General features: G+C 72.7%; 42 protein-coding genes. 28 read left to right on the plus strand and 14 right to left on the minus strand.

Annotation, left to right across the window (positions count from 1 at the left end; all coding sequences use genetic code 11):
- On the plus strand, positions 1 to 507 hold a 507-nt coding region (locus DTB53_RS08935), incomplete at its 5' end, for an acyl-CoA dehydrogenase family protein (protein WP_256656829.1).
- Positions 508 to 574: 67 nt separating this feature from the next.
- On the opposite strand, the gene DTB53_RS08940 is transcribed toward DTB53_RS08935, so the two are convergent.
- A complete protein-coding gene (locus DTB53_RS08940; RefSeq protein WP_003970057.1) occupies positions 575 to 1,018 on the minus strand; it encodes a cell division protein SepF in 444 nt (147 codons plus the stop codon).
- A gap of 308 nt (positions 1,019 to 1,326) precedes the next feature.
- Between DTB53_RS08940 and DTB53_RS08945 the strand changes: the two genes are divergently transcribed.
- Positions 1,327 to 2,568: a DUF5685 family protein gene (locus DTB53_RS08945; RefSeq protein ID WP_012381511.1), complete on the plus strand. Its 1,242-nt coding sequence runs from the start codon at positions 1,327 to 1,329 to the stop codon at positions 2,566 to 2,568.
- Positions 2,569 to 2,611: 43 nt separating this feature from the next.
- Here the strand turns inward: DTB53_RS08945 and DTB53_RS08950 are convergent, their stop codons facing one another.
- Positions 2,612 to 3,550, minus strand: coding sequence for an ABC transporter substrate-binding protein (locus DTB53_RS08950; protein ID WP_003970059.1), 939 nt, complete (start codon positions 3,548 to 3,550; stop codon positions 2,612 to 2,614).
- Positions 3,551 to 4,014: 464 nt separating this feature from the next.
- Between DTB53_RS08950 and DTB53_RS08955 the strand changes: the two genes are divergently transcribed.
- The 10 genes from DTB53_RS08955 (at position 4,015) to DTB53_RS09000 (ending at position 14,653) form a co-directional block, all read left to right on the plus strand.
- Entirely contained in the window at positions 4,015 to 4,881 is an 867-nt protein-coding gene (locus DTB53_RS08955) for an amino acid ABC transporter permease (RefSeq protein WP_003970060.1), read from the plus strand.
- Positions 4,878 to 6,719 (plus strand): FAD/NAD(P)-binding protein, encoded by a 1,842-nt coding sequence (locus DTB53_RS08960; protein ID WP_012381512.1) that lies wholly within the window; start codon positions 4,878 to 4,880, stop codon positions 6,717 to 6,719. Before DTB53_RS08955 ends, DTB53_RS08960 begins: the two co-directional genes overlap by 4 nt.
- 57 nt (positions 6,720 to 6,776) lie before the next feature.
- Entirely contained in the window at positions 6,777 to 7,694 is a 918-nt protein-coding gene (locus DTB53_RS08965; RefSeq protein ID WP_012381513.1) for an amino acid ABC transporter permease, read from the plus strand.
- A 17-nt stretch (positions 7,695 to 7,711) separates the two neighbouring features.
- Positions 7,712 to 8,464: an amino acid ABC transporter ATP-binding protein gene (locus DTB53_RS08970; RefSeq protein WP_042497472.1), complete on the plus strand. Its 753-nt coding sequence runs from the start codon at positions 7,712 to 7,714 to the stop codon at positions 8,462 to 8,464.
- Positions 8,465 to 8,503: 39 nt separating this feature from the next.
- A complete protein-coding gene (locus DTB53_RS08975; RefSeq protein ID WP_012381515.1) occupies positions 8,504 to 9,478 on the plus strand; it encodes an ABC transporter substrate-binding protein in 975 nt (324 codons plus the stop codon).
- Between the two features lie 166 nt (positions 9,479 to 9,644).
- On the plus strand, positions 9,645 to 10,721 hold the full coding sequence (locus DTB53_RS08980; RefSeq protein WP_003970065.1) for an LLM class flavin-dependent oxidoreductase: 1,077 nt from the start codon (positions 9,645 to 9,647) through the stop codon (positions 10,719 to 10,721).
- Positions 10,722 to 10,735: 14 nt separating this feature from the next.
- Complete coding sequence (locus DTB53_RS08985; RefSeq protein WP_030706075.1) at positions 10,736 to 12,016, plus strand: NtaA/DmoA family FMN-dependent monooxygenase; 1,281 nt, start codon at positions 10,736 to 10,738, stop codon at positions 12,014 to 12,016.
- Positions 12,017 to 12,020: 4 nt separating this feature from the next.
- Positions 12,021 to 12,842: a DUF1684 domain-containing protein gene (locus DTB53_RS08990; RefSeq protein WP_012381517.1), complete on the plus strand. Its 822-nt coding sequence runs from the start codon at positions 12,021 to 12,023 to the stop codon at positions 12,840 to 12,842.
- 230 nt (positions 12,843 to 13,072) lie between these two features.
- Positions 13,073 to 13,972, plus strand: a complete 900-nt coding sequence (locus DTB53_RS08995; protein WP_003970068.1) for a S1 family peptidase — start codon at positions 13,073 to 13,075, stop codon at positions 13,970 to 13,972.
- Positions 13,973 to 14,173: 201 nt separating this feature from the next.
- Positions 14,174 to 14,653: a hypothetical protein gene (locus DTB53_RS09000; RefSeq protein ID WP_003970069.1), complete on the plus strand. Its 480-nt coding sequence runs from the start codon at positions 14,174 to 14,176 to the stop codon at positions 14,651 to 14,653.
- Positions 14,654 to 14,781: 128 nt separating this feature from the next.
- On the opposite strand, the gene DTB53_RS09005 is transcribed toward DTB53_RS09000, so the two are convergent.
- Positions 14,782 to 15,708, minus strand: a complete 927-nt coding sequence (locus tag DTB53_RS09005) for a DUF4231 domain-containing protein (protein ID WP_003970070.1) — start codon at positions 15,706 to 15,708, stop codon at positions 14,782 to 14,784.
- A 288-nt stretch (positions 15,709 to 15,996) separates the two neighbouring features.
- On the opposite strand from DTB53_RS09005, the gene DTB53_RS09010 reads away from it, so the two are divergent.
- The 5 genes from DTB53_RS09010 (at position 15,997) to fxsT (ending at position 24,944) form a co-directional block, all read left to right on the plus strand.
- A complete protein-coding gene (locus tag DTB53_RS09010; protein WP_012381518.1) occupies positions 15,997 to 16,704 on the plus strand; it encodes a hypothetical protein in 708 nt (235 codons plus the stop codon).
- A 316-nt stretch (positions 16,705 to 17,020) separates the two neighbouring features.
- Positions 17,021 to 17,227 carry an FxSxx-COOH cyclophane-containing RiPP peptide gene (gene fxsA / locus DTB53_RS09015; RefSeq protein WP_202465315.1) on the plus strand — a complete coding sequence of 69 codons (207 nt, stop codon included), beginning with the start codon at positions 17,021 to 17,023 and terminating at the stop codon, positions 17,225 to 17,227.
- A 30-nt stretch (positions 17,228 to 17,257) separates the two neighbouring features.
- Entirely contained in the window at positions 17,258 to 19,597 is a 2,340-nt protein-coding gene (gene fxsBH, locus DTB53_RS09020; protein WP_012381519.1) for a radical SAM/SPASM protein FxsBH, inactivated beta-hydroxylase extension form, read from the plus strand.
- Positions 19,598 to 19,671: 74 nt separating this feature from the next.
- Entirely contained in the window at positions 19,672 to 21,012 is a 1,341-nt protein-coding gene (fsxC, locus tag DTB53_RS09025) for an FxsC protein (RefSeq protein WP_012381520.1), read from the plus strand.
- Positions 21,009 to 24,944, plus strand: coding sequence for an FxSxx-COOH system tetratricopeptide repeat protein (gene fxsT / locus DTB53_RS09030; RefSeq protein WP_012381521.1), 3,936 nt, complete (start codon positions 21,009 to 21,011; stop codon positions 24,942 to 24,944). Before fsxC ends, fxsT begins: the two co-directional genes overlap by 4 nt.
- Before the next feature lie 19 nt (positions 24,945 to 24,963).
- Here the strand turns inward: fxsT and DTB53_RS09035 are convergent, their stop codons facing one another.
- Positions 24,964 to 25,875: an alpha/beta fold hydrolase gene (locus DTB53_RS09035; protein WP_003970077.1), complete on the minus strand. Its 912-nt coding sequence runs from the start codon at positions 25,873 to 25,875 to the stop codon at positions 24,964 to 24,966.
- A 437-nt stretch (positions 25,876 to 26,312) separates the two neighbouring features.
- On the opposite strand from DTB53_RS09035, the gene DTB53_RS09040 reads away from it, so the two are divergent.
- A complete protein-coding gene (locus DTB53_RS09040; protein WP_003970078.1) occupies positions 26,313 to 27,398 on the plus strand; it encodes a S1 family peptidase in 1,086 nt (361 codons plus the stop codon).
- Positions 27,399 to 27,541: 143 nt separating this feature from the next.
- On the opposite strand, the gene DTB53_RS09045 is transcribed toward DTB53_RS09040, so the two are convergent.
- Positions 27,542 to 28,594 carry a membrane protein gene (locus DTB53_RS09045; RefSeq protein ID WP_012381523.1) on the minus strand — a complete coding sequence of 351 codons (1,053 nt, stop codon included), beginning with the start codon at positions 28,592 to 28,594 and terminating at the stop codon, positions 27,542 to 27,544.
- 297 nt (positions 28,595 to 28,891) lie between these two features.
- Between DTB53_RS09045 and DTB53_RS09050 the strand changes: the two genes are divergently transcribed.
- On the plus strand, positions 28,892 to 29,788 hold the full coding sequence (locus DTB53_RS09050) for an esterase/lipase family protein (protein ID WP_012381524.1): 897 nt from the start codon (positions 28,892 to 28,894) through the stop codon (positions 29,786 to 29,788).
- Between the two features lie 131 nt (positions 29,789 to 29,919).
- Here DTB53_RS09050 and DTB53_RS09055 read toward each other — a convergent pair whose 3' ends face one another.
- Positions 29,920 to 30,963, minus strand: a complete 1,044-nt coding sequence (locus DTB53_RS09055; RefSeq protein WP_012381525.1) for a lytic polysaccharide monooxygenase auxiliary activity family 9 protein — start codon at positions 30,961 to 30,963, stop codon at positions 29,920 to 29,922.
- Between the two features lie 160 nt (positions 30,964 to 31,123).
- Positions 31,124 to 31,801 carry a response regulator gene (locus DTB53_RS09060; protein WP_003970082.1) on the minus strand — a complete coding sequence of 226 codons (678 nt, stop codon included), beginning with the start codon at positions 31,799 to 31,801 and terminating at the stop codon, positions 31,124 to 31,126.
- 124 nt (positions 31,802 to 31,925) lie between these two features.
- On the opposite strand from DTB53_RS09060, the gene DTB53_RS09065 reads away from it, so the two are divergent.
- Genes DTB53_RS09065 through DTB53_RS09080 form a run of 4 tightly spaced genes read left to right on the plus strand, consistent with a single transcriptional unit; the run spans position 31,926 to position 36,551 of the window.
- The gene (locus tag DTB53_RS09065; protein WP_003970083.1) at positions 31,926 to 32,909 is read left to right on the plus strand and encodes a Bug family tripartite tricarboxylate transporter substrate binding protein; all 984 of its coding nucleotides are present in this window, start codon (positions 31,926 to 31,928) and stop codon (positions 32,907 to 32,909) included.
- Positions 32,906 to 33,511: a tripartite tricarboxylate transporter TctB family protein gene (locus tag DTB53_RS09070; RefSeq protein WP_003970084.1), complete on the plus strand. Its 606-nt coding sequence runs from the start codon at positions 32,906 to 32,908 to the stop codon at positions 33,509 to 33,511. The genes DTB53_RS09065 and DTB53_RS09070 overlap by 4 nt, the downstream gene beginning before the upstream one ends.
- A gap of 3 nt (positions 33,512 to 33,514) precedes the next feature.
- Entirely contained in the window at positions 33,515 to 35,044 is a 1,530-nt protein-coding gene (locus DTB53_RS09075; RefSeq protein WP_003970085.1) for a tripartite tricarboxylate transporter permease, read from the plus strand.
- Positions 35,045 to 35,057: 13 nt separating this feature from the next.
- Positions 35,058 to 36,551: a trifunctional class I SAM-dependent methyltransferase/NUDIX hydrolase/VOC family protein gene (locus DTB53_RS09080; RefSeq protein WP_012381527.1), complete on the plus strand. Its 1,494-nt coding sequence runs from the start codon at positions 35,058 to 35,060 to the stop codon at positions 36,549 to 36,551.
- Between the two features lie 43 nt (positions 36,552 to 36,594).
- Here the strand turns inward: DTB53_RS09080 and DTB53_RS09085 are convergent, their stop codons facing one another.
- Both DTB53_RS09085 and DTB53_RS09090 read right to left on the minus strand, forming a co-directional pair.
- Positions 36,595 to 37,104, minus strand: a complete 510-nt coding sequence (locus tag DTB53_RS09085; RefSeq protein WP_042497485.1) for a ribonuclease FAU-1 family protein — start codon at positions 37,102 to 37,104, stop codon at positions 36,595 to 36,597.
- Positions 37,088 to 38,005 (minus strand): GNAT family N-acetyltransferase, encoded by a 918-nt coding sequence (locus DTB53_RS09090; RefSeq protein WP_012381529.1) that lies wholly within the window; start codon positions 38,003 to 38,005, stop codon positions 37,088 to 37,090. The genes DTB53_RS09085 and DTB53_RS09090 overlap by 17 nt, the downstream gene beginning before the upstream one ends.
- A gap of 70 nt (positions 38,006 to 38,075) precedes the next feature.
- On the opposite strand from DTB53_RS09090, the gene DTB53_RS09095 reads away from it, so the two are divergent.
- The gene (locus tag DTB53_RS09095) at positions 38,076 to 38,450 is read left to right on the plus strand and encodes a GntR family transcriptional regulator (RefSeq protein WP_012381530.1); all 375 of its coding nucleotides are present in this window, start codon (positions 38,076 to 38,078) and stop codon (positions 38,448 to 38,450) included.
- A gap of 27 nt (positions 38,451 to 38,477) precedes the next feature.
- Here DTB53_RS09095 and DTB53_RS09100 read toward each other — a convergent pair whose 3' ends face one another.
- On the minus strand, positions 38,478 to 39,572 hold the full coding sequence (locus tag DTB53_RS09100) for a DUF5925 domain-containing protein (RefSeq protein WP_042498853.1): 1,095 nt from the start codon (positions 39,570 to 39,572) through the stop codon (positions 38,478 to 38,480).
- A 235-nt stretch (positions 39,573 to 39,807) separates the two neighbouring features.
- Here DTB53_RS09100 and DTB53_RS09105 point away from each other — a divergent pair, with 235 nt between their 5' ends.
- Together DTB53_RS09105 and DTB53_RS09110 are read left to right on the plus strand one after the other, a co-directional pair.
- Positions 39,808 to 40,611, plus strand: coding sequence for an SGNH/GDSL hydrolase family protein (locus DTB53_RS09105; protein WP_012381532.1), 804 nt, complete (start codon positions 39,808 to 39,810; stop codon positions 40,609 to 40,611).
- Positions 40,612 to 40,877: 266 nt separating this feature from the next.
- Positions 40,878 to 41,141 carry a hypothetical protein gene (locus DTB53_RS09110; RefSeq protein ID WP_003970092.1) on the plus strand — a complete coding sequence of 88 codons (264 nt, stop codon included), beginning with the start codon at positions 40,878 to 40,880 and terminating at the stop codon, positions 41,139 to 41,141.
- A gap of 44 nt (positions 41,142 to 41,185) precedes the next feature.
- Here the strand turns inward: DTB53_RS09110 and DTB53_RS09115 are convergent, their stop codons facing one another.
- The 4 genes from DTB53_RS09115 to hmgA form a co-directional block, all read right to left on the minus strand.
- A complete protein-coding gene (locus DTB53_RS09115) occupies positions 41,186 to 42,382 on the minus strand; it encodes a CaiB/BaiF CoA transferase family protein (RefSeq protein WP_003970093.1) in 1,197 nt (398 codons plus the stop codon).
- 58 nt (positions 42,383 to 42,440) lie between these two features.
- On the minus strand, positions 42,441 to 43,784 hold the full coding sequence (locus DTB53_RS09120) for a type ISP restriction/modification enzyme (protein WP_012381533.1): 1,344 nt from the start codon (positions 43,782 to 43,784) through the stop codon (positions 42,441 to 42,443).
- Positions 43,785 to 43,855: 71 nt separating this feature from the next.
- A complete protein-coding gene (locus tag DTB53_RS09125) occupies positions 43,856 to 44,719 on the minus strand; it encodes a GntR family transcriptional regulator (RefSeq protein ID WP_012381534.1) in 864 nt (287 codons plus the stop codon).
- A gap of 31 nt (positions 44,720 to 44,750) precedes the next feature.
- Positions 44,751 to 46,070 (minus strand): homogentisate 1,2-dioxygenase, encoded by a 1,320-nt coding sequence (gene hmgA / locus DTB53_RS09130; RefSeq protein ID WP_003970096.1) that lies wholly within the window; start codon positions 46,068 to 46,070, stop codon positions 44,751 to 44,753.
- 222 nt (positions 46,071 to 46,292) lie between these two features.
- Here hmgA and DTB53_RS09135 point away from each other — a divergent pair, with 222 nt between their 5' ends.
- Positions 46,293 to 46,913: a TetR/AcrR family transcriptional regulator gene (locus DTB53_RS09135; protein WP_003970097.1), complete on the plus strand. Its 621-nt coding sequence runs from the start codon at positions 46,293 to 46,295 to the stop codon at positions 46,911 to 46,913.
- Between the two features lie 282 nt (positions 46,914 to 47,195).
- A partial coding sequence (locus tag DTB53_RS09140; RefSeq protein ID WP_146777721.1) for a molybdopterin-dependent oxidoreductase occupies positions 47,196 to 48,345 on the plus strand: 1,150 nt, incomplete at its 3' end.

The raw sequence follows: 48,345 nt of genomic DNA on the forward strand, positions 1-48,345 counted from the left end.
GAGGTACGGCTCCCCGCGGACGCGGTGCTTCCGGACGCGAGCGGGCTGCGCGGTCCGCTCAGCTGTCTGAGCCATGCGCGCTACGGCATCGTGTGGGGGTCCATGGGCGCGGCCCGGGCCAGCTTCGAGTCGGCCCTCGACTACGCGAGGGGCCGGGAACAGTTCGGCCGGCCGATCGGCGGCTTCCAGCTCACCCAGGCCAAGCTGGCCGACATGGCCGTGGAGCTGCACAAGGGCATCCTGCTCGCCCACCACCTGGGCCGCCGCATGGACGCGGGCGGGCTCCGGCCGGAGCAGGTCAGTTTCGGCAAGCTCAACAACGTGCGGGAGGCGATCGAGATCTGCCGCACCTCGCGCACGATCCTCGGGGCCAACGGGATCTCGCTGGAGTATCCGGTGATGCGGCACGCCACGAACCTGGAGTCGGTGCTCACCTACGAGGGGACGGTGGAGATGCACCAGCTGGTACTGGGCAAGGCGCTCACCGGTCTCGACGCCTTCCGGTGAGCGGGACGCGGGCTCACGCGCGTGCCTGCCGGATGCGTTGACCGGATCTTTCCGGCGAGCGCCCTGCTCAGCTCTGGTTGAAGAAGCCGTCGGTCTTGCGGCCGGCGGCTTCGCCCGCGACCACCTGGGTGTCGGCGGGGGACAGCAGGAAGACCCGGGTGGCCACCCGGTCGATCGAGCCGCGGAGGCCGAAGATCAGCCCGGCGGCGAAGTCCACCACGCGCTTGGCGTCGGCGGGGTCCATGGCCGTGAGGTTGACGATCACCGGGACGCCGTCCCGGAACAGCTCGCCGATGGCGCGTGCGTCCCGGAAGCTGTCCGGGGTCACCGTCGCGATCCGGCGGTCCTGCTCCTCGGCCGTCTCCGCGGCCACCTGCACCCGCGGGTCGGTGACCCAGGCCTGGTTGCCCGTGCCGGTCTCCGCACCCTCGGCGTACTCGTCGTCGTAGTACCGCTCGTCGTTGTCCTCTACGAGGCCCAGCCAGGCACTCGCCTTGCGCACCGATCCCATGGACGCCTCCTCTCACCGCGGTTCCTTGGTGTTCCGCATCTCTTTCGTATCCCTATGGTCGACCATGATGCGGATACCGCGCCAAGTGGATAGTCGGCTCGCAGGCGATTCGTGACGCTACTGGTGCAGAAGATGTGGCGATTCGTCAGGGTTCCTCCCGCATAAGGGGGCTTGTAGAAGGAAAATATGATGCTCCGGCCGTACGGGTGATCCGGGGGACGTACGGGTGAACGGGGTGCTCGATACGATGCACGACGCCTGGGTGCGCGAGCGTCGCGCACCGGCTGAACGGCTCACGGGGGATCGTCGTGTTCGGAATCGTCAGGCCCTGTACCCATCGGCTCTCCGAAGGTCTCCGGGTGGAGTGGATGGCCCATCTCTGCGGTCTGTGCCTGGCCCTGAGGGCGGATCACGGACAGTTCGCCCGTATCGTCACGAACTATGACGGCCTGATCGTCTCCGTCCTGACGGAGGCTCAGACCGGCCTGACGCCCGCCGACCGGCGCACCGCCGGCCCCTGCCCACTGCGCGCCATGCGCACCGCACCGGTGGCCAAGGGGGAAGGGGCACGGCTCGCCGCCGCCGTCTCGCTCGTCCTCGCCTCGGCCAAGGTCCGCGACCACGTCGCCGACCGGGACGGGCTGTTGGCCCGCCGCCCGGTCGCCGCCGCCGCGCGCCGGGTGGCCGCCGGGTGGGACCGGGCGGGGGCACGGACCGGGGCGGCCCTCGGCTTCGACACCGCCCTCCTCGTCGACGCGGTCGACCGGCAGACCGGCATCGAGACGCTCGCCGGTCCGGGCACCCCGCTGCTGACGGTCACGGAGCCGACCGAGACCGCCACCGCCGCCGCCTTCGCGCACACCGCCGTGCTGGCCGGGAAGGAGGGGAACGCCGCACCGCTCGCGGAGGCCGGCCGCCTCTTCGGACGGCTCGCCCACCTCCTGGACGCCGTCGAGGACCGGGAGGCCGACGCCGCGTCGGGCGCCTGGAACCCGCTGACCGCCACCGGCACACCGCTGTCCGAGGCGCGCCGGCTCTGCGACGACGCGCTGCACGGCATACGGCTCGCGCTGCGGGAGGCGGAGTTCACCGACGGGACGCTCGTCCACGTCCTCCTCGCCCATGAGCTGCGCCGCTCGGTCGACCGGGCCTTCGGCACCTCGTCCTGCTCCCATCAGGGGCAGCGGGGACTTCAGCTGCCCGAGGGCGCCTACGGCCCCCCGCCGGGGAATCCGTACGGCGCGCCGCCCGCCGGGCCGTACGGCCCGACGCCGGGGGACCCGTACGGTCCGCCGCCCGGCGGCCCGGGCGCGCCGCCTCCGCCGCGCCCGCCCCGCGACCGGCGCGGGCTGATCGCCGGATGCCTGGTCTGGGCCGGGCTCGCCTGCACCTGCCAGATGTGCTGCGGCAGCTTCGAGGACCCCTGGAGCCGGGAGCAGCGGCAGGCGCCGTGCCAGAGCTGCGGCGACTGCTGCGAGGCCTGCAACTGCTGCGGCCAGTGCGGCGAGGGCTGCTGCTGTTGCGGGGAGTCCTGCGGCTGCGACTGCTGAACGGGGCCCGCCCGCCGGCGCGGCGGGCGGGCCCGGCGTCAGGTCACTTCAGTTCGGGCGGCGAGATCTCCGAGGACGGGATCGCGGAATCGGTGGTGCCCCACTTCTTCAGGATGCGGTCGTAGGTCCCGTCCTTCTTGAGCCGGTTGACCGCGGCCTGGAAGGCGGGCGCCAGCGGGGTGCCCTTCTTGAACGCGAAGCCCACGTCGAGCCGCTTGAACTCGTTGAGGAAGCGCAGCCCCTCCTGCTGACTGACTCCGTAGCGCAGCCCGTTGATCGTGGACATCACCACATCGCTGCGGTTCTGCTGGAGCGAGAGCCAGACGGCCGTCTGGTCGGCGTACGTCTTGACCTCGTACGGCTTCTTGCCGGCCTCCGCGCACCGGGGCAGATTCTCCTGGAGCGTCACCTCGAAGGTGGTGCCCGCCCCGGTGGCCACGTTCAGCCCGCACAGCTGGGTGAGGTCGGTGACCTTCTTCAGCGCGCTGTCCTCACGGACCGCGAAGCCCTGCCCGTCGTTGATGTACGTCACGAAGTCGACGGTCTTGCGGCGTACGTCGGTGACCCCGAAGTTGCCCGTCCCCAGGTCGTACTTCCCGCTGCCCAGCGCCGGCAGGATCGCCTCGAACGACGCCACCTCGCGCTTCAGTTCCAGCCCGAGCACCCGGGCCGCCGCGTCCGCGAAATCGATGTCCGCGCCGGCCAGGGTGGTGCCGTCCTGCTCGTAGAAGGCTCCGGGCGGGGTGCCGATGGCGGCGGCGACCCGCAGTGTGCCCGCCTCCCTGACCCCGGCCGGGAGGAGTTTCGCCGCGGCCTCGTCCTTGCGGACATCGGAGACCACGTCCGTCGTCGGGGTCTTCGCCCGAGCCGCCTCCTTGTCCGGCCCGCCGTCCGCCGCCTCTGTCGGCTCGGCGCAGCCGGTGAGGGTCAGCGCGGCCACGGTGATCAGGGTGAACAGAGCGGTATGTCGGGATCTGGGCATGGCTGTGCTCTCCGGGTTCGTGGGATGGGCCGACCGCCCCGGGCCACCAGCGGGCACGGGGGGACGGCGGATGTGTTCAGCGGTGCGAGGGGAGGGTGGAGCGGTGTGGTGAAGGTGAGGTCACGCGAGGAACGGGGCTCGAACGCCGAGAGAACGGGCGTGAGCAGGGAAAACCGGACAGCGGGGAGTCAGCTCAACAGGAAGAGGACCACACGCGACCGAAGTCGATGTGGGAGCGGGTGACCAGCCACTGCTGCGGATGCATGGGCTTAGTGGAACAGGCATCCGAGTGCACGTCAACCAAGATGAGATCTACGGCTCACAGTGTGGACAGGCTTGACAACTCCCCGTACCCGCCGCTTATCTCGGACCCATGGACCGGCGCTGAGGGGCCCGGTCCTCGTGTGGTTTTCCGGTGTGAAGGCACGCCCCGTGTTCGATCTGAGCATCCACGGAGCTCCCGCATGCCCCCGCAGACCGTCTCGCTGCCCCCTCCCTCCTCCCGGCCGCTCGTCAAGGGCGATGCCGACGCGGTGCCGCGCATCGTCCCCGTACGCCGAACAGGCCGTTGGACAGCGGCTGCCGTCGTCCTCGTGCTGCTCGCGCTGGCGCTGAACTCGGTCATCCGCAACGACGCCTTCCAGTGGGACGTCGTGCTCTCCTACTTCGGCACCGTCCCCGTGCTGCGCGGGCTCTGGCTCACGCTCTGGCTCACCGCGGTGGTCGTGGTGCTCGGCTTCGTGCTGGGAGCCCTGCTCGCGGTCATGCGGCTCTCCGGCAACCCCGTTCTCCAGGCGGTCAGTTGGGGCTACGTCTGGTTGTTCAGGTCCACGCCGATCCTGGTCCAGCTGCTGTTCTGGTTCAACATCGGCGCGCTGTACCCGCAGATCCTCGGCGTCTCCACGGTCAGCCTCCTCGGCCCGGTCACCATCGCGGTCATCGGACTGACCCTGCACGAGGCCGCCTACGCCGCCGAGGTGGTGCGCGGCGGGATCCTCTCCGTCGAACGCGGACAGGTGGAGGCCGCCCAGTCCCTCGGGCTCGGCCCCTGGCGACGATTCCGGCGCATCGTGCTGCCGCAGGCCATGCGCTCCATCGTGCCGCCGGCCGGGAACATGCTGATCGGCACCCTCAAGGGCACCTCCATCGTCAGCATCATCGCCGTGCAGGACCTGCTGTACTCCGTCCAGCTCGTCTACCACCGCACCTACCAGGTCATCCCGCTGCTGCTCGTCGCCACGCTCTGGTACGCGGCCGTCACCACGCTGCTGAGCATCGGCCAGCGCTACGTGGAGCGGTACTACGCCCGTGGCACGGCGGGTGCGCGATGAGCTCCGCACCCAGCATCGTGGTGATCGGCGGCGGCCCGCGCGGCACCGGCGTCATCGAGCGCATCGCCGCCAACGCCGAGGAGCTGTACGGGGACCACCGCCTGGACATCCACCTGGTCGACCCCTACCCGGCGGGCGGCGGGCGGATCTGGCGGCCCGACCAGTCGCCGCTGCTGTGGATGAACTCCATGGCCGAGGACGTCACCATGTTCACCGACGAGACCGTGGACCTGGACGGGCCGGTCGTGGCCGGCCCCGCCCTGGACAGCTGGGCCGAGGACGTCCGCGCGGGCCGCGTCGTCCCCTCGGCGGACCCCGACGTGCTGGCCGAGATACACGGTCTCGCCGGCACCGACTTCCCCTCCCGGCGACTCCAGAGCGCCTACCTGCGCTGGACCTACGACCGCGCCCTGGCCGCCCTCCCGCCGGGCATCACCGTGCACGAGCACCGCACCACCGCCCTCGCCGTCGGCGGACCGCGCGGCGGCCGCCAGCACGTCCGCCTCCAGGACCGCGCCGAACCGCTCCCCGCCGACCTCGTCGTCCTGACCGTGGGCCACCTCGACGCCGAGGAGGAGCCCGAGCAGCAACGGCTGAGCGCCTTCGCCCGGCGGCACGGCCTGGTGCACCTGCCGCCGGACTTCACCGCCGACAGCGACCTCGACGCCCTGCGCCCCGGGGACCCGGTCATCGTCCGGGGCTTCGGGCTCGCCTTCATCGACCTGATGGTCCTGCTCACCGAGGGACGCGGCGGCCGCCACGAGAACGGGGTCTACCTGCCGTCGGGCCGGGAACCCGTGCTGTACGTCGGATCGCGGCGCGGCGTCCCGTACCACGCGAAGATCGGCTACGGCTGGACCGGCGAACGCCCGGCGGCGCCCGCGCACCTGGACGAGAAGTGGGCCGACGAACTGCTGGGCCGGCCCGGGCCGCTCGACTTCCGGCGCGATGTCTGGCCGGCGGTCGCGAAGGAGCTCGGCCACGCCCACTACCACCGGCTGTTCACCGCCCACCCCGAGCGCACCGCCCTGGCCCACGAGGTCTTCGCCGAGAAGTACGCGGCGGCCGATCCGGGGAGCCCCGAGCTCGCCGGGCTGATCGCCGAGGCCGTGCCCGACCCCGCCGACCGGCTCGACCTCGACGCCCTGGACCGCCCCCTGGAAGGCGTCCGCCACGCCTCGCCCGAGGCCCTCCAGGAAGCCCTGCGCGACTACATCACCGCTGATCTGACCCGCCGTCACGATCCGGCACACAGCGAGGACCTCGCGGTCTTCGTCGGGCTGCTCACCGCCTACGCCCAGCTCGTCCGGCTCGGCGACATCGGCGGCTGGTGGCACGGCTTCTTCAGCTATCTTGCCTCCGGCCCGCCGGGGCCCCGGCTCCGGCAGCTCCTGGCCCTCTCCCGGGCCGGGGTCGTCCGCTTCCTCGGTGCGGACCTCACCGTGGAGACCGACGAGGAGCACGGCCTCTTCCGGGCCACCGGCGCCACCGTCCCCGGTGCGCACACCGAGGCCCGCGCCCTGGTCGAGGCCCGCCTCCCCGACCCCTCGCTCCGGCACACCGCGAGCCCCCTGCTGCGCGCGCTGCGCGACGAGGGCGCCGCCGTCACCGACACCGGGCTGCTCTCCGTGGACCCGCGCGACAGCCGGGTGCTGGACCGCGCCGGCCGCCCGCACCCGCGCCGCTTCGCGCTGGGCCCCTTCACCACCGCCCGCAACAGCGGGGCGTTCACCCGGCCCCGTACCGGCGGACCCGCCTTCCGGCAGAACGACGCCGCCGCGCGCGCCGCGCTCACCTTCCTGCGCGACCTCTCCTGTCGCGGCCGGCTCGCCTCCTGACCGGCCGCCCGCCCCTTCCCCGTACCGCCGCCGCAACCGCGCCCAAGGACTCCACTCATGTCGCTGACCAGCGATCCACCCATCGATCCACCCGCCGGGACCCCCGACGGCCCACCCGCTCCGAAGGCGGCCGACCCCGGCACCGACTACGGAGAGCTCACCGTCGTCCCGGCCCGCCACCCCTGGCGCTGGGTCGCCGTCGCCGTGACCGCCGTGCTGGTCGCCCAGTTCATCAACGGGCTGGTCACCAACCCCGGCTGGGAGTGGGACGTCTTCGCGCAGTTCTTCTCCGCGCCGGTCATCCTCAAGGCGGTCTGGCTCACCCTCCAACTGACCTTCTACGGAACGGTCCTGGGCTTCGCGCTCGGCATCGTGCTGGCGTTCATGCGGCTGTCGGCCAGCCCGTTCCTCAGGACGGTCGCGTACGGCTACATCTGGGCGTTCCGCTCGATCCCGCTCATCGTGCAACTGCTGTTCTGGTTCAACCTGGCCTATCTCTACAAGGAGTTGCAGTTCGGCATCCCGTTCGGGCCGGGCTTCTTCACCTTCGACACGATGAACCTGGTCGGCGCGGTCAGTGCTGCCGTCCTCGGCCTCGCGCTGCACCAGGCGGCGTACGCGGCGGAGATCGTGCGCGGTGGAGTACTGGCCGTCGGCGGCGGCCAGTTGGAGGCGGCGTCCGCCCTCGGCATCCCCAGACTCCGGCAGCTGCGGCGGATCGTGCTCCCGCAGGCGATGCGCTCCATCCTGCCCAACGCGGCCAACGAGATCATCTCGCTGTTCAAGGGCACCTCGATCGTCTCCGTCATGGCGATCGGCGAGCTGTTCTACCAGGTCCAGGTCGTCTACGGCCGCAGCGGCCGGGTCGTCCCGCTGCTGATGGTCGCCACCGCCTGGTACATCCTCCTGACCACCGCCCTCTCGATCGTCCAGTACTACGTCGAACGTCACTACGCCAAGGGGGCCGTGCGATGAGCGCACCCAGCGATGCCATGGTCGAGATCCGCTCCGTGCACAAGAGCTTCGGATCCCTGGAGGTGCTGCGCGGCATCGACCTCTCGGTACGGCCCGGCGAGGTCACCGTCATCCTCGGCCCCTCCGGCTCCGGCAAGTCCACCCTGCTGCGCACCATCAACCACCTGGAGAAGGTCGACCAGGGCTGGATCAGCGTGGACGGCACCCTGGTCGGCTACCGCAGGGACGGCGACAAGCTCTACGAGCTGCGCGAGCGCGAGGTGCTGCGCCAGCGCACCAAGATCGGCTTCGTCTTCCAGAACTTCAACCTCTTCCCGCACCTCACCGTGCTGGAGAACATCATCGAGGCGCCCGTCTCCGCGCTGCGCCGCCCCCGCAAGGAGGCCGTCGCGACGGCGGAGAAGCTGCTGGAGCGGGTCGGTCTCGCCGACCGGGCCGCGGCCTACCCCGGGCAGCTCTCCGGCGGTCAGCAGCAGCGCGTCGCCATCGCCCGCGCCCTGGCGCTGGAGCCCCGGCTCCTCCTCTTCGACGAGCCGACGTCCGCCCTGGACCCGGAGCTCGTCGGCGAGGTCCTCGACGTCATCAAGGACCTGGCGCACGGCGGCACCACGATGATCGTCGTCACCCATGAGATCGGCTTCGCCCGTGAGGTCGCCGACACCGTCGTCTTCATGGACGAAGGCCGCATCGTCGAGCAGGGCCCGCCCGCCGACCTGCTGGACCGTCCCGCCCAGGAGCGCACCCGCGCGTTCCTCTCCAAGGTTCTCTGACCCGCCCTCATGCACCCTTCATCCGCTAGGAGTACGTACGTGTCCGTCCGCCGCAGCACCGTCCTCGCCCTCGCCACGCTCACCGCCGCCGGAGTCCTCACCGCCTGCGGCAACCCCGACGTCTCCACCGACGTGGCGGCGTCCAAGGACAAGAAGCACACCGGGGTCAACACCAGCCCCGACCAGGACCGCCTCAGAGGCGAGAAGGTGGACGCCGTCGCCGCCCTCGTCCCCGAGGCGATCCGCGAGCGCGGCACGCTGCGGATCGGGGCCAGCGCGGACGCCGTGCCGCCGCTCGGCTTCTACGCCACCGACGACAGGACCCGGATCGGTTCCGAGATCGACATCGCCACCCTCGTCGCCGACACCCTCGGTCTGAAGCCGGAGTTCGAGGAGGTCTCCTGGGAGAACCTCTTCGTCGGCCTGGACAGCTCCAAGTTCGACGGGGTCCTCTCCAACGTCACCGTGACCGAGGAGCGCAAGGAGAAGTACGACTTCGCCACCTACCGGCTCGACAACATCGCCTTCGAGGCCAAGAAGGGCTCCGGCTGGAAGGTGAAGGGCCCCGCGGACGTCGCGGGCAAGACGATCTCGGTCTCCTCCGGCACCAACCAGGAGAAGATCCTCGTGGAGTGGAGCGAGGAGAACGTCAAGGCCGGGCGCGAGCCCGTGGACATCAAGTACTTCCAGAAGGAGAACGACTACTACCTCCCCCTCCAGTCGGGCCGCATCGACGCCCACCTCGGCCCGAGCCCGTCCGCCGCCTACCACGTCGCGACCTCCGGCCAGAGCGAGATCGCCGGACAGATCTCCGGAGCCGGCGGCGGCCTCCAGGGCAAGATCGCGGCCACCACCAAGAAGGGCAGCGGCCTCGTCGAGGCGTACGCCGCCGCGATCGACCACATCGTCAAGGACGGCTCCTACGGCAAGGTGCTGAAGCGGTGGGGGCTCAGCGGTGAGGCCGTGGAGAAGTCGGAGATCAACCCGCCCGGCCTGCCCAGGACGAAGAGCTGACCGAGCCGAACCGGGGTGTCCCGCCGGCCGGGGCCGGTCCGCGGCCGGCAGGACACCCCGAGGGCCCGCCGGGCCCGCCGCCCCGGCCGCGCGTCCCGTCCGTCGCGCGGCCGGTGAACGGCCCCCGCCTCGCTCCCGACCGACCGTCGACCCGAGAGGTCCCCGCATGTCCGCCCCTGCCTCCCTCCACCTGGCCGCCGAGATCGGCGGCCCGCCGCACTACGACGCCGGGCACTACCTCCGGCTCGCCCGGCTCGCCGAGGACGGCGCGCTCGACTACGTCACCCTCGGCGACTCGTTCGCCCGCCCCGGGCTCGACGCGCTCGCCGTCCTCGCCCGCGTCGCACCCGCCACCGACCGCGTCGGCCTCGTCCCGACCGTCACCACCACCCACACCGAGCCCTTCCACGTCTCCTCGGCCGTCGCCACCCTGGACTGGGTGAGCCGGGGCCGTGCCGGCTGGAGCGCGGACGTGTCCACCACCGAGGCGGAGGCCCGGCTGTTCGGCCGCCGCCCCGCGGCCCCGCCCGCCGCCCTGTGGCAGGAGGCCGGGGAAGTGGCCGACGTCTCCGGGCGGCTGTGGGACAGCTGGGAGGACGACGCCGAGATCCGGTCCGTCGCCACCGGCCGCTTCATCGACCGGGACAAGCTGCACTACGTCGACTTCGAGGGCTCCACCTTCACGGTGAAGGGCCCCGCGATCGTGCCGCGACCGCCGCAGGGCCGCCCGGTCACCGTCATCGACGCCACCACCGCCCCGGCCCGCGAGGCGGCGGCCCGGCACGCCGATGTCGTCCACATCCGGGCCACCACCCCCGAGCAGGCGGCCGCCGTCCGTGACGAGGTGCGGGCCAAGGCCGCCGCCCACGGGCGCGACCCCGGGACGCTGCGGGTCCTGGTCGCGCTGACCGTCGACCTCGGGGACCGGGAGTCCGCGCCGGAACCCGGACTGGAGAGCGGACCGCGGCTCGCCGGGCGCGGCACCTACTTCCGGGGCGGCCCGGTCGATCTCGCCGACCTCATCGCCCAGTGGCACCGGGCCGGCGTGGCCGACGGCTTCCACCTCACCCCCATCACCCCCGAGCGCGACCTCGAAAGGATCGTCAACGGCACCGTGGCCCTCCTCCAGCACCGCAGCCTCTTCCGTACCTTCCACCCCGGCGGCACCCTGCGCGAACACCTGGGGCTCGTGCGCCCCGCCAGCCGCTACGCCGCCGCCAGGACGACCGCGAAGGAGGCATGACCGTGCCCCGCCCGATGCACCTCGCCGCCCACTTCCCCGGCGTCAACAACACCACCGTGTGGTCCGACCCCCGCTCCCGCAGCCAGATCGACTTCTCCTCCTTCGAGTCGCTGGCCCGGACGGCGGAGCGCGGCAAGTTCGACTTCTTCTTCCTCGCCGAGGGGCTGCGGCTGCGCGAGCACAACGGCCGCGTCCACGACCTCGACGTGGTCGGCCGGCCCGAGTCGCTGACCGTGCTGAACGCGCTGGCCGCCGTCACCGACCGGCTCGGCCTCGCCGCCACCGTCAACGCCACCTTCAACGAGCCGTACGAACTCGCCCGCCGGCTCGCCACCCTCGACCACCTCAGCGCGGGCCGGGCCGCCTGGAACGTGGTGACCTCCTCCGACGCCTTCACCGGGGAGAACTTCCGCCGGGGCGGCTTTCTGGACCGGGCCGACCGGTACACCCGGGCCGCCGAGTTCGTCGCCACGGCCCGCGAGCTGTGGGACTCCTGGACCCCCGACGGCGAGTCACGGCCGTTCGCCCACGAGGGGCCGCAGTTCACGATCTCCGGCGAGTTCACCGTGCCGCGCTCGCCGCAGGGCCACCCGGTCGTCATCCAGGCCGGGGACTCCGACGAGGGCCGGGAGTTCGCCGCCTCCGCCGCCGACGTCATCTTCACCCGGCACGGCACCCTGGAGGCGGGCCGCGCCTTCTACACCGACGTCAAGGCCCGGCTGGCGGCGTACGGCAGGGAGCCCGACGACCTGAAGATCATGCCCGGCGTCACCGTGGTGACCGGCGACACCGACGCCGAGGCCCAGGAGCGCGCCGCCGAGATCCGCCGGCAGCAGATCTCCCCGCAGAACGCGATCCTCACCGCCGAACAGCTCTGGGGCACCGACCTCTCCGCCTACGACCCCGACGGACCGCTCCCCGAGATCGACCCCGTCATCGACTCCGGCCTCGTCCAGGGCAGGGTCCTGTACGGGGACCCGGTCGCCGTCGTCGCCCGCTGGCGCGCGATCGCCGAGGCCAAGGGGCTCTCCCTGCGGCAGACGGTCATCGAGACGACCACCCGCCAGTCGTTCATCGGCTCCCCGCGGACGGTGGCGGCGGAGCTGACCGCGTTCGTCGACGAACGGGCCGCCGACGGTTTCATCCTCGTCCCCCATCTCACCCCGAGCGGCCTGGACGACTTCGTCGACCGGGTCGTCCCGCTGCTCCAGGAGAGCGGCGCGTTCCGCTCCGCATACACCGGCTCCACGCTGCGGTCGCACCTCGGCCTCCCGGAGCCGGTATGGAAAGGTTGACCGCATGAGCACGGATGCGACGCAGCAGGAGCAGGGCGGCGGGCCGGACGCCGCACAGGAGTGGCGGCGATGGCACGAAGGGCGCGTCGTCGCCGTCGCCGCCCCGTACGGCCCTCTCTCCCTGACCGGAACCCACTGGCTCTCGGACTACCCGGAAGGGCGAATTCCGGCCGTCCCCGGACACTGGCGTGAGAACGGCGATGAGGTGGTCCTCACGGCCGCCGCCGAGGACGGACTCGTCGTCGACGGCAAGCTGCTGACCGGCGAGGTCGCGCTCGGCGCGGACCGGGGGGCCATCGACGACTCCCGGGTGGCGCGGGGGGAGCGGCGGCTGGTGGTGCTCCGCCGCGAAGGGCTCTGGGCGGTACGGGACTTCGACCCGGGATCACCGGCCCGGCACGCCTTCTCGACCATCGAGGCCACCCCGTACGACCCCCGCTGGGCGCTGTCGGGGACCTTCCGGCCCTACGGCGGCGACCGTACCGTGCGGGTGGCCAACGCGGACGGGGTCGAGCGCGGTCTCGGGCTCGGCGGGGAGATCGCCTTCACGGTGGACGGCGAGGAGCACACGCTCCAGGTGGCGGTCGAACCCGACGGGTCGCTGTGGGCCGTCTTCGCCGACGCGACCAGCGGAAACAGCAGCTACCGCTTCCGTTTCCTGCGGCCCGGCGCGCCCGCCGCCGACGGCCGTGTGGAGGTCGACTTCAACCGCGCGCTGCTGCCGCCGTGCGCCTTCGCCGATCACTTCATCTGCCCGTTCCCGCCCCCGGGCAACACGCTCGCCGCGGCGGTTTTGGCGGGGGAGCGGAACCGGATCGACGCCTGACCCGCGCGAGGCCCCACCGGCCCCGGCAGCCGCACGGCTCCCGGGGCCGGTGACGGATGTGACCCGCGTGGCCGAAAGGCATTCTTGCGTCCCCCGTCCGGCCCCCTCGATACTCCGGTCAGCGATTGTCAGGGGCACGGCGAATTCGAAATCCGGACAGGCCCCCGACTGCGCCTCACGGGCCCGCCACCCCACAGGAGGGCCCCCGATTCCCCTCGGAGGAACCCGAAGTGAGGATCAAGCGCACCAGCAACCGCTCGAACGCGGCGAGACGCGTCCGCACCACCGCCGTACTCGCGGGGCTCGCCGCCGTCGCGGCGCTGGCCGTTCCCACCGCGAACGCCGAAACCCCCCGGACGTTCAGTGCCAACCAGCTGACCGCGGCGAGCGACGCCGTGCTCGGCGCCGACATCGCGGGCACCGCCTGGAACATCGACCCGCAGTCCAAGCGCCTCGTCGTCACCGTCGACAGCACGGTCTCGAAGGCGGAGATCAACCAGATCAAGAAGTCGGCGGGCGCCAACGCCGACGCGCTGCGGATCGAGCGCACCCCCGGGAAGTTCACCAAGCTGATCTCCGGCGGCGACGCGATCTACTCCAGCACCGGACGCTGCTCGCTCGGCTTCAACGTCCGCAGCGGCAGCACCTACTACTTCCTGACCGCCGGCCACTGCACGGACGGCGCGACCACCTGGTGGGCGAACTCGGCCCGCACCACGGTGCTCGGCACGACCTCCGGGTCGAGCTTCCCGAACAACGACTACGGCATCGTGCGCTACACCAACACCACCATTCCCAAGGACGGCACGGTCGGCGGCCAGGACATCACCAGCGCCGCCAACGCCACCGTCGGCATGGCGGTCACCCGCCGCGGCTCCACCACCGGCACCCACAGCGGTTCGGTCACCGCACTCAACGCCACCGTCAACTACGGGGGCGGCGACGTCGTCTACGGCATGATCCGCACCAACGTGTGCGCGGAGCCCGGCGACTCCGGCGGCCCGCTCTACTCCGGCACCCGGGCGATCGGTCTGACCTCCGGCGGCAGCGGCAACTGCTCCTCCGGCGGCACGACCTTCTTCCAGCCGGTCACCGAGGCGCTGAGCGCGTACGGCGTCAGCGTGTACTGACCGGCCCCGCCCCGGTCGGGTACGGAGCAGTCCGTACAAACGTGCCCCCGTCCGGAATTCCGGACGGGGGCTCCCGCTCGCCGGGGAGCTCTTGAGAGGATGTCGCCACGACGGGTCGCCGCTGCGCGGCGACGGGGGGCGGGGCGACGGGGCGGGCGCGCCCCCGGCCGCGCTCCGCTGGCATCAGGGGGTAGCAGGTCCGTGAATCGCATCGGAGTGACCGGTCACCGCTCCATCCCCGCCGAGGCCGAGGCCCATGTGCTCGCGGGGCTGCGGGCCGCGCTGTGCGGCATCGACGGCGCGACGCACGCGCTCTCCAGCCTGGCCGTCGGCGCCGACCAGATCTTCGCCGACCTCGCCCTCGCCTGCGGCGCCGAACTCACCGCGGTGATCCCCAGCGGCGACTACGAGGCCTGCTTCGAGAACGCCGTCGACCTCGCCCGCTACCGGATGCTCAAGGGGCGCGCGGTACGCGAGGTCCGGCTCGACTTCCCGCACTCCACCGACGAGGCGTACTACGCGGCGGGCGCCTACATCGCCGACCACTGCGACCGGCTGCTCGCGGTCTGGGACGGCCTCCCGGCCCGCGGCCTCGGCGGCACCGGCGACATCGTGACGTACGCCCGCACCCTCGGCCGCCCCGTCACCGTGATCTGGCGCGACGGAGTGCTGCGCGGCTGACCGGGGGAGGCCCGCCCGACGGGCCGCAGGCGAGGACGGCCGACGAACGGACCGCGCGACCCCCGGTGAACGGGCCGTACGGGGGGGCTCCTGCCCGCACGCCCCGTCCGCCCGTACGCCCCGCCGGCTCACACGCGGTGTCTGACCAGCCAGTCGGTGTGCTCGGGCGACACGATCCGCTCGGTCTCGAACACCGCCGCCGGCCAGTGCCGCTCGGTGAGCGTGGTCTCCATGGCGGCCTGCATCGATTCCAGGTCCTTCTCCACCAGCGAGTGAGCCGAGACCAACGGATGGTGCCGACGCATCTCGTTCCAGGCGAGACAGGCCGCCGCCGCCGCGGAGAACGCCCCCGTCAGGCCGAACGAACGCCCCACCCCGAAGACCTGGAGCACGCTCAGCGCCAACGCCGGGAGCGTCAGCGCGACGATGGCGCCCGACCACAGGAGCGCCCCCCGCCGGGAGGCCTGCTGCCGTCGGCGGTACCAGCGCCGCTGTTCGATGAGCCGGTCCCGTACGTACGTTTCCTTGCGGACCGTGTAGGCCTTGTTCCGCAGCGCCCGCATGGATTCGGTGATGAGGCCGCCGGAATCCGGCAGTTCCTCGCGCGGGTCGGCCCAGCCCACCTTCCGCAGCTCCTGGAGACCGTCCTCCAGCCGGTTGGCGAACAGCGCCTCCGGGTGCTCGGACGCGCTGTCGAACGGTGCGCCGTGGACCGCGTAGCGCCAGCAGTTGGACTTGATGAACTCGGCCGCCGAGCGGTTCAGTTGCCAGTGCGACTTTGCTTTGCGGTGGGAGGCGAGAAAGGTCGCGAAGAGTACGCCCAGATAGGCGAGCACCGCGGCGCCGTACAGGGCGCGGGCCGCGGGGCCGTCCTCCGTGTGCCAGGGCAGCGCCGCGGGCACCGTGCCCGCCACGAGCAGCGCGAGTTGCGCCCGGGTGGTGTTCACGGCCTCACGCTGGCGGGCCACGGCGACCGCGTCCGTGTGGTGGAACAGCGCCGGCAGGTCATCGTTCCTGAAGACCATGGATCTCAGCGGCTCAGGCAACGCCGTCATGGACGCCTCCGTCTGCAGTTGTCGTATGACCCGGCCGGTCGTGCCGCCTGCCCCGCCCGGGGCCACGAGAGTAGGGGGGAGCGCCGGACCCGGCAAGAGCGTCCCGGCTCCCCGGGCGGGTGCCGCGTCAGGGTTCGGCCACTTCCGCGCGGGTGTCCTTCCCCGGATCGCCGCCCTGTGGCAAGGTTGCCCAACTGGACCTGAATACAGGTGAGTTGTCGCTTCGCTCAGCGGGCGCGACCACCTCCGGGCGGGGGAGGGGCCATCGAGGGGGACCGAGTCGGAGCCGTGGACGAGGGCGCGCCGCTCCAGGACAGCCAGCGCCGGGTGCGCCGCAGCCCGCTGCTCTTCGCCGTGCCGCTGTGGCTGCTCGCGGTGCTGATCCTGATCCTGCTGTGGGAGGCGGTACGGGCCAACGTCCCGCCCGACGTCCGGGGCGACTGGCCCTGGCGCCTGGAACTGCTGGACATGGAAGCGCTCGGGAGCCTCCTGGCCGTGGCCGTCGGCGCCGTCCTGGCGAGGGCGCAGTACGCCCGTACGGTCCGGCCCTACCTCGGCTGGCGGGGGTCCTGGCGCAAGGGGCTGCTCGCCGAGGGGGAGCCCGCCTGGCGGGTCGGGATCCTCAACGGCGGCCAGCACATCGCCGTGATCGAGAGCTGGGAGTGCCGCGTGGCGCTGCGCGGCGGGGACGGTGTCGGGGCGGCCCCCTGGGTCCCGGTCCCGGACGTCGTGGCCACGCTCACGGCGGGCGGCCTGACGGTGGGGCGGGACTACCAGCTCATCGCCTTCGGCGCGGGCTTTCCGCTGGTCGGCACCGGGAACTACGAGACGGTGCCGGTGGGCGTCTTCTCCCGGCGGTGTGTCGAGCGGGTCGACGTGCTGCACGTCCGGGTGCGGGTCACCGACGTCGTGGGCGACAGTCACGAGCGCGTCCTGGACTGCCTGCGCGGCGCCCGCGTGCAGCACAACATCCCCGGCGAGGAACCGGTGAAGTAGGGGGGCGCCCTCCCGTCGGCTCGCCCCGACGCGTGCGGACCGGACGCGTCACGGCGCGCGCTGAGAGCGTGCGCGCGGGCGGTCGCGCCGACGGCGGGAAGGCTCTCACCTGCGAGGGCCGGCGGCGGCTGGGCCCGATCTTCGGCCCACCGGTTCCCCCAGGCCCGCGCCGCTCACCCGAGCGGCCGAACGGAAGGCGTGTTTCGACTTTCGAAACCAGGTGTGAAGGCTGCTCCGCCGGCATGTGGAAGGGCCTCCGCGGTAGTAAAGTGCGCGTGCCGGGACGTGTGATGACACGGAATCCGGCAGCGTTTCAATGTCCGGAAACAGACCCCTTCAGGATCCCCCTAGGACGGCCGTGAAGACCTACGGAACCACCCCTGCCTTCGCCACTGCGAAGACCCGCGCAACCCTCGCGGCGACCGACGTCCACAGCGCCGAGGCCGTCAGGAAGCTCAGCCGTGTCTGTGGCGCGACAACGGCCCGTTCCACCCGGATTTCCACCTTCAGTTCGGCTCTCTGAGCCGACGTCAGAAGTGGCTAGAATGGCGGAATGACAGGACCCCTGGTCCCCTTTCGCGAATTCGTGCTCAAAGTGCACAGCCGGTGCGATCTGGCCTGTGATCATTGCTATGTCTACGAACATGCAGATCAGAGCTGGTCGACCCGCCCCAGGACCATCTCCGACGAGGCGATTTCCTGGACCGCCCGGCGCCTGGCCGAGCATGCGACGACTCATGCGCTCCCCTCCGTCACAGTGATCCTGCACGGCGGGGAACCGCTTCTGGCGGGGCCCGCGCGACTGCGACGGGTCTGCGAGGAGCTCGGCTCGGCCCTGAACGGCATCGCTGAGCTGGACCTGAGGATCCACACCAACGGCGTCCAGCTCAGCCCCCGCTACCTCGACCTCTTCGACGAGTTCCACGTCCGGGTCGGGATCTCGCTCGACGGCGACCGCGCGGCCAACGACCGGCACCGCCTGTTCGCCAACGGACGCAGCAGCCACCCGATGGTGATGCGAGCGGTCGCACTGCTCCGCGAGGAGCGCTACCGCCATCTGGACCTCGGCCTGCTCTGCACGGTGGACATCCACAACGACCCGGTGGCCGTGCACGACGCTCTCGCCGCACTCGAACCGCCGCTCGTCGATTTCCTGCTGCCGCACGCCACCTGGGACGATCCGCCCCCGCGGCCGGGCGGATCGCCCACCGCGTACGCCGAATGGCTCCTGGCGGTCTTCGACCGCTGGACGGAGCTGCGCCGCCCCATGCCCGTCCGCATGTTCGCCTCGGTGCTCTCCAGCCTGAACGGCGGCCCCAGCCTCACCGAGTCCCTCGGCCTGGCCCCCACCGACCTCGTCGTCATCGAGACCGACGGGCAGCTGGAACAGGTCGACTCGCTCAAGAGCGCCTACGAGGGCGCCGCCGCCACCGGGTTCGACGTCTTCCGCAACACCTTCGACGAGGTCGCCGCCCACCCCGGGGTCCGGGCGCGGCAGCTCGGTCTGGCCGGGGTCGGCGAGACCTGCCGCCGCTGCCCCGTCGTGCGCTCGTGCGGCGGCGGGCTCTACACCCACCGGTACCGCTCCGGAAGCGCCCCGGCGGATCCCGGCGGCTTCGACAACCCGTCCGTCTACTGCGCCGACCTGGCCGCCCTGATCCGGGGCATCGAGGAGCGCACGGCCGCGGCCACCGAGTCGCCCGCCGTCCGGGCGCCGGACGAACTGCTCGCCGCCCACCTGGACCTGACCCGAACGCTGCTCGCGGCGCTCCACGACACCCTCGACGGGCGGGGCGGGTCCCTCTGGGACGGCGCCTGGCGGCTCGCGGCGGCGGTGGAGGAGGAGCCCCCGGGCGCCGAGGCGCTCGACACCGTGCTCGCGCACCCCTACACCCGGACCTGGCTGGTCGGCGCACTGGAGGACGTCGAGGCGGGCCGCGGCCTGCCGGAAGCCGCCGCCGAACGGCTCGCCGCGACCGTGGCCGCCGCCGCCGTCCGCGCCGGACTCGATCTGTCGGTGCCCGTGGCGTACCGCGACGGAGGCCTCCACCTGCCCACGCTCGGCACCGTGCTCCTCGGCGGTCCACGGGACCGGGGACCGGCCGTGGTGCGGGCGAAAGACGCCGGATTCCTCGTCCGCCGACCGGGGGACGCGCCCGGCGCCGAGCCGCGCATCGGTCCCGGGGAGCCCGAGGGCCCGCACTGGCTGCCCGTGCACGTCCTGCGCCGGGCGCCGGCCCCCGTACTCCTGCTGGACGATCTCGACCCCCTCCGCGACTGCTTCGAGGAGCCCGCGACCGACCGCCTGCGAGCGCAGGAGGCCGACGCCTGGGCGCACCGGGTCGCCGACGCCTGGTCGCTGCTGGCCGACGCCGTACCCGACCAGGCCGCCGAGGCCGCCCGTACGCTCACCACGCTGACCCCGCTGTCCACCGGCGGGGCCGAGCCGGGAAGCCACGGGCCCGGCGCGCTCGGCGTCGGGCCGTCGGCGGGGGCGGAGGAACTGGCGCTCGGGCTGCTGAGCGGATTTCGCCGGGCGAAACTGCGGGCGCTCGGCGAAGTGACGGATCTTTACGCCTTGGACGGTACCTGGGAACATCGGACGCCTTGGGGGAACGAACACGTGACGTTCTCCCGACTGCTGGCCGAGACATTCGAACGGGCAGGGCTCGGGCTTTATGATCCGCGCTACCTCACCGGTGTTCCGGAAGCTCTCGACAAGATCGAAAACGCGGCGGAGGTGACGGTCGACGGAAAACAGCTGATCTCCGCTGTCCGCAAGGAGATCAGCGGAACCCGGAGCGCGACCGAGAAGAATCGCGACAGGAACCTCCCGCCGTCCGGCCGGCCGTCGAACGTCGCAGCATCTGACCGGAAAGTGACGTTCGAATGACCGAACGGCAGGGGGGTGGAAAGCGGTCCGCTCCGGAATGATGAGTTCGCTTCCACTCCCTTCCTCCTTACGGGATGCGAGTGCTCACACAGGACGGGGGTCGTGTGCACGCATCGACGCAACAGCGAACGGTGGGCCATCGGCCGTATTTCTTTCTGAGTTACGCCCATACGCCGGGGTACGGCGGCGGAACGGACCCCGATATGTGGGTCGAACGGCTTTTCCAGGACCTCTGCGGTCACGTGATGGCCATGACCGACTTACCCGCGGGCGCGCCGGCGGGCTTCATGGACCGGGAGATACGTTCCGGGGAGGGCTGGTCGGAGCGGCTCGGCGACGTCCTCGCCACCTGCCGGGTCTTCGTCCCGCTGTTCTCACCCCGCTACTTCGCCAGCGAGATGTGCGGCAAGGAGTGGTACGCCTTCGAACAGCGCGCCATCCACCAGCGCGCCCGCTCCAACCAGCCCGCCGAGGCCATCGTCCCGGCCCTCTGGGTACCCGTACCACCGAGCCAACTGCCGGGATCCGCCGAGCGGTTGCAGTTCAACCACCGTGATTTCGGGGAACGGTACGTCAGCGACGGCCTGTACGGCCTGATCAAGCTCAGACTCTTCGCCGAGGAGTACGAACGGGCCGTCTACGAACTGGCCAAACGCATCGTGAGCGTCGCCGACTCGGTACGCATCGACACCGGCCGCCCCGTCGACTACCGCCTCGCGCCCAGCGCCTTCGGCTCCCCGAGCAGCGGAGTCGGCGCTCCCCGGCCGATGCAGATCACCATCGCGGCCCCCACCCGGCACGATCTGCCCGAGGGCCGCAACAGCGACCACTACGGGGACCACCCGCAGGACTGGAACCCCTACTACCCGGCCGCCGCGCGCCCCCTGGCCTATGTGGCGGAGGAACTGGTCCGCTCCCTCAACTACCAGGCCGTCATCACCTCGTTCGACGAGGACCGCAACGACGGCAAGACCTCGCCCAGCACCCCCGAGATCCTGCTCGTCGACCGCTGGGCCCTCCGGGACGAGGACCACCGCCGCAGGCTCGCCGCCTTCGACGCCGAGAACCGGCCCTGGGTGACCATGGTCGTCCCCTGGAGCCGTGACGACCACCAGAGCAGAGCGGCGGAGAGCGAACTCACCCAGCAGCTCGAAGCGACCATGCCGATCAAGATGGGCCAGGGCCGGGCCCTGTGCCGGGCGGCCGCCAAAGGGGTGCCCACCATGGAGGCGTTCGGCCAGCTCCTGCCCCAGGTGGTGGAGGTCGCCGCCCAGCAGTACCTCAAGCACGCCAAGGCCTACCCGCCCGGATCCGGCGGCGGCTCCGGTGAGCGGACCCGGCTCACCGGCCCCATGGGCAGCACGCGTTACATCCCCGACCCGCACGACCCTGCGACGGAAGCGGAGGACCTATGAGTGCCGGTCGTGACGGGCGCATCGTCACCTTCTACTCGTACAAGGGCGGTACCGGGCGCACCATGGCGCTCGCCAACACCGCCTGGATCCTCGCGGCCAACGGCAAGCGGGTGCTGGCCGTCGACTGGGACCTGGAGGCCCCCGGGCTGCACCGGTTCTTCCACCCCTTCCTCGACCCGGCCACGCTCGGCGCCACCACCGGCGTGATCGACCTGATCACCGAGTACGCCTGGGCCGCGACCAGCCCCGCCCAGCGCCCCGAGGACTGGCACCGCGACTACGCCCGCATCCAGCCGCACGCCGTGTCACTGACCCCGGAGTCGCTCGGCTGGGAGTTCCCGCAGGGCGGCACGCTCGACTTCGTCTCCGCCGGGCGGCAGAACCGCGAGTACAGCGCCACCGTCTCCACCTTCGACTGGGACAACTTCTACGACCGTTTCGGCGGGGGCCACTTCTTCGACGCCCTGCGCGACGACATGAAGGCCAACTACGACTACGTCCTCATCGACAGCCGGACCGGCCTCAGCGACATCGCCGACATCTGCACGGTCCACCTCCCCGACGTGCTCGTCGACTGCTTCACCCTCAGCGACCAGTCCATCGACGGCGCGGCCTCCGTCGCCCGCCAGATCGCCGAGCGCAACACCGGCCGCCCCATCGCCCTCTACCCGGTGCCGATGCGCATCGACGAGGGCGAGAAGGAGAAGGCGGACGCCGGACGGGCGCTGGCCCGGCTCAAGTTCGACCGGCTGCCGCGCGACCTGTCCGGCGACGAACTCACCGCCTACTGGGGTGCGGTGGAGATCCCCTACCGGCCCTACTACGCCTACGAGGAGACGCTCGCCACCTTCGGCGACGAGGCCGGGCTCACCAACTCGCTGCTCTCCGCCTTCGAACGGCTCGTCGCGGTCATCACCGACCGGGAGATCACCTCGATGCCCCCGATCGGGGACGAGGTCCGCCTGCGGATCCGCGACGCCTTCACCCGGCGCAGGCCCGCCATGCCCGCCGATCTCTTCCTCAGCTACGTGGCGGAGAACCGGATGTGGGCCGACTGGCTCGAATCGATTCTCACCCGGGCCGGCTTCCGGGTGGTTCCGCGTGACGTCTCCGCCGAACGCTCCCCGGACGAGCCCGCCGACACCACAGCGGAGAACGCCGCCCGTACCGTCGTGCTGCTCTCCAGCGCCTACCTGAAGTCCCAGCGCGCGGTCGAACTGTGGGAGCGGACCGCCACGGAGGCCGTCGGCAGCGGCCGTCGCCGGCTGGTCCCCCTGCGGATCGGGGACGTACGCCTGAGCGCCCCGTACATCGACCGCAACCCGGTCGACCTCTTCCGGCTGGACGAGGTGCACGCCACCACCGCCGTGATGCGGGCCCTGGACCGCCCGGTCCAGGTGACGGACGGGGTGTCGCCCGGGCCCCGCTTCCCCGGCACGGTGCCGAGGATCTGGAACGCGCCGCCCCGCAACCCCGGCTTCACCGGCCGCTCGCTCGTCCTGGAGCGGATGCGCGACCAGCTCGGCGGCGGCCTGGCCGTCGTGCTGCCGCAGCCGCAGACCCTGTACGGACTGGGCGGCGTCGGCAAGACCCAGGTGGCCCTGGAGTACGTGCACCGCTTCATGGCCGACTACGACCTCGTGTGGTGGATATCGTCCGAGCAGACCGACGACGTGGTCGCCTCGCTCGCCGAGCTCGCGGTCCGGCTCGGCGCCCAGGGCGGCGACGACATGGCCGCCGCCTCCCAGGAGGCCGTGGACCTGCTGCGGCGGGGCGTGCCCTCGGACCGCTGGCTGCTGGTCTTCGACAACGCGGACGACCCCGAGCAGCTGCGCCGCTACTTCCCGCAGGGAGGCTCCGGCCACATCCTGGTGACCTCCCGCAACCTGAGCTGGTCCCAGCACGGGGACGCGCTGCCCGTGGACGTCTTCCTGCGCGAGGAGTCGATCGAGCACCTCCAGCGCCGGGCGCCGGGGCTCGGCTTCGAGGACGCCGACCAGGTGGCGGACGCCGTGGGCGACCTGCCGCTCGCCGTGGAGCAGGCCGCCGCCTGGATCGCGGAGACCGCCACCCCCATCGACGCCTATCTCGAACAGCTCGCCCAGCAGGCTCCCCAGGTCCTCGGGCTCAACCAGCCGGCCGGCTACCCGGAACCGGTCGCCGCGACCTGGAACATCTCCATCTCCCGGCTCAAGGAGCGCTCACCCGCCGCCGTGCGGCTGCTCCAGCTCTGCGCCTTCTTCGCCCCGGAGCCGATCTCCGCGAACCTCCTCTACAGCAAGGAGATGATCGACGCGCTGAAGCCGTACGACTCCTCGCTCCAGGAGAAGCTGGTGCTGGGGCGGGTCATCAGGGAGATCGGCCGCTTCGCCCTCGCCAAGGTCGACCAGGTCTCCAACTCCATCCAGGTCCACCGCCTCGTCCAGGCCGTCATCAAGGCGCAGCTCAGCGAGGAGGAGCAGCGCGAGGCCCGGCACGTCGTCCACCGCATCCTCGCCGGGGCCCGGCCCGACGACGACGAGCCGATAGACAACCCGGAGACCTGGCCGCGCTTCGCCACGATCTGGCCGCACCTGGGCCCCTCCGACGCCCGCAACTGCACGGAGCCGGAGACCCGCAGGCTCCTGATCGACCGGGTCCGCTACCTCTGGAAGCGCGGTGACATCAGGACCGCGGGGGCGCTGGGCGACGAACTGCGCGACATCTGGCGCGAGAAGCTGGGCGTCAGCGATCTGCAGTACCTCTACCTCTGCTTCCACCTCTCCAACATCCTGCGCACCCGCGGTCGTTACGTCGAGGCGAAGGAACTGGACGAGATCACCCTGGAACGCCAGCGGGCGGTGCTGGGGCCCGAGCACCCGCACACGTACATGACCACCAGCAGCCTGGCCATCGACCTCGGGCTGCTGGGGGACTACGCGCGGGCGATCGAGATGGCCACCGAGGCCCACGAGGGCTTCGGGCAGATCTTCCACGACTCCCACCCCCGGACGCTCGCCGCCGCCAACAACCTGGCCCTGAACCTGCGCAGCGTCGGCCAGTACGCCCGCGCCCGGGAGATCGACCAGGACGTCTACGACCTCCGCTCCCAGGTGCTGGGACCGGAGCACCCGTACAGCCTCTCCTCCGCCATGAACCTCGCCCGTGACCTGCGGGAGGTCGGACGGTACGAGGATTCGGTGGTGCTGCTCAGCACCGCGTACAACAGCTTCAAGGAGAAGATGGGCCGCAGCTTCCCCGCCACGCTGAGCGCCGCCAAGAGCCTCGCGGTGTCGTTGCGCAGGGCGGGCCGGCTGGAGGACGCCCGCCGGCTCACGGTGGCGACCCGTGCGCGCTACCGGGCGAAGTACACCATCGCCAACCCCGATTCGCTGGCCTGCGACCTCAACCTCGCCGCGGACCTGTTCGCGGCGGGCGAGAGCGCCGAGGCGAGGGACGCGGCGCAGGAGGTCGTGGACCAGTACATGAAGGTGCCGGGGGAGAAGCACCCGTACACCCTGGCGGCGCAGAACAACCTCGGTGTCTATCTGACGGGGGCCGGGGAGCCGGAGGCGGCGGAGCGGGTGCTGAAGCTGGTCGTCGCGGGCATGCGGGAGGCCTTCGGCCGGGAGCACCCCAACACCCTGTTCTGTGTGATGAACCTGGCCAGCGCGACGGCGGACCGAGGTGAGCTGGACATCGTGCTGGAGACCGAGCAGCGGCTGTCCGGGCAGTTGCGCGAGGCGCTCGGGGCGCACCATCCCGAGACCCTCGCGATGACCTCGAACATGGCGGTCACGCTGGGCGCCCTGGGGCGCGAGGACGAGGCGGTGCAGTTGCGGGCGGACCTCGTCCCCGAGCTGGCGCGGCAGCTCGGCGACGACCATCCGCTGGTCCGGATCGCCCGGACCGAGGAGCGGTTCCGGCGGGAGCTGGAACCCATGTCGGTGTGACCGGCCGTGCCGGGAGGGCTCACCCTCCCGGCACGGCAGCCCGCAGCGTCCGGCGGGGGTGTTCCCGCGCGTCCAGCAGCCAGTCCAGGATGCGGGGCAGCATGGGGAACGCGTCGAAGTGGGCCGCCGACGGTTCGAGTACGGCGGTGGCTCCCGGGATCTGCCCGGCCAGCCAGCGCGAGTGGCCGACCGGAGCGAAGACGTCCTGCACCCCGTGCCAGAGGAGCACCTCGCCGGTGATCCGGGACGGATCGAACCCCCAGGGGCTGGAGAACGCGAGGGCGTCGTCGATCCAGCCGTACGCCGAATGCCGCAGTCCCTCGCTGTAGTTGCGCAGCAGCATGGACCGGATCCCCGCGTCGTTGACCACCAGGCGGTCGGAGGCGGTCAGCTCCCGGCGCAGATCGTCCAGGAGCCGGACCGGGTTCCGCCGGATCTGGGCCGAGCGGACGATGAAGGACTCCGCCAGGCTGTCCGGGTCGTCCGCCGCCGTGGAGTACGCGAGGACGTTGGACGCGGTCATCCCCTCGAACCAGTCGAGACCGGCCGCGTCCGGGGGCGCCAGGCTGACCAGCGCCGCGGTCCGGGTGATCCGTTCCGGCATGAGCGCCGCGCAGGCCAGGGCGTGCGGGGCGCCGCCGGAGCGGCCCACCACGGCGAACCGGTCCAGCCCCAGCGAGTCGGCGATGGCCCGGACGTCCTCGACGACGTCCTTGATCCGGCGGCCCTCGTGCCGGTCGCTGTCGCCGTATCCGGGGCGGTCGTAGGCGATCAGCTGCGTATGGCGCTGGTAGAGCACCATGCCCCGGGGAGCGGGCCCGAGCCTGCTGCCCGGGGTGCCGTGCAGCAGGAAGACCGGTCTTCCTCTCGGGTCCCCCATCCGCTCCACCATCAGATGCCGGCCATCCGCCGCGAGCACCCGATTGCGCACCCGTTCCTCCTCAGCTCGGTCACCCGGCCGGCCCGGGCACGGTGTGCCCGGCGCGTGCTGCCCTTTCGATGATGACCCATCAGGGGCGTTACCGGGACTGCCGGGCGACAGGAACTGTGCGGGGAGGGGGAGGCTCCCGGCGGACGATTCGCCGCGGCATCCCGACGGCCGGGCACGCCATCCGGATCCGCGCCGTCGAATACCGGACAGGACTAGTCCTCACCCAGGGGCCGTCAACGGTCGCACCGAGTGTTCGCGATCGGAACCGACGTGGTGCGACCGGGGGAGGTGAACGCCTCGCGTGCGAAGCGTCGCTGTCGTGTGCACGTCTGGAAGTCGACCTTGTGTGCGTTTCGCGGCGTCGGAATAGTGGGCGCCCCATCCTCCGTGTACGGGCACCCCACTTGCTCCGTGCACGGCCCCACAGGAGGTCGAAGTTGAAGCATCGACGCATATCCAGGAAGCGCGCGACGCTGGCCGGCTCGGCCGTCGTCGCCCTGGTCGCAGCGGGATTCACGTTCCAGACTGCGAACGCCAGTGACGATGTACCGGCGTTCGGGGCCAAGACCCTCAGCGCGGACGCGGCCGGAAAGCTGGCCACCACCCTCGATCGTGACCTGGGCGCGGACGCGGCCGGCTCGTACTACGACGCCACGGCGAAGACCCTCGTCGTGAACGTCGTCGACGAGGCGGGCGCCGAGCAGGTCCGCCAGGCGGGCGGCAAGGCCAGAATCGTGGAGAACTCCCTCGCCGAGCTGAAGTCGGCCCGGGGGACCCTCACCGAGAAGGCGACGATCCCGGGAACCTCCTGGGCGGTCGACCCGGTGAGCAACAAGGTGCTCGTCACGGCCGACAGCACGGTCGACGGCGCGGCCTGGAAGAAGCTCTCGGCCGTGGTCGAGGGGCTCGGCGGCAAGGCCGAACTCAACAGGACAGCGGGCGAGTTCACGCCGCTGATCGCGGGCGGCGACGCCATCTGGGGCTCCGGCTCCCGCTGCTCGCTCGGCTTCAACGTGGTCAAGGGCGGCGAGCCGTACTTCCTCACCGCCGGCCACTGCACCGAGTCGGTCACCAGCTGGTCGGACACCCAGGGCGGCTCGGAGATCGGGGCCAACGAGGGCTCCAGCTTCCCGGAGAACGACTACGGGCTGGTCAAGTACACCTCGGACACGGCGCACCCGAGCGAGGTGAACCTCTACGACGGCTCGACCCAGGCGATCACCCAGGCGGGCGACGCGACGGTCGGCCAGGCGGTCACCCGCAGCGGCTCCACCACCCAGGTGCACGACGGTGAGGTCACCGCGCTGGACGCCACGGTCAACTACGGCAACGGCGACATCGTCAACGGCCTCATCCAGACGACGGTCTGCGCCGAGCCCGGCGACAGCGGCGGCGCCCTCTTCGCGGGCGACACCGCGCTCGGTCTGACCTCGGGCGGCAGCGGCGACTGCTCCTCCGGCGGCACGACCTTCTTCCAGCCGGTTCCGGAGGCGCTGGCCGCCTACGGCGCCGAGATCGGCTGACGCTCCACCGCTTCGCGGCAGCACGGAGAGGCCCCCGGTGCACCGGGGGCCTCTCCCCTGTGCGGGGTGGCGCGGGCGGCCGGGAGGCCAGGCGGCCCCGTGGGCGTGTCACCGGCCGGGAGCGTGTGGGGGCGGGCCCGGTGTCAGGCGGCCGTGGACCCGCCCGTCGCGCGCGTCGCCCCCGCGCCTCCGTCGCCCTCCTGCCCCGTCCGGTGCCGCATCGACAGCAGCAGGGTCAGCGCCGTGCCGACGACGGCCCAGGCGGAGAGCACCAACAGGGGCCCGGTGACCGCGTTGCCCCGGAAGTAGGCGATCGAACGGGCCGTCCAGGTGCCCGCGCCCGGCGGGAGGGCCGGGCCGATCGCCCGCCAGAAGTCCGGGAGCATCGGCAGCGGGAAGGCGCCGCCCGCGCTCGGGTTGCCCGCGACGACGATGATCAGCACGGCCAGTCCGATGCCGACGATGCCGGTCAGCGCCTCCAGGGCGAGCGTGATCATGCCGACGGCGAAGACCACGAGGGCGCCGAGGCCGGCCAGGCCCCAGACGCTGCCCGGCAGGGCGCCGAGGATCGGGCCGATGATGACCGCGCCGCCGATGCCGCCCGCGACCGCGTACAGGGCCATGACCGCCGTCCGGATCACCGCCCGCTGCCGGTTGGCGGGCTTGGTCCCCGCGCTGATCGCCAGGATCGAGGCGCAGAGGTAGCCGCCCACGCACCAGCCGACCACGAGGTAGAAGGAGGAGAGTCCGTCGAAGTCCTCGGGCGAGGCCGGGGCCACGTCCACCGTCCGCACGGCCCGCTGCTGGGAGGCCGTGACCTCGGTGAGGATCCGCTCCAGCGAGCCGGACAGCACGGTCCCGCCGCCGGAGGCGACCAGCAGGGTGTCGGTCCGGCCCTCCGGCGAGACGATCAGGGCGCCGTCGATGTCGCGGTTCATGATCTGCTCGCGGGCCTCGGCGGCGCTGCTCACCGTGCGGGGGTCGAGCGGCCCGCCGGGCAGCCCGTCCAGCTGGGCGACGAGTTGGCGGGAGACCTGCTGCGGGGCCACCACCCCGAAGGCGACATCCGTCGGCTTGGGTTTGTGCAGCGCTCCGACGTAGGAGGCGATGAACAGCAGTTGCAGTCCGAGCACACCGATGACGAGCAGGGCGGCCCGTGGGGTGACGGCGTTCTTCACCTCGTCGACGAAAGTCATGCCCCCACGGTCCGGGCGGGGAGGGGTCCGCGCAGGCGGGGCGGGGCCGGATGGCGTAACCCGGTGGGCGCGGAGATCCTCCCGCCGGGGCGTGAGCCGGTCGCGCCGGCGGGGGCCTGGTCGCCGCCCGTGGCCCCGTGCCGCGATCCGCGGGGAGGCCCCGGCAGTTTTTACCGACGCGTAACTTCCCTCGCCACCTTACTCGTGCGTAATTTGGCATGAGCACATAAAGCTTGTGGTCCGGGCCACAGGGCGCACCGCCGTCGCACCTCCCTTGAGCCGCAAGGAGATCCCACGATGCTGCCCTGGATCCATGCCGCGCGCGTTCCCCGCACGCGCGGTCTGTTCGCCGCCCTGCTCCTCGCCCTCACCGTTCTCGTCGCCCCCGCGACGACCGCGACCGCGGCGGCCCCGGCCGCCGCCGAGGCCACCACCTCGCGCGGCTGGAACGACTACTCCTGCAAGCCCTCCGCCGCCCATCCCCGCCCCGTCGTCCTGGTCCACGGAACCTTCGGGAACTCGATCGACAACTGGCTGGTCCTCGCCCCCTACCTGGTCAACCGGGGCTACTGCGTCTTCTCCCTCGACTACGGCCAACTCCCCGGCGTGCCGTTCTTCCACGGCCTCGGGCCCATCGACAAGTCCGCCGAACAGCTCGACGTGTTCGTCGACAAGGTCCTCGACGCCACCGGCGCCCCGAAGGCCGACCTCGTCGGCCACTCGCAGGGCGGCATGATGCCGAACTACTACCTGAAGTTCCTCGGCGGCGCCGACAAGGTCAACGCCCTCGTCGGACTCGCCCCGGACAACCACGGCACCACACTGCTCGGCCTCACCAAGCTGCTGCCGTTCTTCCCCGGCGTCGAGAAGTTCATCACCGACACGACCCCCGGACTGGCCGACCAGATCGCCGGATCGCCCTTCATCACCAAGCTCACCGCGGGCGGCGACACCGTCCCCGGCGTCCGCTACACCGTCATCGCGACCAAGTACGACCAGGTCGTGACCCCGTACCGCACGCAGTTCCTGGACGGGCCGAACGTACGCAACGTACTGCTCCAGGACCTGTGCCCGCTCGACCTGTCCGAGCACGTGGCGATCGGGACCGTCGACCGCATCGCCTTCCACGAAGTGGCCAACGCCCTCGACCCGGCCCGGGCCACCCCGACCACCTGCTCCTCGGTCATCGGCTGACCCACCGGGCGACGACGACGGGCCGGGGTCCGCCGTCCGCCGGAGCGGATGGCGGACCCCGGCCCGTCACGGCCTGCCGCGCCCGACGTCCCGGAGGGACGCGGCAGGGGTCCGGGAGGGTGCCGCGGCGGTCAGCGGCTGTGGCGGCCGGCCGCCGCGGCGGCCCGTCGGCGCTGCGAGGCGAACAGCACGGCGGCGCCGGCGGCGAGGACTCCCGCGCCCCCGATCGCCAGATACGTGCTGCTGCCGGAACCGCCCGTCTCGGCGAGCACCTCTTCGGAGCGCGCCGCGTTGGCCTCCGGGGCGTTGCCCCCGGCCTTCTGCTCCGGGGCGGCCGGGGCGGCGGCGGTGACCTTCGCCCCGGTCTTCGCGTCGTCGTCCCCGTGGCCGTCGTGCTCGACCGACGACTTCTCGGAACCCTCGGCGATCGCGTCCTCGGACGGCGCGGAGGGGGCGGGCGCCGGGGTCTCGCCACCGGAACCCTGCTCCCCCTTCCCCTCCTCCTGCTCCACCGCGCCGCCGCCCGGCCCGCCCGGCGTACCGCCGCCGAACGTCACGTCGGAGCAGGCGTAGAACGCCTCGGGGGAGTCGGAGCGCTGCCAGATCGTGTAGACCAGCTGCCGCCCGGAGCGCTCGGGGATCGTCCCGTCGAAGACGTACGAACCGGCCTCCAGCGCCGGGTCGGTGGCCCGGGCGAAGGGCTTCGCCTCCAGGTCGGACCAGGCCAGCGGCTTCGCGGGGTCGTAACCGGGCTTGGTGAGGTACAGCTCGAACGACCCCCGGTGCGGGGCCGTCGCGCGGAACCGGAAGGTGTGCTCGCCCGCCGACACCGCGGTGGCCGGCCAGTCGGCGCGCGGCAGGTCCAGGCCCCGGAACTTGTCGTTGGCCGCGCTGCACAGCTTGCCGTCCGGGATCAGGTCACGGTGCTTGCCCGCCGCGTTGGCGATGTTCACCCCGTTCCAGTCGTACAGCGCCTGCGTGCCGCCCGCGGCGACCGCCGCCCGGCACGCCGCCGACGTCGGGCTCTCCGGCCCCTCGGCGAAGCACGCGGACACCCGGCTCACCGGGTCGGTGAGCGAACCGTGCGCGACGGCCGGGGCGGAGGCCAGACCGGCCAGTGCGAGCGGCGCGAACCCGAGGGCGAGAACACCGGCTGCCTTGCGACGAACGGTCATGGACGGAACTCCTTCGAAACGGCACAGCTGTGAGGGTGGCGCTCAGCAAGCTAGCCGCTCCGAAGGCCGGAAAAGCCTGGTGGGACGGGGTGGTGACGATCCTTATGGTCGCTTTAAGACAGGGTTAGGCATGGGCTCAGGCAGCCCCGCGCCCGCCGCCTCACCCCGTCCAGCGGTAGCGCCGCTCCGGCCGCCCCGTGCCTCCGTAGCGCAGGGTCACCTCGGCGCGGCCCGTTCCGGCGAAGTGCTCCAGGTAGCGGCGCGCGCTCACCCGGGACAGGGCCCCCACCTCGGCGCACTCCGAAGCGGACAGCCCGTCGGGGTGGCTGCGCAGGACGCGTTCCACGAGGTCGGCCGTGGGGGCGGCCAGCCCCTTCGGCAACTCGCGCGAGCCGGGCGGGCGGGTGCCGAAGATCTGGTCGACGTCCTCCTGGCGGGCCTCTCCCAGCCTGTCCAGGCGGGTGCGCAGCGAGGCGACGTGGCGCATCTGCTCCTGGAGCGCGGACCGGCTGAACGGCTTGATCAGATAGTGCAGGGCCCCCGCCCGCAGCGCCGCCCGGATCACCCCCGCGTCCCGGGCCGCCGTGATGAACAGGGCGTCCGCGCTGGGGCGCGAGGCGTCCCGCTCCTCCGCCGCACGCAGGGCGCGCAGCACCCCGATCCCGTCCATATCGGGCAGATAGATGTCCAGCAGTACCAGATCGGGGCGCAGCCGCTCGGCGGCCCGCAGGGCGTCGGCGCCGTTGTGCGCCACCCCGACGACCGCGAAGCCGTCCATAGCGGACACATAGCGGCTGTGCAGTTTCGCGACCATGAAGTCGTCGTCCACCACCAGCACAGTTGTCACGCCGCCACGCTAAGCGGCGACCGCAATGACCACAACGTCCGTTGATACCGGAAGAGAGACAGCTTCTTAACGCGCAGGCAACATGTGGGCCACTTCACAGCGAAAGGCGGAACCTGTGCGACTGCGCACTCTCCTCGCCCTGTTCGGGGCCGCGTTGCTGGTGGTGGTGGGACCACCCCTGCTGTCCACCGGTGACGGTTCCGACACCGGCACCCAGATTCCCGGGCTCCGCTTCATGGTCCCCAACACTCCCGGCGGCGGCTACGACATCACCGCGCGCACCCTGGCCAAGAACGCCGAGGACGCCGGACTCACCCACAACATCGAGGTGTTCAACCTGCCGGGCGCCGGCGGAACGGTCGGCCTGACCCGGCTCGTCTCGGAGCACGGCAACGGCAAGCTCGCGCTCTCCATGGGACTGGGCGTCGTCGGAGCCGTCCACACCAACAAGTCCCCGAGCACGCTGGCCGACACCACTCCGATCGCCCGGCTCACCGAGGAGCCGGACATCGTCGTCGTCTCCAAGGACTCCCCGTACCGGACCATCGCCGACCTGCTCGCCGCCTGGAAGAAGGACCCGGCCCGCGTCCCGGTCGGCGGCGGCTCCTCGCCCGGCGGCCCGGACCACCTCGCCCCGATGCTCATGGCGCAGGCGGCGGGCATCGCCCCGAGGACGGTCAACTACGTCCCCTTCGACGGCGGCGGCGAACTCCTCGCCTCCATCCTCGGCGACAAGGTCGGCTTCGGCGTCTCCGGCCTCGGCGAGTACCGCGACCAGATCGAGGCGGGCGAGCTGCGCCTGCTCGCGGTGACCGGCCCGAAGCGGGTGCCGGGCCTCGACGCCCCCACCCTGCGCGAGGCCGGACTGGACACCGAGTTCACCAACTGGCGCGGTGTCGTCGCCCCGCCCGGCCTCTCGCCGGCCGAACGCGACAAGCTCACCGGCCTGATCCGCGAACTCCACGGCACGAAGCAGTGGCAGGAGTCGATGAAGAAGAACGGCTGGGACGACGCCCTGCTCATCGGCGAGCCCTTCGGCGACTTCCTCGACGAGCAGAACCAGCGCGTCGCCACCGTCCTCAAGGAGCTGGGACTGTGACCACCGAACCCACCGGACCCACTGGTCCCATCGGTCCCACCGGACCCAAGGAAACCCCCGGCTCCGCGGCGCAGCCGGGCTCCGACGCCGCGCAGCAGGGGAACGCCCCCCTCGGCTGGTTGCGCGAACACTCCGAACTCGGCGTCTGCGTCCTCCTGTTCGGGCTCGGCGTGCTCGTTCTCACCGATGCCTTCACCATGAGCGTCGACATCGCCCAGCGCGGTCCCGTCGGCCCCCGCACGGTCCCCTTCGTCATCGGCGGCCTGTTCCTCCTCATCTCCGTCCTGCTCGCCGGCGACGTCCTGCGCGGTGGCCGGGGCGAGGCGGAGGGCGGCGAGGACGTCGACCTCGACGAACCGGCCGACTGGCGCACCGTCCTCCTGCTCACCGGCGTCTTCCTCGGCGCCGCCGTCCTGATCGGCCCCCTGGGCTTCCCGATCGCCGGGGCCCTGCTGTTCTGGGGCTCCGCCTACGCGCTCGGCAGCCGGCACCACGGCCGGGACCCGCTCATCGCGGCCGGCATCTCCCTCGCCACCTACTTCGTCTTCGACAACCTGCTCGGTGTCCCCCTTCCGGGCGGCCCGCTGATGGGGGTGCTCTGACCGATGGATTCCCTCAACTCCCTCATCGACGGCTTCGGTACCGCGCTCACCCCGATGAACCTGCTGTGGGCCGCGATCGGCGTCCTGCTCGGCACCGCGATCGGCGTGCTCCCCGGCATCGGCCCGGCGATGGCCGTGGCGCTGCTGCTCCCGGTGACGTACGGACTGGACCCGACCGGCGCGTTCATCATGTTCGCCGGGATCTACTACGGCGCGATGTTCGGCGGCTCCACCACCTCGATCCTCCTCAACACCCCCGGGGAGAGCGCGGCCGTGGTCGCCGCGATCGAGGGCAACCCCATGGCCAAGGGCGGACGCGGCGCCCAGGCGCTCGCCGCCGCCGCGATCGGCCACTTCGCGGGAGGCATGATCGGCACGATCCTGCTGGTCGTCCTCGCCCCGACCGTCGCCTCCCTCGCCATCGGCATCGGAGCCCCCGACTACTTCGCCATCATGGTGCTGGCCTTCATCGCCGTCACCTCCGTCCTCGGCGCCTCCCGCATCCGCGGCATCGCCTCGCTCCTCATCGGCCTCACCGTCGGACTGGTCGGCCTCGACCAGATGACCGGCCAGCAGCGCCTGACCTTCGGCTCGCTCCACCTGGCCGACGGCGTCGACGTGGTCATCGTCGCGGTCGGACTCTTCGCGATCGGCGAAGCGCTCTGGGTCGCCGCCCATCTGCGCCGCTCCACCGGAAAGCCGATCCCCGTCGGCAGACCGTGGCTCGGCCGGGCCGACCTGAAGCGCACCTGGAAGCCCTGGCTGCGCGGCCCCGTCATCGGATTCCCCTTCGGGGCGATCCCGGCGGGCGGCGCGGAGATCCCCACCTTCCTGAGCTACGTCACCGAGAAGCGGCTCTCCAAGCACCGCGACCAGTTCGGCAAGGGCGCCATCGAGGGCGTCGCGGGACCGGAGGCCGCGGCCTCCGCCTCCGCCGCCGGGACCCTCGTCTCGATGCTCACGCTCGGACTGCCCACCACCGCCGTCGCCGCGGTGATGCTGGCCGCCTTCCAGCAGTACGGAATCCAGCCGGGGCCGCTGCTGTTCGAGCGGGAACCGGAGCTGGTCTGGGGGCTCATCGCCTCGCTGTTCGTCGGCATGGTGCTGCTGCTCGCCCTCAACCTGCCGCTCGCCCCTGTCTGGGCGAAGCTCCTGCGGATCCCGCGCCCCTACCTGTACGCGGGCATCCTCTTCTTCGCCGCCGTCGGGGCCTACGCGGTCGGCGGCGAGTCCCTCGACCTGGTGATCCTCCTGATCATCGGGCTGATCGGATTCGGGATGCGGCGCTACGGACTGCCGGTGCTCCCCGCCGTCATCGGGGTGATCCTCGGCCCGGCCGCCGAACAGCAGCTGCGCCGTGCGCTCCAGATCAGCGACGGGAGCGTCTCGGGCCTGGTCAACACCCCGTTCTCCATCACGGTCTACGCGATCGTGGCACTGATCGTGGCCTGGCCGCTGATCGGCCGGCTGATCGTCCGGCTGCGCGGTGGACGGAAAACGGCAGAGGGGTCCCGGACTGTCGGCGGCGGCTGAGAATATCGGTCCCATGACCACGATCGACTGGGACGCGGCTGCCGGATCCTTCGACGAGGAGCCCGACCACGGGCTCCTCGACCCCGCGGTGCGCGACGCCTGGGCCGGGCGGCTGGAGAGCTGGCTGCCCGGCACCCGCGCCGACGTGCTGGACCTGGGGTGCGGCACCGGCAGCCTCTCCCTGCTCGCCGCGGGCCAGGGCCACCGGGTCACCGCCGTCGACCGCTCGCCCCGCATGGCGGACCGGGCCCGCGCCAAGCTCGCGGGGACCGGCGCGGAGGTCCTCGTCGGGGACGCCGCCCGGCCCCCGGTCGGGGAGCGGGTGTTCGACGTGGTGGTGGCCCGGCACGTCGTGTGGCTGCTGCCCGACCCGGCGGCGGCCCTGAAGCACTGGTTCGGCCTGCTGAAGCCGGGCGGGCGGCTCGTTCTCGTCGAAGGGGTGTGGAACGGCACCGGCCTGTCCGCCACCGCGCTCACGGCCCTGCTCTCCGCGCACACCGAGCGCATCCACCACGAGGACCTGGCCCCCGACTCCCGGCTGTGGGGCAAGCGGGTCGACGACGAGCGCTACGCCCTGGTGGCCCGCGCGATGCCGCCGCACCGGCACACCGAGGTCGTCGACGTCCATCTGATCCTGCGGCGCGGACCGGACGTCCTGCTGGCCCGCCGCTCCGGCACCGGCTATGCGGACGGGCTGCTCCACATGCCCTCCGGCCACGCCGAGGACGGCGAGGACGTCCGCGAGTCGATGATCCGGGAGGCCGCGGAGGAGCTCGGCCTCGACCTGGAGCCCGAGGAGCTGAAGGTGGCCCTCGTGATGCAGCACCGGGGACCGGGCGGCGGGGCGCGCATGGGCTGGTTCTTCGTCGCGGAGCACGACCCGGCCCGTCCGCCGCGCAACGCGGAGCCGGAGAAGTGCTCGGAGCTGGACTGGTTCCCGCTGGCCGACCTGCCGGACGACATGGTCGCGTACTGCCGGGCGGGCCTGGACGGCTACCGGGCGGGCGAGCACTTCATGATCCACTGGCACCGGGACGGGGAGCCGATCGCGTACGTCCCCGGCGGCGCCGGCCGCGCCGTCCCGCTGGCCGCCGCCGGGGAGACCACCGGGCTGGTGCACCACATCGAGCTGTGGGTGGCGGACCTGGCGGAGGCGGAGCGGGGTTGGGGCTGGCTGCTGGGCCGGCTCGGCCACGCCCCGTACCAGCGGTGGGCCCACGGCCGCAGCTGGCGGCGCGGTGAGACGTACGTCGTGGTGGAGCGGTCGCCCGAGCTGGCCGCCGGGGGGCACGACCGCCGCCGCCCCGGCCTCAACCACCTGGCGTTCCACGTCGCGGACCGGGCCGCCCTCGACACCCTGGTCGCCGAGGCCCCGGCGTACGGCTGGCGGCTGCTGTTCCCCGACCGCCATCCGTACGCGGGCGGCGAGGGGCACTACGCCGCCTATCTGGAGGACCCGGCGGGGTACGAGGTGGAGCTCGTCGCCGACTCGCGGCCCCGCCCCTGAGCCGCCCGGCGGTCCGGGCGACCCCCGCGTCGGACGGGGCCGTTCAGCCGAGCAGGGCGGTCAGCCCCTCCGTCCGGGCCAGGCGTTCCAGGTCGTCCAGGGCCCGCTCCGCGGCCCCGGCAGCCACCGGATCGCGCCCGGCCAGACCGCTCTCTGCGAACTCGTCCTCGTCGAGCCGCAGGACCGTCGAACCGTCGGCCGAGACCCAGAGGTCCAGGTCGAGGTCCTCGACCGTCAGCACCCCGTCCGCGAGCACGGCGGGCCGGGTGATGTCGCAGTACCAGCCCTTGAGCAGGCCGTCGCCGGAGCGGACCTCCTTCACCGCGAACCACCGGTCCCGCCAGTAGTGCTCGGTGAGGACGTCGCCCGGCTCGAACCGGACGAAGCCGAAGTCCCGCGCCCCGGGAGCGGCCCACGGCGCCCGGACGGTGACGCGGACGCCGTCGTCCCGGACCAGCTCCGCCGGATACCGGATCTTGGTGCGGCCCGCCTTGGACAGGGCCACGACGAGGCCCCTCGTACGGGCCGCGCGGGGCTCAGAGGGTGCGGACATGGCGGACCTCCGTCGCGCAGACCCGGTAGCCGAACCACTGGTTGACGGCCAGCATCGGGGCGTTGCCGGTGTCGTTGGAGGTGTAGGCGTCCGTGTACCCGGCGGCCCGGGCCCGGTGCAGCGAGTCGTTCTTCGCGAGCTTCGCCAGGCCGCGCCCCCGGAAGTCCCGCAGGGTGCCGGTCATGGCGCTCAGATACGTCCGCTCGCCGTCGGTGGTGGCCGCGCTGAACGCCGCCACCTCCCCGTCGACCAGCACCACCGAGGTGAGCTCCTGGTCGAAGGCCGGGTGGCGCCAGACGCTCGTCAGCCAGTCCGCGTAGTCGTCCAGCTCGGAGGTGATGTCGCCCGGTTCGTCGGCCGTCACCTCGGCGTCCGCCGCGAACAGCGGCCGGGGGTCGTCGGCGAAGGCGGAGCCGGGACGCAGCTCGACGCCGGCCGGGAGCTCCTGACGCGGCGGCAGGCCGCCGCCCGCCAGGTCCAGCCGCTGGAAGTGGGCCGACCGCTTGGGCTCGTAGCCCCGCCTACGGGCGAACTCCAGGCTCTCCGCGTCGTCCAGGACCCATGCGTACAGGACCGTGGCCCCGGCCCGGGCCAGGTGCTCCTCCGCCGTGCGCAGCAGCAGCGATCCCGCACCGCGGCGGGTGCGGCCGGGAAGCGTATGCGGGGTGAAGTACCCCTGTCCCGGCTCGGGGCTGTCGTGGGCGATGCCCGCCTGGGCCGTGCCGATGATCTCGCCGTCCTCCTCGGCGATCAGCAGCCGGTAGTGCTTGTCCGGATGGGCGTGCGTCAGGTCGTGGACGATCTGCTCGGGGGTGGCCACCATCCAGGGGACCGAGGCCCGGCGGGCCCGGGTCCAGGCTTCCGCGTCGGACGGGCGGAAATCGCGCACGATCACAGTCATGCGGTGGACCGTATGCGCAGCCGAGGCCCGAACGCCTCCCCTTTTTCCGCCGGTGGGGGAGAATCGGCGCGTGACAGACAAGATCGTCCTCGACCCGGACTCCGGCATCGCGCCGTACGAGCAACTGCGCGCCCAGCTCTCCGAACGGGCCCGCTCCGGCGCGCTGCCCGTCGGCCACCGGCTCCCGACCGTACGCGGCTTCGCCGAGGAGCTGGGCCTCGCCGCCAACACCGTCGCCAAGGCCTACCGGGCCCTGGAGGCGGACGGGGTGATCGAGACCCGGGGGCGCAACGGAACGTTCGTCGCGGCCGCCGGGGGAGCGGCCGAACAGCGGGCCGCGACCGCCGCTCGGCTGTACGCGGAGACCGCCGGGCGGCTCGGTCTCACCCGGCAACAGGCCCTGGCGCTGGCCGAGGACGCGGTCCGCGCCGCGTACGGGGACTGAGCCCCCGGCCGCGATCGGGTACGGAGGTCAGAGGTAGAGCCCCGCGTCCGCCCCCGTGTCCTGCTTCGGCACCGACGCGGGGCCGATGCCCCGGCGCAGGGCGTACAGCTCGGCCAGGGAGTTGCCCTCCCGGCCCACTCCCTCGTCCGTGCCCAGCCAGGCCACCGACTCCTGACGGGTCAGCGGGCCGACCTCGATCCTGGCCAGGCACCGGCCGGGCCGGACGACGGCGGGGTGCAGCCGCTCCAGGTCCTCGTTGGTGGTGACCCCCACCAGCACGTTGCGGCCCTGGCCCAGCAGACCGTCCGTCAGGTTCAGCAGCCGGGAGAGGGCCTGGCCCGCCATGTGCTTGGCCTCGCCGCGGATCAGCTCGTCGCAGTCCTCCAGGAGCAGCAGCCGCCACCGGCCCTGCTCCGTGCCGTCGTCCTCGCCGATCGCGATGTCCATCAGATAGCCGACGTCGCTGAAGAGGCGCTCGGGGTCCAGCACACAGTCGACCTGGCACCACTCGCGCCAGGAACGGGCCAGGGTGCGCAGCGCGGACGTCTTGCCGGTGCCGGGCGGGCCGTGCAGCAGGAGCAGCCGGCCCGCGATGTCGTCCGGCGTGACCTTCATCAGCCGGTCCATGGCATCGGCCACCGGCGCGGTGTAGTTGGGGCGGACCTCGTCCCAGCTCCCGGCCGCGATCCTGCGGGTGGTGCGGTGCGGGCCGCGGTTCGGGGAGACGTACCAGAAGCCCATGGTCACGTTGTCGGGCTGGGGCTCCGGCTCGTCCCGCGCCCCGTCCGTGGCCCGGCCGAGGATCTTCTCCGCCAGCTCCGCGCCGGTCGCGGTCACGGTGACGTCGGCGCCCCGGTTCCACCGGGAGACCAGCAGGGTCCACCCCTCGCCCTCCGCCAGCGTCGTGCTGCGGTCGCCGTCGCGCGCGGTCCGCAGCACCGTGGCATCCGGCGGCAGCAGCGTCGCCCCGGCCCTGACCCGGTCGAGGGAGGAGCCGTGCGCGTACGGCTGCTCGCCCGTCACGAAGCGGCCGAGGAAAAGCGCGTCGACGGCGTCGGACGGTGAGTCGCTGTCGTCGACGGTGAGCCGGATCGGCAGAGCGGTTTCGGGGGAGTCGGGCATGGCGCCCATGATCCGGTACCGGTCGCCCTCGTGCACCCGGGTTTCGGGGCTCGTGTGCCGGGCCGGCGACGGGCCCGGCGGCCGACGGGGCGACAGCCGGCCTTCGGGGAGCGCCCGTTGAACGGCCGGGGGCGGACGGAAGCACAGCACCCCTATTTTTGGCATGGACACTTCCAGAGCGGCGTACCTGCTGCTACTACGGAGTAGGCAGATATCCCCTGCTCAAGGAGGTCCCATGAAAATGTCCAGACTCGTGGCGTTCTCGTCCTCTCTCCTGCTCGGCGCCGCCCTCGCCCTCACCGGCGCCGGGGTCGCGAACGCCGACTCGTCCGCCGCCGCCGTCGACTACGTCGCCCTCGGCGACTCGTACTCCTCCGGCGTCGGGGCCGGCAGCTACGACGGGTCCAGCTGCAAGCGCAGCAGCCGCGCCTACCCCGCCCTCTGGGCCGCCGCCAACTCCCCCTCGTCCTTCGACTTCGCCGCCTGCTCCGGCGCCAGGACCGGAGACGTCACGGGCGGTCAGCTCGGCAAGCTGAACGCCTCGACCGACCTCGTCTCCCTCTCCATCGGCGGCAACGACGCCGGGTTCGCCGACGTCATGACGACCTGTGTCCTCCAGTCCGAGGCCACCTGCCTCAACCGGATCGCCACCGCCCGTGCCTACGTCGACTCCACACTGCCCGGCCGGCTCGACTCCGTGTACACGGCCATCCGCTCCAAGGCCCCCTCCGCGCACGTCGTCGTCCTCGGCTACCCCCGCTTCTACCAGCTCGGCGGCGGTTGCCTCGCCGGTCTGAGCGAGAAGGAGCGCTCCGCCATCAACGGGGCGTCCGACCACCTCAACACGGCCACCGCCAAGCGGGCGGCGGACCACGGCTTCACCTTCGGCGACGTCCGGACGACCTTCACCGGGCACGAGATCTGCTCCAGCAACGCCTGGCTGCACAGCGTCAACTGGCTCAACATCGGCGAGTCCTACCACCCCACCGCCGCCGGACAGTCGGGCGGCTACCTTCCCGTCCTCAGATCCGCTCTCTGACCGGCGGCCCCGCGCTCGCGACCGAGCGTCCGGCCCTCCGCCGTCCCCCACGCGTCCCCCGCGCGGGGGACGGCCCGGCGATCGCCCCGAACCGCGCGAACCGCTCGAACTGTCCGAAGTCGCCCTGGAATCGCGCGGGTTCGGTAACGAGGCGTCAACCTCCGTATATGTGTGCGTAATCCTGTGGCCGGGATACACGGGTGTCACCGCGGGACGATAGGGTTAACCTGCCCGGACCGGGTGCCCTCGTACGGGTGGGGAGTGACATGGAACAGATAACGGTGCGGAGCAGGCCGCGGGTGCCTGCCATCACATGCGGGAGCGGTGCGACCAGTACGCGCCTCGACCGCCATCTCGCGGTGCTCGGCGGCCCCGTCGTCCCGCAGCGCGAGTCGGCGGAAGCGACGCTGCTCATGCGTGAGCTGACCTCGCGTGATGCCGCGCACACCCGCCGGAGCAGGAGCGCCCGCGTGTCGCTCTTCGCGCCGTTGCGGCGACTGCGGCGCTCCCTCTTCGGCAGCCGCCGCTGACCCACGGCGTCGCCCGTCGGGACCGGCCCGCCGCTCGGGACGGTTCAGACGATCACTCCGTCCCGGCGCAGCACCGATGCCTGCTCGTCCGTCATCCCCAGGGCTCGCAGCAGCGCATCGGTGTGCTCACCCAGCGCCGGTACGGCGCCCATCCGTGCCTCCTCGCTCCCCGGCAGCGTGATCGGCGGCAGCAGCGCCCGCAACGGCCCCACCGGTGTCCCCACCTCCCGCCACCGGTCCCGGGCCGCCAGCTGCGGATGCGCCGCCACCCCGGCCACCGTGTTCAGCCGGGCACAGGCGATGCCCGCCGCATCGAGGCCGGCCAGCGCCTCCCGTCCCGTCAGGCCCGCCAGCGCCCGGCCCACCGCCTCGTCGGTCCGCTCCCGGTTCGCGGTCCGCGCCGCGTTCGTCGCGAAGTCCGGGTCATCGGCCAACTCGGGCCGCCCCAGCACCTGTTCCGCCAGCCGCCGCCACTCCCGGTCGTTCTGCACGGAGAGCAGCACCCGCTCCCCGTCGGCCGTCGCGTAGGCGTCGTACGGGGCGATCACCGAGTGCGCGAGTCCGGTACGCGCAGGAGGCGGGGCCCCGTGCATCCCCTGGTGCAGCGGGTGGCCCATCCACTCGGCCAGCGCGTCCAGCATCGAGACCTCCACCGGGCCGCCCAGCCCGGTGGTCGCCCGCCGCAGCAGCGCCGCGAGCACCCCGGAGAAGGCGTACATCGCCGCCGCGATGTCCGCCGCCGGAATCCCGGCCTTCACCGGCTGCTCCGCCGTCCCCGTCACCGCGACCAGACCCGCCTCGCACTGCACGAGCATGTCGTAGGCCCGTCTGTGCGCGTACGGCCCGTCCGCCCCGTAACCGGAGATGTCGACCGCCACCAGGCGGGGGTGCGCCGCACAGAGCGAGGCGGCGTCGAGGCCCAGCCGGGCCGCCGCCCCCTGCGCCAGGTTCTGGACGAACACATCGGCCCCGGCGACGAGTTCACGGACCACCGCGAGGCCGCGCGGGTCCTTCAGATCGACTGCGAGGGACTCCTTGCCGCGGTTGCACCAGACGAAGTGCGAGGCGAGTCCGCGCGCCGCCGCGTCGTAGCCGCGCGCGAAGTCGCCGCCGTCCGGGCGCTCCACCTTGATGACCCTGGCTCCGAGGTCGGCGAGCTGGCGGGTGGCGAAGGGAGCGGCGACGGCCTGTTCGACGGCCACCACGGTGACGCCGTCGAGGGGGAGCGGCAAGGTGTTCATGCCCCCGTGCTTACCCGGTGACCGTGGCTTTCGCCACTCCCTGTGGTCCGCACCGCCGCTACAGCAGCGCGAACTGTCCCTCCGGGCCCTCCTCCTGGTGCCCCAGCACCGACGCCGGACGCCGTGCCGAGGGCGGCACCGGCAGCACCCCGGCCGCCCGCAGCTCGGCGGGACCGATCAGCGGACCCGCCTCCAGCGCGGTCCGCAGCTCCTCGCGGGGCCCCGCCGTACCGTCCAGCAGAGCGAGCACGGTGATGAGTTCGAGCAGCTCCGAGGTCCACTCCCGCGGCCAGTCGCGCGCACCGACCGCGTCGAGACCGGCCGGGACGGTGCCGTCCGGCCCCCCGCCGGTCGCCGCCGCGGCCCGGCGCCCGAACCAGAGCTCCAGCACCCGCACCCCGCCCACCGTGAACTCCCAGGCCGCCGCGGGCACCGGTGAGATCCGGCCATCGCCGACGACCAGCGTCTCGTCCCCGGCCTCGTGGACCAGCACGGTCGGGCGGGCCGGGAGGGCCGCCCGCACATAGGGCCGGCGCCCGCCCGGCAGCCGGGGGCGTTCGCCGCCCCGGGCCCCGCGCGACTGGAGCCGCGTCAGCTCCCGCCCGAGCGCCACCCCCGCCGACCACACCGCCGGGTCCGCCGGCAACGGGACCCGGGGGCCGGTGGCGGAGGGCCGGGCGGCGGCCAGCACCCAGGCCAGCACCGCCTCCGGGGTGAAGGCGTCCGGCTCCGCCGCCCCGCCGAGCCGTCGGCGCAGCAGCTCCGTGAGCCCCGGAGCCAGGTTGGGCTCGGCGCCGCCGGGCCTGCGGTAGAGCGGCCTGATGCGGCCGGGCCGCCCGGCCGGGGAGTGCCCGTCGGGGAGCAGTGCGGTCACGGACAGGGCCGGCCCGGAATCCCCGGGGGCGGCGCTGTGTTCGACGGCGAAGATCTGCCGCTCGTCGGCGACCCGCCACAGCTCCGGACGGGCCGCGTCGATCAGCCGGTGGTCGGGGAGCAGCCACTGTTCGTCGTAGGGGCCGTGGAGGATCCGTACGGGGTCGGGGCAGGGGCCCGGGGACCGGGCGAAGCGGCCCGTTCCGCCGGAGCGGCCGGGCAGGGCGGCGACCGAGGTGTCCGGCGTACGGGAACGGCTGGGGGCGAACAGCCGCTCCTGTTCGGCGGGGCCGGCGGTGGCCAGCCGTTCCCAGCGGGCCCGGAGCGCCTCGGGGTCGGGGCCGCTCACCCAGGCGCGGCCGGTCCGCAGCGGCCGTACGGACCACGGCATCAGCTCGTCCAGCGACAGGAGCCCGTCCGGCGAGGGGGGACCGCCCGGTGGCGGGGTCCCGTCACGCGGTGGGGGTGTCCCCGGCGGCGAGGACCGGGTGCCGTCGCCGCCGGCCGTCGCCGTCCCGTCCACTGCCACCCGCCGTCCTCCCCTGTCCGCCGTGCCCCTTTGCGCATCGTAACGGCGGGTGGCGTCCCCGTGGGGCGCGGTCAGTGGGCCTCCACCGTCACGGAGAAGGAGAACCGGTCGCCCCGGTAGCGGATCCGGGCCACGTCCACCGCGCGACCCTCCGCGTCGTACGTCACGCCCGTGTAGTGCAGGATCGGGCTGAGCAGCGGGACCTGGAGCAGCTCGGCGGTGACGGGGTCGGCGAGGCGCGCCTCCACCGTGTCGGTGATCCGGGAGATCCGCACGCCGACGACGTCGCGCAGGACCTTGGTCATCGGCCAGCGTTCGAGGTCGGCCACGTCGATCCGGGCGGCGATGTCGGGGCGGACCGCGTTCTCCGCCCAGTTGGTGGGCTCGTCGCTCTCTCCGTCGCGGCGCAGCCGCCGGTAGCAGGTCACCTCGGCGCACTCCGGGAAGAACTCGGCGAGATCACCGGGCACCGCCATCGGGCCGTGGCCGAGAATGGTCGTCGCCTCCCCGGACTGCTGGGCCACGATCGCGTCGACCGAGCCCAGCAGCCGGACCGGGGAGACCCGCCGGGCGCGCGGTTCGATGAACGTGCCGCGCCGCCGGTGGCGGCTGATCAGCCCCTCCGCCTCCAGCTCCTTGAGCGCCTGGCGCATCGTGAGCACGCTGACCCCGTAGTGCGCGGCGAGCTGCTCCTCGGTGGGCAGCCGGGCGGAGGCGTCCTGGGGCCGGCCCAGTATGGAGGCCCGCAGGGACTGGGAGACCTGGTACCAGAGAGGCAGCTTCCGGTTCAGGACGAGGGAGTCGGGGGCGAAGGCGGGCGGGGCCGGCGCCGGGACCGGCCGGGCGCCCGCACCGGCCCCGGCGTCCCCGTCGGCCGCGGTGTCCCGGCCGGACCCCGGCCTGCCCGCCCCGGATCTCTCCCGGCTCTGCGTCATGTCGTCCCCGTCCCCTCGGGCCCTCCGCCCGCTACGGCCGGAAGTTGCGGCTCAGACCCTGCCACACGTCGTCGTAGCCGCGCTGGAGGTGTTCGGCGCCGGCCGCCTGCGCGGTCGCCGTGACCGGCCAGCGGGTCTCGAACATGAAGGCCAGACCGTCGTCGATCTTCTGCGGCTCCAGCTCCGCCGCGCTCGCCCGGTCGAAGGTCTCCCGGTCCGGACCGTGCGCCGACATCATGTTGTGCAGGGAGCCGCCACCGGGGACGAAGCCGTCCGCTTTGGCGTCGTACGCGCCGTCGATGAGGCCCATGTACTCGCTCATCACATTGCGGTGGAAGTACGGCGGGCGGAAGGTGTCCTCGCCGACCAGCCAGCGCGGGGCGAAGACGACGAAGTCCACCCCGGCCAGCCCCGGGGTGTCGGACGGCGAGGTCAGCACCGTGAAGATCGACGGGTCCGGGTGGTCGTAGCTGATCGTGCCGATCACGTTGAACCGGCGCAGGTCGTAGACGTACGGGGTGTGGTTGCCGTGCCAGGCCACCACGTCGAGCGGCGAGTGGTCGTAGGTCGCCGACCAGAGGTTCCCGCAGAACTTGTTGACCACCTCCACCGGGCCCTCGCGGTCCTCGTACGCGGCGACGGGCGCGAGGAAGTCCCGGGCGTTCGCCAGGCCGTTGGCGCCGATCGGGCCGAGGTCGGGCAGCGCGAAGGGGCGGCCGTAGTTCTCGCAGACGTAACCGCGCGCGGTCTCCTCCAGCAGCTCCACCCGGAAGCGGACCCCGCGCGGGATCAGCGCGACGTGGCCCGGTTCGGCGCGGAGCAGGCCCAGCTCGGTGCGGAGCAGCAGCCCGCCGCGCTCGGGGACGATCAGCAACTCGCCGTCGGAGTCGCTGAACACGCGGTCCGTCATCGAGGAGTCGGCGTGGTACAGGTGGATCGCCATCCCGGCGCGCTGCGCGGCGTCGCCGTTGCCGCCGAGCGTCCACAGTCCGCTCAGGAAGTCGGTGCCGGGCGCGGGGTCGGGCAGCGGGTTCCAGCGCAGCCGGTTCGGGTCCGGCACGGTCTCGGTGAACGGAGCCGAGCGCAGGCCCCCGTTGTCGACGCGGGTGAACGCCGGGTGGGCGGCCGAGGGGCGGATCCGGTAGAGCCAGGAACGGCGGTTGTCCGCGCGCGGCTCGGTGAAGGCGGAGCCGCTCAGCTGTTCCGCGTACAGCCCGAGGGGGGCGCGCTGGGGGGAGTTGCGGCCGTGCGGCAGCGCTCCGGGAACCGCCTCCGAGGCGTGCTCGTTGCCGAAGCCCGAGGAATACGTCAGCCCCTCGGCCGTCTTCCTCGCCTGGTCGATCGCGCTCATCCCGCACTCCCGGTGCCCAAGAATCCCCTCGGACCCGCCGGGCGGCGAATCCTATGTACCACCGTAGGAATAGGAGGGGGGCACGTCAACGGCATACATCGCGCCATTCGTGCTCCGTGCCGCGTCCCTCGCGGCGGTCGGCGGGGGAGGGGCCCGCGGGCGGACGCCACCGCCGTCCACCGGGTGGAGGGCGCGGCACACCGCGGCGAGGGGCACGGCATCATGGGGCCCGTGCCCCACGTCAACCCGAACCTCCGCCGCGCCCCCGTGCAGCAGCGCAGCGCCGACCGGCTGGCCCGGATACTCGACTCCTGCGCCGGCCTCCTCGACGAGACCGGCTACGAGCAGCTCACCACGCGGGCCGTCGCGGAGCGCGCCGACGTGCCCATCGGCTCCGTCTACCGGTTCTTCTCGAACAAGCGGGCGCTCGTCGACGCCCTCGCGCTCCGCAACCTGGACACCTATGCCGACCGCATCGCCGCCCGGCTCGCGGACCTCCCGGCCGACGACTGGCGCGCCGCCATCGACGCGGTGCTCGACGAGTACCTGGCGATGAAGCGGAGCGTCCCCGGCTTCGCGCTCGTCGACTTCGGGCCGCCGTTCCCCGCCGAGGGCGCGGTGGACGACGCCAACCGGCGGCTGGCGGACCGGCTCGCCGTCCTGCTCGCCGGCCACCTCGGCCGACGGCCCGACGAGGTACTGTCCCGGGCGATCCTGGTGAGCGTCGAGGCCGCCGACGCGCTCCTCCAACTGGCCTTCCGCACCCAGCCGTCGGGGGACGCGGCCATCGTCGCCGAGACGCGGACCCTGGTCAGGTCCTACCTCGCCCGGACGCTCGACTGAGCGAGAGCCCCGCCCGGGGCTTCGGCCGCCCCGCCGGGCGCGCCGCGTGCGGGCCCGGCGGGGCGGCCGGTGGTGGACGCGGTGGTGCGGCACCACCGGGCGGCTCGCTCGCGTGTGCGCGGGGCTCACGGCCCCGAGGGCCCGCCCGCCTTCCCTCCGTGCGACACCTCCCCACCGTGCGTACCGGTCGGTATGCTCGGCCGTGCCGGGGCTCCCACGCCCGCCCGGCCCATGCCGTCGACGTCGCCGTCCTGCCACCGCCGCCGCCCCGGGGAGGGCCCCATGTCCCACGACACCCGCACCGCACCGCGTATCTGCCCCCTCTGCGAGGCCACCTGCGGCCTCACCCTCACCATCGAGGGCACCGCCGTCACCGGTGCGCGCGGCGACCGCGACGACATCTTCAGCCGGGGGTTCATCTGCCCCAAGGGGGCCTCCTTCGGAGGGCTCGACGCCGACCCCGACCGGCTGCGCGTCCCCCTCGTGCGCGGCGAGGACGGGGAGTTGCGCGAGGCCGGCTGGAGCGAGGCGTTCGACCTGATCGCCGCACGGATACCGGAGCTGACGCGTACGCACGGGCCGAACGCGGTCGGCGTGGTCCTCGGCAACCCGAACGTGCACACGATGGCGGGCTCCCTCTACCCGCCCCTGCTGCTCGGGGCCCTGCGCACCCGCAACGTCTTCACCGCGAGCACCCTGGACCAGATGCCCAAGCACGTCTCCAGCGGCCTCCTCTTCGGCGACGCGCACGCCATCCCCGTACCGGACCTCGACCGCACCGACCACCTCCTCCTGATCGGCGCCAACCCGCTGGAGTCCAACGGCAGTCTCTGCACCGCCCCGGACTTCCCCGGCCGGCTCAAGGCGCTGCCCCGGCGCGGCGGCACCCTCACCGTCATCGACCCGCGCCGCACCCGCACCGCCCGGCTCGCCGACCGGCACGTCGCGATCCGGCCCGGCGCGGACGCCCTGCTGCTGGCCGCCCTCGCGCACACGCTCATCGACGAGAAGCTCGCCGACCCCGGTCCGCTCGCCGAGCACCTGGAAGGGCTCGACCGACTCGCCGCCGCCCTGGCGGACTTCACACCGGACGCCGTCGCCGCCGCCTGCGACGTGGACGCCGGCACCATCACCGCCATCGCCCGCGAACTGGCCGCCGCCCCCACCGCCGCCGTCTACGGGCGCATCGGCAGCTGCACCGTCGAGCACGGCACCCTCGCCAGCTGGCTGGTGGACGTCCTCAACATCCTCACCGGCAACCTCGACCGGCCCGGCGGCGCGCTGTTCCCGCTCTCCGCCACCGCACGCGCCCCACGGCCCGCCGCCCCCGGCAGGGGTTTCGCGCTCGGCCGCTGGGCGAGCCGGGTCTCCGGGCACCCCGAGGCCAAGGGCGAACTGCCCATCGCCGCCCTCGCCGAGGAGATCGACACCC

It is taken from the genome of Streptomyces griseus (genome assembly GCF_900460065.1).
Classification (GTDB): domain Bacteria; phylum Actinomycetota; class Actinomycetes; order Streptomycetales; family Streptomycetaceae; genus Streptomyces; species Streptomyces griseus.

Coding starts and splice junctions, on each gene's coding strand:
- DTB53_RS08940 (WP_003970057.1), bottom strand. CDS start 1,018: ATGGGATCGGTGCGCAAGGCGAGTGCCTGGCTGGGCCTCGTAGAGGAC.
- DTB53_RS08950 (WP_003970059.1), bottom strand. CDS start 3,550: ATGCCCAGATCCCGACATACCGCTCTGTTCACCCTGATCACCGTGGCC.
- DTB53_RS08955 (WP_003970060.1), top strand. CDS start 4,015: ATGCCCCCGCAGACCGTCTCGCTGCCCCCTCCCTCCTCCCGGCCGCTC.
- DTB53_RS08960 (WP_012381512.1), top strand. CDS start 4,878: ATGAGCTCCGCACCCAGCATCGTGGTGATCGGCGGCGGCCCGCGCGGC.
- DTB53_RS08965 (WP_012381513.1), top strand. CDS start 6,777: ATGTCGCTGACCAGCGATCCACCCATCGATCCACCCGCCGGGACCCCC.
- DTB53_RS08970 (WP_042497472.1), top strand. CDS start 7,712: ATGGTCGAGATCCGCTCCGTGCACAAGAGCTTCGGATCCCTGGAGGTG.
- DTB53_RS08980 (WP_003970065.1), top strand. CDS start 9,645: ATGTCCGCCCCTGCCTCCCTCCACCTGGCCGCCGAGATCGGCGGCCCG.
- DTB53_RS08985 (WP_030706075.1), top strand. CDS start 10,736: ATGCACCTCGCCGCCCACTTCCCCGGCGTCAACAACACCACCGTGTGG.
- DTB53_RS08990 (WP_012381517.1), top strand. CDS start 12,021: ATGAGCACGGATGCGACGCAGCAGGAGCAGGGCGGCGGGCCGGACGCC.
- DTB53_RS09005 (WP_003970070.1), bottom strand. CDS start 15,708: ATGACGGCGTTGCCTGAGCCGCTGAGATCCATGGTCTTCAGGAACGAT.
- fxsA (WP_202465315.1), top strand. CDS start 17,021: ATGTCCGGAAACAGACCCCTTCAGGATCCCCCTAGGACGGCCGTGAAG.
- fxsBH (WP_012381519.1), top strand. CDS start 17,258: ATGACAGGACCCCTGGTCCCCTTTCGCGAATTCGTGCTCAAAGTGCAC.
- fsxC (WP_012381520.1), top strand. CDS start 19,672: ATGCGAGTGCTCACACAGGACGGGGGTCGTGTGCACGCATCGACGCAA.
- fxsT (WP_012381521.1), top strand. CDS start 21,009: ATGAGTGCCGGTCGTGACGGGCGCATCGTCACCTTCTACTCGTACAAG.
- DTB53_RS09045 (WP_012381523.1), bottom strand. CDS start 28,594: ATGACTTTCGTCGACGAGGTGAAGAACGCCGTCACCCCACGGGCCGCC.
- DTB53_RS09050 (WP_012381524.1), top strand. CDS start 28,892: ATGCTGCCCTGGATCCATGCCGCGCGCGTTCCCCGCACGCGCGGTCTG.
- DTB53_RS09055 (WP_012381525.1), bottom strand. CDS start 30,963: ATGACCGTTCGTCGCAAGGCAGCCGGTGTTCTCGCCCTCGGGTTCGCG.
- DTB53_RS09075 (WP_003970085.1), top strand. CDS start 33,515: ATGGATTCCCTCAACTCCCTCATCGACGGCTTCGGTACCGCGCTCACC.
- DTB53_RS09080 (WP_012381527.1), top strand. CDS start 35,058: ATGACCACGATCGACTGGGACGCGGCTGCCGGATCCTTCGACGAGGAG.
- DTB53_RS09085 (WP_042497485.1), bottom strand. CDS start 37,104: ATGTCCGCACCCTCTGAGCCCCGCGCGGCCCGTACGAGGGGCCTCGTC.
- DTB53_RS09090 (WP_012381529.1), bottom strand. CDS start 38,005: ATGACTGTGATCGTGCGCGATTTCCGCCCGTCCGACGCGGAAGCCTGG.
- DTB53_RS09100 (WP_042498853.1), bottom strand. CDS start 39,572: ATGCCCGACTCCCCCGAAACCGCTCTGCCGATCCGGCTCACCGTCGAC.
- DTB53_RS09105 (WP_012381532.1), top strand. CDS start 39,808: ATGAAAATGTCCAGACTCGTGGCGTTCTCGTCCTCTCTCCTGCTCGGC.
- DTB53_RS09110 (WP_003970092.1), top strand. CDS start 40,878: ATGGAACAGATAACGGTGCGGAGCAGGCCGCGGGTGCCTGCCATCACA.
- DTB53_RS09115 (WP_003970093.1), bottom strand. CDS start 42,382: ATGAACACCTTGCCGCTCCCCCTCGACGGCGTCACCGTGGTGGCCGTC.
- DTB53_RS09125 (WP_012381534.1), bottom strand. CDS start 44,719: ATGACGCAGAGCCGGGAGAGATCCGGGGCGGGCAGGCCGGGGTCCGGC.
- hmgA (WP_003970096.1), bottom strand. CDS start 46,070: ATGAGCGCGATCGACCAGGCGAGGAAGACGGCCGAGGGGCTGACGTAT.
- DTB53_RS09135 (WP_003970097.1), top strand. CDS start 46,293: ATGGGGCCCGTGCCCCACGTCAACCCGAACCTCCGCCGCGCCCCCGTG.